Origin of the sequence: Thioclava kandeliae, from assembly GCF_040297545.1 — a bacterium.
In the GTDB taxonomy this organism is placed as follows: Bacteria; Pseudomonadota; Alphaproteobacteria; order Rhodobacterales; family Rhodobacteraceae; genus Thioclava; species Thioclava kandeliae.
In genome coordinates, this window is record NZ_JAYWLC010000010.1 from 1 (window position 1) to 55,272 (window position 55,272).

Sequence of the window (55,272 nt, forward strand, 5' to 3'; positions counted from 1 at the left end):
CAGTCGTTCGGCACTCTTCTCGCCATAGTCCGCGCCGGTCTTGGCGCCAACCTCGAGCTCCATTAGTCGCTCGGCGGCAAAGCCAATCATCTCACGCAGTAAATCTGCATCGCCGCTCTGTTCGACAAGCGCGCGAAGGTCCATCATAGGTTTGGTCATCGGGTGTCATCCTTGGATCAGATTGAGTCTAGCAACCCGACCTTACTAAGAAACCCGATGGCCACCTGAGCTACACCACCCCGTGGGACACGATCCCGGCTGAGGCTGTGTTCTGCCAGCTCTGATCGCCGCAGGGCGTCCGGAGGCGTAGCGGTTCGATCATGTTCTGAGCATGAAGCCGCTTGGCCTGCGAGGGCCTCATCCGGTGAGTGAAGGCTGGCAGGCCGGAACTCGCCTGACATGCGCGGAAAGGTCGTTGCACGGATTTATGGGCTCATCTGGATTGTCCTTGGAAATATTGAAAGACCCCGGCAAGCGGGCAGGCGCCCGTTGACGGAAAGGGCCATGGCCCTGGCTCTTGAAGGTCAGCTCCCGGAAGAGACTGCTCTTTCGCCCTGCACTTCCTGAGTCCACACTTCAAACTCCGACAGGGTTCCCGGCCCGAATATCTGTGTCAGCGGCACGTCTGCGGCGTCCCTGCCGCGCGCCACGAGAATGCGCCCGGTGCGCCGTTTGTTGTTTCGAGGATCGAACACCCACCATTGGCCGCCCAGATAGACCTCCATCCATGCAGCGAAATCGTCTTCGGCATGGGGCAGCGGCTCGCCGATTTCGCTCAGATAGCCTGTGCAGTATCTGGCCGGAATGTTCATGCAACGGCAAAGCGCAATACCGAGATGGGTGAAATCGCGGCAGACCCCGAAGCCTCCGGCCAAGGTCTGCGCTGCCGTCCGGGTTGCGTCGGCTTTCATGTAGTCGAAGCTTATGGTGTCATGCACATAGTCGCAGATCGCCTGCACCCGCGACCAGCCCTGATCGGTCTTTCCGAACAGCGCCCAGGCGCGCTCGGACAACAGGTCCGTATCGCAGTAGCGGCTGCCCAGCAGGTAGACGAGCGTATCGAAGGGCAAGTCTTCCACGGCATGTTGCTGTGCATCGGGGCAATAGGGATCAGGGTTGCCTGCATCGCGGAAGATACCGTCAGTCGTCAGGGTGAATTCTCCCGGGGGGGCCACCATGCGCGTACACCAGTTACCGAAGCCGTCGCGATAGCTTTCGAGCGGAACGCTGGGCCGGGTCACAAGGTAATCCGCGCGCTCGAGGTCGCCGAACCGCGAGTAATGCACATTCAGCAGCGCGATCAGAGGAGTCGGCTGGGTCAGGGTGTGGGTGATAGTGCACCCGATATTCATACGCAGCGCCGAATTCCGGTCTGCCATCGAAGAGGGGCGGGTGTCCTTGGTCACGGACGATCCTTTCAATCACCTCGCAAGAGGTTGTTGCGGTTGCTTGGTCAGAGGCGGGGCAGAAAAAAGAGCCTGCCTGAAAGCCAGTCCTCGGCGCCGATCCGTTCGGCGCGTGAGATGTCTGGGCGTGGGGTCGTTCTGCGGAAGCGAGCGGCGCATGAGAGCTCCGGTATTGGGGCCGCGCATGCCGGACAATCGGCCGGGGCAACCTTTCCCTCTGAAGCTCTAAATTTGGGATGCGCGACAGGTGTTGATACAAAATATAGAGCGCCGCGCCTGAATTGCAATGGCAGGTCTGTCACGATTGACGGCCTCGGACCGTGCGGTCTCGCCGAGCGTTGCCGAGCGTCGCCGTAGGGCACAGGGCATGGTCTTTGGAGGATATCGGCGTCCATGCCGCTGTCGCGGGTTTCGCGCATATTATTCGTCATGGAAGCGGCGCCGGCCCTACCGGAGGCGCGGTCTTACTTGACAATTTTACTCAAAAAATCATGGGCCGAAAAGAAAAAGGGGAACGCGTGTGCTCCCGAGCCGTTGTCCTGAGTATCGTAGAGCGCGCGAGCGCTGGCTGCGTTGCAGTTCACCTGTAGGATTGGAGCGACCGCATGACTGACAAGAGCCTGACGATTCTCGTTGTCGAGGACGAGCCGATAATTCGCATGGATCTGGCGCTCGGTTTTGCGGATCTGGGATATAATGTTCTGGAAGCGGAAGATGCGGCAACGGCACTTCGTGTCATAGACGGTGGCGATACGGTTGACGTGCTTGTCACCGATATCGATATGCCGGGCGACATGAACGGTGTCGCCCTTGCATCGCAAGTGCGGCGGCGGTCTGACAGTTGCCGGATCCTCATCATGTCGGGTGGCACACGCCCCGCCTCTCATGCCATGCCGGAACACAGTCCATTTCTCGCGAAGCCTCTTGCCGCCGAGGATGTTATTGCGGCGCTTGGCCGGATGCCATGATCTCAGATCACGCGCTCAGGCCGGTTTGGCCGGCATATGCAGGGTGAATGTCGTGCCGGCCTCCGCCGAGGACGAAACATCGAGCCGTCCGCCATGCGCCAGAGCGATTTGCGACGCGATGTATAGGCCCAGGCCGAGGCCTTGAAGACCCTTCTGATTGCTTTCATTGCGCGAGAAGGGGTGGAACAATGACGGGTGCATCTCTGGCGGGATCGGCGTGCCCTGGTTCGTGACACTGGCGACCAGCTCACCGTTTCGCTCGGCAATGTCGACCGAAATCGGTTGGTTGGGGGCGCCGTGGGCCACGGCATTGCCCAGAAGGTTTGACAAAAGTTGAGCAAGCCGCTGCGGATCGGCAACCAGAGCACGCGGCAGGTCGATCGAGGACAGGACTGGTTGACCGGCAATCTGCTCGATCTCGCCAATCACGTCACGAAACACCGGCACGAGGTCGATCGGCGCGGGCGCATTCACGTCTATCCCGGCCCCAAGGCGGCCACGGGCAAAATCCATCAAGTTGGTTATGATCTGGCTGGCCCGCGTCAGCGCTCGCTGCATCTCGAACACGAGCATCGCCCGGCGATCCGGAGAAATGTCGGGTTTCTCGATCATCCGTAAGCCGGATGTAACCGCGGCGATCGGATTGCGCAGATCGTGCCCAACGATGGCGATGAACTCTTCCCTCAACCGTGCCGTATCGCGTTCGGTCTGAAGGGTGGCGCGACCTTCTGCCAGCTCTTCACGCCCCTTGGTAAGCTCGTCCTGACGGTCGAGCTCGCGGGCGATCAATCTTGCAAAGATCGTAAACAGCTGTTCCGCATGCGACCCGATTTCGCGCGGGTTCGGGTCGATGGCGCATAGCGTGCCCCAGATGCTGTCATCGCTTTTGATGATCGGAACCGATATGTAGCTTTTGAAACCGTATTGACGGGGCGTGGGGTGGTCGCGGTAGATCTCGCTATCATCCACATCCGAAATCGTGATGCTGCTGCGGCAGGCTCGTACTTCGCTGCAGATTGTCGATGCCACATCAAGCTCATCGCCGGGCGTCAGACCGAAATTCACCCGATCACGGGACGCGCAGGTTATCCAGCGGTTGTCGGTTACCCGAGCAACGGCAACAAAACCCATACCGGTTGCCGTTCCGCAAGCGTCGAGGATCATCGAAATATCGGAGACAAGATCGACCTGCCGGATACTGTCTTGAAGGGGATCAATATTAGGTAACACGCGCCTGGCCAGTAAGGTGGTCTCGGGGCAACTTACTTGACACGATGTTGAATTCCAAGGGCCGATGCGTGTCCCCGAATGTCCGGGGAGCCGAAGCGTTTCGCGACACTCTCCTGTGCCGGATTGAGGGTGACCGTTTCCTCTTGTCCTGGCAACATGGTTTTGTTCCGGTCCGGGACTGCAGTTCCGGCGCTGCCTGTCCGGAAGGGTCGCCCGCAATGCTTGTCGAAAATGCAGGAGATCGCCAGCTTGGCGCGACGATGGTCACGACTGGTCCCGCATCAGGGCACTGCCGGATGGAAATAGCCTGCGACCGCCCTTTCGTGTTGCTCGGTTTATGATGAGCTACAGAAATGTTTGTGGAAAATTTCGTGCAGGCAGAAGCGTGGAAAGCGGCGGTATCGGGATGGGGATCCGTCGCTATCGTCCCGTGCTTGTGAGCGTCTTTTCAGGCGCAGTTACGGCATTTACAGCCGGAATGGAAAAGGCGGGCGTCAAAAGCCGCCCGCCTTTTCTTTTCTGAGCCGGAATACCTTCAAGCAGGTCTCCCAGCTACGTCATCACGCAAGTGCCAAGTTGACAGCGGATTCGCGACCGTCACGACCGCTTTCGATGTCGAAAGTGACAGCCTGACCGTCTTCAATCCGGCTGATCCCGGCGCGTTCGACGGCAGAGATGTGCAGGAAAATATCTTTATTGCCGTTTTCGGGCTGAATGAAGCCGAAGCCTTTGGTGCTGTTGAACCATTTCACGGTGCCGTTGGCCATGTCCGTGGTCTCCTTGATAAACGCTGCCCACAAGATCGCGGCAGCCCGGCATAGTCGATCCAAGCCGATCAACCGAAACCAAGCTAGTGGCGGCGGAATAACGAAGAGAAGAAACGTAAGCACGTCCTACATAGTGCCGGCCCGAAAAAAATCAATAGTTTAGTTGCGGTCGATTGCGTTCCTGTCCAAGGTCGGTGACCTGTGCGGAAGCGCGAGGGGGACGGGGCGCTCTGTCCCGTATCCGCTTCCTGCGCATATGGCTATCTGTCTCAGACGCGTCAAAGGTCGGATTTCCGCATTCTTTACTGTGTGTCCTGCCTTTGTGCCGGGGGTGACCCGGCCTGGAGAACGCTCTCCTTTCGCCGTCTTCCGCCCGCGCTCTGGAGAATGCGGAGCATCCGGCGTCTGTCTTGGGCCACGGCGGCGTCAATCACCCCGTCGAGGCATCCGCGGCGTTTCAGATGTGGTAACAAGGAGGAATGATCGAGATCGTCGAAGAGGATGTGATCCACACCCCTTGCGGGCCGGAAGCCCTGCGCATGGTCCAGATCGTCGCGCAGGGCGTGAACGAGGAAGGTCCGACAGGGCGCGGCGGGAAGGGGGGCTGTTGGCCAAAGGGGCTGGTCGATGCGCGCGACCCAAGGCTGCCATTCCCTCCGGTTGGCGGCCAGTTCCAGTGAATATTGCGGCCCGAAGGCCAGCACCGTGTCTACTGGCAGGATCTGCGCGGCAATCAACGCCTGATAGGCGCCCATGGAAAGCCCGAGCGCGATCAGCTGGCGCACAGGGCGCTGCGCACAAGCATGGGCATAGGCGCGCCGGACGATCTCGGGGAAAAGCGGCGTATTGCCCCAGCTGCGCGCGGCATCCATGAAGAAAAGTGCACGCCGGTTGCCACCCTGCCGGTGACCAATGGCAGAGGCCACGAATTCCGGCGAGGGCAGACGCGTCGCATCATGGCCTATCGAGGAAAAAGACAGAACCAGCGCATCCCCATCCCCCTCATGGTAATCGACGGCAAATGCGGAGGTGTCATAAAGGCGGGTCAGGGATAGGGGCGGCACGGTGATCTCCTCCTCCCCTTCATATCGTGCAAGTCCAGCCCCTGCAATTTGCCGCCTCAAACGGGGTTTCACGTGAAATGATCGGAGACGCGGCCATGCAAAAAGCCGACGGGATGATCCCGTCGGCTTTACTTTCCCGCAGTCCGCGCCGGATCAGCGTGCAGGGCAGGCTGCAGTGTAGGAGCGGCCATAGGAGTCGGTATAACGGCAGGTCTGCGCATCGGGATTGGTGCGGCTTGCGACAGCCTGACCCGCGATCAGGCCGACAGCGGCACCGGCTGCCGCACCCGAGATGGCGTTCTCGTCATTGTTGTCGGCGATATTCGCGCCAAGCGCCGCGCCACCCAATGCGCCTGCGGCGCGGGTCTGGTTTGCGGTCTGGCAGGCTGCGAGAGCGGCGACCATCGGCAGAACGAGCAGAAGTTTTTTCATTTTGATCTCCAGTTACCGGCCTTTAACGGGCCTTTTCATGGATCGCGTCTCCGATCCGTCGGAGGCCCAACGCGCGTCGTCGCGACAAGTTCCCGTCAATGTTATCGTCCGCACCTTGCCGACCGTCATGAATGCTTCATCTATGTGTCATTGGAACTTCGTATCCGCTTGGCACCAAAGACAATAGAAGACGTATAAGGATCAGGGTATGACCGGCAGCTTCATCCCGCCACTGCGCCCGAGGCGTGTCAGAACGCTTTTCGTATCGGACCTGCATTTGGGAGCGTGGGGGAGTCAGGCGGGGCGGTTTCTGGAATTCCTGCGCCAGACCGAGGCCGAGACGATCTATCTGGTGGGCGATATTCTTGATATCTGGCATGGTGGCAAGCCCAACTGGTCGGCCACTCATGACGCGGTGATGGACGAGTTGCGTGCCCGTATCCGCGCGGGCGTCAGGGTGGTCTACCTGCCGGGCAATCACGATGCAGAGCTTCGCAAACGTCTGGGGCGCCAGTTTCAGGGTATGGAGCTGGTCAATGAGGCGATCCACCAGAGCGCCGACGGCCGCCGCTTTCTGGTCCTGCATGGCGATCAATGCGATGCACGGCTCCTGCGCTTCCATTTCATGACACGGCTCGGGTCGCGGCTGGATGCGGGGCTGCGCCGGTTTGACGCGTGGGCGCGGCGGGGACTGTCGCGGTCGTTCCACCGTGAACCCGAGCGGAATCTGGTCGAGATGCTTGTGACGGGTGTGAATATGCTGATGACCGCAGGCAATCGCTATGAGGGGCGCCTGATGGAGCTGGTGCGGGCGCGGGAGGCTGATGGCGTGGTCTGCGGCCATTTCCACAAGCCGGCCCTGCGCAATGTCGAGGGGCTGGTCTATGCCAATTGCGGCGACTGGATCGATAGCTACACGGCGATGGTCGAAACCGAGGACGGACGGCTGGAGTTGCTTGAGCTGCGGCCTGTGGCCAAGCGCCAGAGCCGCAAGCTGCCGCAGCCTGCGGAGGTGCGGGTATGAGCTGGTCCATGATCTTTCTCGCGATCTTCGGCGTGCTTTTCGGTGTGCATCTGGTGACGGTGGCGCAGGGGCTCTGGCGATATCGCCGCAGACCAGCCGCCGAGATCGCGGCGCGCCCGATGGTCACCCTCCTACGGCCGGTCTGCGGGCTTGACCGGTTCGACGCCGAGACGCTCGAGACCAGCTTCAAACTCGATTATCCCTCTTATGAAGTGATCTTCTGCGCCGCGGTGGAGCATGATCCGGCGGTAGAGGTGCTGCGCGCGCTTGCGGCGCGTTATCCGCGGGTGTCATGCCAGATCCTGATTGGTGAGGACCGGATTACCGGCAATCCCAAGCTGAACAATCTCGAAAAAGGGTTCAGGGCCGCGCACGGCGAATGGATCGCGATGGCCGATGCCAATCTGCTGCTGCCGCCCGATTATATCGACCGGATGCTGGAGGTGGTGGAAGCCGATACGGGGCTGGTGACCAGCCCGCCCATCGGGATCCGCGCCGGAAATTTCTGGGGCGCTGTCGAGGCCGCTTTCCTCAACAGTTTCCAGGCCCGCTGGCAGTTGTCGGCGGATATGCTGGGCAATGGGTTCGCGCAGGGCAAGACACTGTGCTGGCGTCGCGATGTGCTGGAGAAGGCGGGTGGTCTGGTGGCTCTGGGGCGCGATCTGGCCGAGGATGTGGCCTCGACCAAGGCCGTGCGCCGTCAGGGGCTGAAGGTGCGGGTGGTCCGTAAGCCCTTTGCGCAGCCGGTGGGCTCCCGTGGCTTCCGCGCGGTCTGGGACCGGCAGCTGCGCTGGGCGCGGGTCCGCCGCGACGGATTCCTGATGATTTTCGCCGCCGAGATCTTGCTTGGGCCGTGGTTGCCCGCGCTGGCTCTGGGGCTGGCGGGAGCATGGGCGCTGATCCCTGTGCTATGCTGTGTGTGGTATCTGGCGGAATGGGCGCTGGCCAAACGGGCGGGCTGGCCGCATGGCGCGCGTGATGTGGCGGCGATGGTCGCGCGGGATATACTGATGCCCGCGCTCTGGGTCATGACATGGGCGCGGCGCGGGTTCGAGTGGCGTGGCTCGGCTATGGACCGGAATGGCGCCCTGACACCTCCGAAAGCCGCGAAGTAACCCTATGTTCGGTCTCGACCAGATTATAGCGCTTTTGTCGTCCCACGGGCTTGTGCTGGTGGGCGGCCTTTCCATTCTGGAAGGGCCTATCGTGACCGTGCTGGCCTCGTGGCTCGCCTCGAATGGCGCCTTTGACGTGGTGCCCTTGTTCTTCGTTCTGGTCGCAGGCGATCTGATTGGCGATCTGGGTTTCTATTTCCTTGGCCGCAAGGGGCTGGGGATCGTGCCGCCGAAATGGCGCCACAGGCTGGGGCTCGACGGACGGCGCCTGCGCAAGATGCTGCGCCATTTCCGCGAGAAAGGCGGGCGCACCCTGATCGCGGGTAAAATTACCCATTCCGCAGGGGCGGCCATTCTGGTGGCGGCCGGTATCTCGCGGATGCCGGTCGTCCCGTTCTTTCTGTATAATTTTCTGGCGACGATCCCCAAAACCGGCGCACTCATGGCTCTGGGCTATTTCATGGGCTCGGCCTATGCGCGGATCGACGGATGGATCTCGAAGGGCTCCATCATCGTTCTTGCAATACTCGTTATCGCCGGCATCGGCTGGTATATCCATCACAAGAGGCAGTCGTCATGTCCGCAGGACTAAGCATCAGTTGCGTGATCCCCGCCTATAACGAGGCGCCCCGTATCCGCCGCGTTCTGGAGGCGGTGCTGTGCCATCCCGCGATCCATGAGGTCATCGTGGTGGATGACGGATCGAGCGATGGCACCGCCGACGTGGTGGCAACGCTGCCCTCGGTGAGGCTGATCCGGCAGGCGCAGAATGGCGGCAAATCGGCCGCGGTGGCGCGGGGGATCGCGGCGGCGGCGGGCAGCCATGTGATGCTCCTCGATAGCGATCTTCTGGGTCTGACAGGGCTGCATGTGTCGGAACTGCTCGACCCCGTGCGGAGGGGGCGCGCCGATGTGGCGATCAGCCTGCGCCGCAATGCGCCCATGGTCTGGCGGATGATCGGGCTCGATTACATCTCGGGCGAGCGGGTTCTGCCGCGTGACTGGCTCATGGAGGGGCTCGACGATCTGCCGCATTTCGGGCTGGAGGTGCATATGAACCGCCTCTTGATCCGCAACAATGCGCGGATTGCGGTGGTCGAATGGCCCGATGTGGCAAGCCCCTACAAACACACGAAACTGGGCAGCTGGGCGGCGGGTCTGCGCGCCGATGCGGCAATGCTGGCCGATATGTTCCGTGTGATCAGCCCGCTGGAGGCGGGGGGCCAGATCTGGTCGATGCGCCGGATGCGGGTGCGGGATATCTCTGGCGGTCACGCCCCCATGTAACGCAAAAAGGCTGCCGTTCTGGCAGCCTTCTGTGTCGGGTCAGACCTGTCCGCTGGCTTCGAGCGTATCGGCAAAGGTGCGCAGGCCCGTTCTGGTTGCTTGCACCAATACCGCCATGTTCCCCGGCTTATGCTGGTTATGCATCATCTTGGTATGGGATTGCGGGATTTCTTCCCACGGGAACACTTCCGACATGCAGGGATCGAGCCGCCGTTCGATCATCAGCCGGTTGGCCGAGGCTGCCTGTTTGAGATTGGCGAAATGGCTGCCTTGCAGGCGCTTCTGGTGCATCCACATATAGCGCACGTCAAAGGTGCAATTGAACCCGCTCGTGCCCGCGCAGATCACCACCATGCCGCCCTTTTTCACCACGAGGGTGGAGACGGGGAAGGTGCTCTCGCCCGGATGCTCGAAGACCATATCGACATTCACGCCCTTGCCGGTGATGTCCCAGATCGCCTTGCCGAAGCGGCGGGCCTCTTTCAGCCAGTCGTTATATTCGGGGCTGTTGACAGTGGGTAGCTGCCCCCAGCATTTGAATTCCTTGCGGTTGATCACGCCCTTGGCGCCCTGTGCCATGACGAACTCGCGCTTGGATTCATCGGAGATCACGCCGATCGCATTGGCGCCTGCGGTATTGGCCAGCTGGATCGCATAGGAGCCGAGGCCGCCCGAGGCGCCCCAGACCAGCACGTTCTGGCCCGGTTTCAGCTCATGCGGGTGATGGCCGAACAGCATACGATAGGCAGTGGCCAGCGTCAGCGTATAGCAGGCACTCTCTTCCCATGTCAGATGCCGGGGTCGCGGCATCAGTTGCTGGGCCTGCACGCGGGTGAACTGCGCGAAGGAGCCGTCCTGCGTCTCGTAGCCCCAGATGCGCTGGCTGGGCGAGAACATCGGATCGCCGCCATTGCATTCCTCGTCATTGCCATCATCCTGATTGCAATGGATCACCACCTCGTCGCCGACTTTCCAGTTCTTTACCTTGTCGCCCACGGCCCAGACGATGCCCGAGGCATCGGAACCGGCGATATGGTAGGGGGCCTTATGCACGTCGAACGGGCTGATCGGCACACCGAGCCCCGCCCAGACGCCATTATAGTTTACGCCCGCGGCCATCACGAGGACGAGCACCTCGTTGCTGTCGATAGTCCATGTATCGACGATTTCTTTCTGGAAGGAGTCTTCGGGGGCGCCGTGGCGCTCGCGGCGGATTGCCCACGCATACATCTTGGGCGGCACATAGCCCAAAGGCGGGATTTCCCCGATCTCGTATAGGTCTTTCTCTTCCGCCTTATACGGAATGATGTTGCTGTCGCTATCCAATGCCATCCCCATCTTCCTCTTCCCAAGATGCCGCGCCGCAGAATCGTCTGGGTGCTCCTCAGTTCTACAATCGGATACGCAACAAAGCAACTATATAGATTTTGATTTTGTAATTTTGTGTCGCAATGGGTATTTTCCCGAGCGTAGCCATACCGGCCAAGCCACCCGCTTTGGTGCCCTGTCCTGTCGCGATTTCGTGTAGTCCGGCCTTGCTGTGCTGACTTTCCGCAGAAATTTTATAGCATGACTCTGGCGGCAAACGGTAACTTTCGGGTAAAAAGAAAGGAGAGCTTTACATATAGCTCTCATCTTGGGCGTGTGGCGCGCAAACGCGCGTTTTGCCGGACAATCTCTGCGATGCAGAATTTTCTTGTTATTATAAAGTTGCGTGTAGTATCTAATTTCAGGAATTATGTTTCCATATTGGATTCGTGGAGGGGAGGCCGCCCATGACCGAGACCAGAACCGATCTACCCGTTCGTGACAAGCCGTGGCTGTTTCGCACCTATGCCGGTCATTCGACCGCTCGGAAATCGAATGAGCTTTACCGCACGAACCTTGCCAAGGGGCAGACGGGGCTGTCCGTGGCCTTCGATCTTCCCACCCAGACGGGCTATGATAGCGATCATATCCTCGCGCGGGGCGAGGTGGGCAAGGTGGGTGTGCCGGTCTGCCATCTGGGCGACATGCGTGCGCTGTTTGCCGATATTCCGCTCGAACAGATGAATACCTCGATGACGATCAACGCGACCGCGCCGTGGCTTCTGTCGCTCTATATCGCGGTGGCCGAGGAGCAGGGCGCCGATATCTCGCGGCTGCAGGGCACCGTGCAGAACGATCTGGTGAAGGAATATCTCTCGCGCGGGACCTATATCTGCCCGCCCAAACCGAGCCTTGCGATGATCACCGATGTGGCGGCCTATACCCGCGAGCATCTGCCCAAATGGAACCCGATGAATGTCTGTTCCTACCACCTGCAGGAGGCGGGGGCCACGCCCGAGCAGGAGCTGGCCTTCGCGCTTGCCACGGCGATTGCCGTGCTCGACGACCTGAAGACCAAGGTGCCGGTGGAGGCGTTCCCCGAAATGGTCGGGCGGATCTCGTTCTTCGTGAATGCGGGCATCCGCTTTGTCACCGAGCTGTGCAAGATGCGCGCCTTCACCGAGCTATGGGACGAGATCTGCCGCGAGCGTTATGGGATCGCGGAAGAGAAATACCGCCGCTTCCGCTATGGGGTGCAGGTCAACAGCCTCGGTCTGACCGAACAGCAACCCGAGAATAACGTCTATCGTATCCTGATCGAGATGCTGGCCGTGACGCTCTCGAAGAATGCCCGCGCCCGTGCGGTGCAGCTGCCGGCATGGAACGAGGCTCTGGGCCTGCCGCGCCCATGGGACCAGCAGTGGTCGCTCCGGATGCAGCAGATCATGGCCTACGAGACCGATCTGCTGGAATATGGCGATCTGTTTGATGGCAATCCGGCGGTGGCCGCCAAGGTCGAGGCGCTGAAGAACGGCGCGCGTTCGGAGCTGGCGCAGATCGAAGCGATGGGGGGGGCGATTGCCTCCATCGATTACATGAAATCGCGTCTGGTGGAGGCCAATGCCGCCCGGATCGGGCGGATCGAGGCCGAGGAGACGATCGTGGTGGGCGTGAACCGCTGGCAGCAGGGGGAGCCTTCGCCGCTGACCGCCGGGGATGGCGGGATCATGGTTGTGGACCCTGCGGTCGAGGCCGAGCAGGTGGCGCGTTTGGCCGAGTGGCGCGCGGAACGTGACGGGGCGCGGGTGAGCGCTGCGCTGGAGGCGCTTCGGCTTGCGGCGTCAAAGGGCGAGAATGTCATGCCTGCCTCGATCGAGGCGGCCCGCGCGGGCGTGACCACGGGCGAATGGGCCGGGGTCATGCGCGCCGTTCATGGCGAATATCGCGGCCCGACAGGTGTGGCCAGCACGCCCTCCAACCGCACCGAAGGGCTGGATGATATCCGCGAGGCGGTCGAGCAGGCCTCGCGCAAACTCGGGCGGCGCCTCAAGTTCGTGGTGGGCAAGCCCGGGCTCGATGGCCATTCCAACGGGGCTGAGCAGATCGCCTTCCGCGCCCGCGATTGCGGCATGGACATTACCTATGAGGGTATCCGCCTGACGCCCGAGCAGATCGTGGCCCGTGCGCTCGAGGAAAACGCGCATGTGGTGGGCGTCTCGATCCTGTCGGGCAGCCATCTGCCGCTGGTCGAGGAGCTGATGGAGCGGATGCGCGAGGCGGGGCTTGCCGATGTGCCCGTGCTGGTTGGCGGGATTATCCCCGACGACGATGCCAGACGCCTGATGGGCTATGGCGTGGCACGGGTCTACACGCCCAAGGATTTCGAGCTGAACCGCATCATGATGGATATCGTGGGGCTTGCCGTACCGCAGGCCGCGCAATAGGGGCGGCTGCTCGAAATCCGCGTGGGCGGGGGGCTTTCGCTCTTCCGCCCGTAGACGGGCTTCTTTATGGTCGCGGCCATGAATGATGTGCCCGCAATCCAGTTTTCCGAAGATCAGGCCGAGGCCTGGGATGCCGTCGCCGACGCTCTGCGCAAGGCAGGGGTCGATGTTGATGACGGTATGGTGATGCCCGAAACCTCGGCTGCCCAAGTGCATTCGGTGATCGGCAAGGCGGGCTCCGGCAAGACCATGCTGCTGTCCTCGCTCTACAAGGCCCTGCAGGAGGCTGGCGTCGAGATCGTCTCGGGGGATTACGAAGGCAAGAAAAAGAAGGAACGCCGGACGCTGGCGATCCTTGCGCCGACCAATAAGGCGGCCTCGGTGCTGCGCTCGCGCGGGGTGCCGGCAACCACCATCCACCGCATCCTCTACACCCCCGTCTATGACCCAGAATACGAGCGGATCGCCGAGTGGTTGGGCGGCCAGGGTGAGCGCCCGAACCTCGATATCCTGAAGGTCGAGGGGTTGACCGAAGAGATGCTCGACCGTGCCAAAGCCTTCTACGATATCCACAAATCCGTGCCCGCCGCGCTCGCATCGGCGGGGTTGCGCGGCTCCGATTTTATTCAGGGCTGGAAACGGCGCGAGGATCCGCTCGATATCGGCTTTGTCGACGAGGCCTCGATGCTGGACGAGCGCCAGTTCGACGATCTGCGCGAGATCTTTCCGACGCTGATCCTGTTCGGCGATCCGGCGCAGCTGGCGCCGGTAAACCAGTCGGGCCAGATGAGTTTCGAGAAACTTCCCGACGAGCGCAAACATGTGCTCCACCGGATCCACCGCCAGACGCAGGATAATCCGATCCTCGATCTGGCCCATGCGCTGGCCGATGACGCCCTCACTTTCGACCGGTTCGAGCGGATGATCGAGGACCGCGCCGCAGGTGACGAGCGTGTGGTCTGGGCGGGCCGCGTCGAGGCCGATCTGATGGCGCGCTCGCCGGTGCTTGTCTGGCGCAATGCCACGCGTATACGGCTGATCCATGCCTTCCGCGGCGCCTTCAGCGCGCCGGTCGATGAGCTGCTGCCAGGCGAGCCGCTGATCTGCGACGGGATCGAGCTGCCGGTGAAGCACCGCAAACGCCGGATCGATCTGGAAGCGCGCGGCCTGATCAAGGGCGCGCAGGTCATTTATCTGGGGCCGGGCAAGAAACCCGGTTTCTCGCGGCTGCATGTGATCGGCTCGGAAGATCCGCGCCTGTCTGCGGCCTCGATCGTGAAGATCGAGCTGCCCGACGAGGAAGAGCCCTTCATCCCCTTTGCCGCGCGCATGGGGGCCACCTTCCTGCACGGGGCGGCGGTGACCATCCACAAGGCTCAGGGCTCGCAATGGCGCGATGTGCAGGTCTTCGCGCCCGATATCTATGCGGCCGCCCGTGCGGGGCGGGTGGAGGCAGGTATCCCCTTGTGGAAACGTCTGGCCTATGTGGCGATCACCCGTGCCGAGCATCGCCTTCTGTGGGTGACGCGGGCGCGGCTGGCACGTCCTTCGGCGCCGCTGGGCGTGGAGGATCTGCCCAAAGGGGCGGCGCAGGCGCTCAAGCTCGAGATCCAGGACGCGCCTGAAGGCTGATCAGCTGAAGAACCTGCGGAAGGCCGCATTGGCCGCCCAACCCGCAAACACCGCGAGCGCCAGAGACATGATGCCGTAAAGCGGCGGATAGTTTTGCGACAGCGCATAGAGCCAGCGTTCCAGCCCGACTTTGCGCACGCTCACGGGGGCGGTATATTCGTCGATCACGCGGTATTTGCGCACAAGGAAGATCCGCACTTTGTAATCGCCCTCGATCAGGTTGGCAGGCAGTTTGAAATCGGCGCGGAACAGGGTGTCGTCGAGCAGTTTCACATCGCCCGGATTATCCTTGTAGAGGCTCTGGCGCAGCCGGATACGCTGCAGCGCCTCGGCATAGGGGGCGGCATTGGCGCGCTCGATCGCATCGGTATAATTGCGCAGGGCCTGCGGCACGGTGATGCGGTAGATCTCGTCAACCTCGGGGGCCAGAAACTCATGCTCGGGGCGGGTGGTGGCCACGGCGTAATAGGTCGGGGCCGAAGGGATCTCGACCGAGCCGGTATTGATCCAGATCCCCATCTGGCGCGATTTACGGCGCACGGTCACGGGGCCTTGCGGACCTTCCAGCGTCACGATCACATCCAGCGGGCCGCTCGGCTCGGGGGCGGCGCGTTTGACCGCGCCGAAGATCAGGATCTCGGAGCCGTCGAAGGAGGTGGTGATCCCGATACTCTCGCGCGAGAGACCGGCCACCACGGTTTCGGCGGCACGGGCGGGCAGGGCGATGACAATCAGGAGAAGGGCAAGACGCAGCATCAGCCATCTCCCAGCGAGATCGAGTAAAGCTCGCTCGGCTTCAGCACCAGATCGAAGCCCAGTTTCAGCGCGACGAGCAGCACGAGCGCCGCCAGCAGGATGCGCAGCTGTTCGGCCTTCAGCCGCCCGCCCAGCACCGAGCCGATCTGTGCCCCGATCACCCCGCCCAAGATCAGCATGATGGCCAGCATGACATCGACCGACTGGTTGGTGATGGCATGCATCATCGTGGTAAACGCCGAGGTGAACAGGATCTGGAACAACGAGGTGCCGATCACGACCTTGGTGGGCATGCCCAGTAGGTAGATCATCGCAGGCACCATGATGAAGCCGCCGCCCACGCCCATTACCGCGCCCAGAATCCCCACGCAGAACCCCACCAGAAGCGGCGGTATGATCGAGATATAGAGACCCGAGGCGCGGAATTTCATCTTGAATGGCAGTTTATGGACCCAGCCGTGGCTGTTGCGCTTGCCTCGGCGGGCCGAGGCGCCTTTGGTGCGCCGCAGCGCCCGCAGGCTCTCGAGGAACATCAGAAGACCGACGCCGCCCAGAAAGACCACATAGCACAGCTGCACGGCCAGATCGATCTGGCCCAGTGCCTGCAGGTAATTGAAGATCGAGATCCCCGCGACCGAGCCGATCAGACCGCCAATCAGCAGGATCATCCCCATCGGGATATCCACGGCCTTGCGCTTGAGCTGGCTGAGGACACCCGAGACCGAGGACGCCACCACCTGATTGGCGCCGGTGGCCACCGCGACGGTGGGCGGAATGCCGATGAAGAACAGAAGCGGCGTGATCAGGAAGCCGCCGCCCACCCCGAAGAGCCCCGACAGGATGCCGACGATCCCGCCGATCCCGAAGAGGAGGAAGAAATTGACCGAGACTTCGGCGATGGGCAGATAGATTTGCATGTGGATCCGCGCAATGTCAGTGACTTACTGTGAGCGCCTCTTGCCGGTCTGTCAAACCTTTGCGAAAGGCAGGTCGTCCTCGCCCCCGGAGGCGGCAGGGTCAGAGACTTCGCAGATATCGTCGCAGGATCTTTTCGAGCTTGGCAGCGCCCAGGGGCGCCATCGCCTTGGTCTGGGCATGGCTGATCTGCTCGTCGGCTTTCATGCCCGCCCCCATATTGGTGATGACCGAAATGGCCGCGGCCCTGAGCCCCAGGAACCGCGCGAGGATCACCTCGGGCACCGTGGACATGCCCACGGCATCCGCACCAAGGATTTTGGCGGCGCGGATCTCGGCTGGGGTCTCGAAGGATGGACCGGAGAACCAGCAATAGACACCGGTGGGCAGATCGATGCTCTCGGCTTGGGCCGCGGCCATGAGACCCGCGCGCATCTCCAGGTCATGGGCGTCCGTCATCGGCACGAAACGCGCCTCCGTGGGTTCGCCGATCAGCGGGTTATGGCCCGCGAAATTGATATGGTCTTCCACCATCATCAGCCCGCCCGGCGGGATATCGGGGCGTAGCGAGCCTGCCGCATTGGTCAGGATCAGCCGCTCGCAGCCCAGCTCCTTCAGGATCTCGAGCGGCAGGCGCATCTCGGCGGGGTTACCATGCTCGTAATAATGCACACGGCCCCCGAAGACGGCCACGCGCACCCCTTCGAACTCTCCGATCACCAGCTTGGGGTTATGGCCCGAAACGCCCGCATGCGGAAAGCCCGGCAGGTCGGCATAGGGAATGGCTGTGCCGTCGATCTCTTCGGCCAGATGGCCCAGACCCGACCCCAGAACCAGCCCGATAGCGGGGGGCGTATCGCCCGCCCGCTCGCGGATGAGGCCCGCCAGCTCAGCGCTCTTTGACATAGGGTTGGCCTCCGGCCTTCGGGGGATGGGGTTTGCCGACGACACCGGCCAGCACGATCACCGTCAGGATATAGGGCAGCGCATCCAGAAGCGCACCCGGAACCGACACATGAAGTGTGTTTTGCAGCACATCGGGGCGCAGGGCCAGCGCCTGCAGAAAGCCGAAGAGCAGGGTCGCCCAGAGCGCGGACCACGGTTTCCAGTTGGCAAAGATGAGGGCGGCCAGCGCGATATAGCCGCGCCCCGCCACCATCTCGCGGCCAAAGCCTGCCTGCAGGCCGGTGGCCATATAGGCGCCCGCGAGCCCGCAAAGCACGCCTGTGATGGTTACCGCGCCATAGCGCAGCCCGATCACCGAAATACCCGCGGTATCGACGGATTCGGGGTTTTCGCCCACGGCGCGCAGCCGCAGCCCGAAGCGGGTGCGGTAGAGCACCCACCATGTCAGCGGCACGCAAAGGAGCGCCACATAGACGAGGATCGAATGGCCCGAGAGGACATCCGAGTAAAGCGGGCCGATCACGGGCACCTGCCGGACGGCATATTCGAAGGGCAGGTGAAGTTCATTGAACCGCGCCTCGCCCGAAAGCGCCGGTGTGCGCCCGCCCTGATGGAAGAGTGCCTGCGCGATGAGCACCGTCATGCCCGAGGCAAGGAAGTTGAGTGCCACGCCCGAGATCAGCTGGTTGCCACGGAAGGTGATCGAGGCCAGACCATGCAGGAGCGAGAACAGGATCGAGGCCACGATCCCCGCCAGACAGCCGAGCCAGACATTGCCGGTGAGGTAGGCCACTGCGCCCGAGGTCATCGCGGCCATCAGCATCTTGCCTTCGAGCCCGATATCGAACACGCCCGAACGCTCGGAGTAAAGCCCCGCCAGGCAGGCCAGAAGCAGCGGCGTCGCCAGCCGCAGGGTGGAATCGAGAATGGCGATTAGGGTTGCGTAATCCATCACTTGGCCCCCTGTTTCACGCGGAAGAAGGGCAGGAGCATCATCCGCACCATCCCGTCAAGTGCGCCGGTAAAGAGCACGACCAGACCCTGGATCAGCAGGCGCAGCTCGATCGGGATCGAGGTCCAGAGCCCCATCTCGGCACCGCCCTGATAGAGGAAGCCGAAGAGGAACGCCGCAAGGAAGACCCCCAGCGGATGGTTGCGGCCCATCAGCGCCACGGCGATCCCGATAAAGCCCGCGCCTTCGGCGGAGTTCTGCAACAGACGCTCGGCCTCGCCCATGACGTTATTGATCGACATCAGTCCCGCCAGCGCGCCCGAGATCAGCATGGACCCCAGAATGATCTTGGTGCGCGAGATACCGGCATAGCTTGCGGCTTTCTCGTTCAGGCCGAAGGCGCGGATTTCGTAGCCGAGTTTCGTCTTCCACAGGAGCACCCAGACCAGCACACAGGCCGCCACGGCGATGAAGAAAGTGATATTGGCCGGAACCGAGGGTTTGAAGATCGCGCCAAGCCCCGGAATATCGTGGAAGGTCGGCAGGCTCGCCCCCGCAGGAAAACGCGCGGTGGCCGGATCCATCGCGCCTTCGGGGCGCATGACGGTGACCAGCAGATATTGCAGCAGGCTATAGGCGATGTAGTTGAACATGATCGTGGTGATCACGATATGGCTGCCGCGTCTGGCCGCAAGCCAGCCCGGAATGGCGGCCCATGCCGCGCCAAAAAGTGCCGCCCCCACCATCGCCGCAGGAAGCGCCAGCCACCACGCGGGCCAAGGCAGCGCGAGGCAGACCAGCGCCACGCCAAGCCCGCCCAGCTGGGCCTGACCCTCGGCGCCGATGTTGAACTGGCTCGCGTGATAGGCGACCGTCACGGCAAGACCCGTGAAGATGAAGCTGGTGGTGTAATAAAGCGTGTAGCCCCAGCCATAGGGGGTGCCCAAAGCGCCCTCGAACATGACCGAGATCACCTCGATCGGGTTGCCGCCGATGGCCAGCACCACGATGGCCGAGATGATCGCAGCCATCAGGATCGAGATCAGCGGCACAAGGACCACATCGGCCCAAGTCGGTAGTTTTTTCATCAGCCTTCTCCGCCGTCATCGCCATCGCCGTCATCCTCATCATCGTGAAGATGGTCGTCATGGCGGTGCTGGTCGTCGTTATCTTCGCGGGCAATCGGGCTCGGGTCACGCATGCCCGCCATCAGCAGACCGAGGTCTTTCTCGTCGGTGGTGGCCGGATCGCGGAAGCCCATGATCTCGCCATCGAACATCACCGCGATCCGGTCCGACAGCGACCGGATCTCGTCGAGTTCGACCGAGACCAGCAAAATGGCCGCACCCGCATCGCGCAGTTCGATGATGCGCTTGTGGATGAACTCGATCGCGCCGATATCCACGCCCCGCGTCGGTTGACCGATCAGCAGAAGGGCGGGATTGCGTTCGATCTCGCGCGCCAGCACGATCTTCTGCTGGTTGCCGCCCGAGAAATTCTTGGCCGCCAGAGACGGGATCGGCGGGCGCACATCGAACCGTTCCATCGCGCCTTCGGTCGCCTTCACGATGCCCGCATTATCCATCAGAAGAGCGTTCTTCTGGTATTCCGGCGCACCGTGATAGCCGAAGATGAAATTCTCCCAGGCGGGGAAATCGAGGATCAGCCCGTGGTGATGGCGGTCTTCGGGGACATGGGCGATGCCATCGCGGCGGCGGCTTTGCGCATCGGCGCGGCCGGTCAGGTCCAGAACCTTGCCGTTCACGCTGATCTGGCCCCTGGCCACCTGATAGCCGCCCAGGACCTCCAGAAGCTCGGTTTGGCCATTGCCGGCCACACCGGCAATACCCACGATCTCGCCCGCGCGGATCTCCAGATCGACGCCTTTCAGACGCTCGACACCGGCCTCGTCGCGCACGCGCAGGTCGCGGATCTCGAGGATCGGCTTGCCGGGCCGGGCTTTGGTCTTCTCGACATTCAACAGAACCTTGCGGCCCACCATCAACTCGGCCAGTTCGGTGGGCGAGGTCTCGGAGGTCTTCACGGTGGCTGTCATCTCGCCGCGCCGCATCACGGAGACCGTATCGGTCGCCATCATGATCTCGCGCAGCTTATGGGTGATCAGCAGGATCGTCTTTCCCTCGGCCCGCAGCGTGTCGAGAATGCGGAACAGGTGGTCGGCCTCGGCGGGGGTCAGCACGCCGGTAGGTTCGTCCAAAATCAGGATCTCGGCCTGACGATAGAGCGCCTTGAGGATTTCAACCCGCTGCTGGTGGCCCACACTCAGGTTCTCGACCAGCTCGTCGGGGTCCACATCCATTTCATAGTCTTCGGCCAGCCGCTTCAGTTCGCGCCGCGCCTTGGCGATGGAGGGGCGCAGCAGCCGGCCGTCCTCGGCGCCGAGGATCACGTTCTCGACCACGGTGAAATTCGGGACCAGCTTGAAATGCTGGAACACCATACCGATGCCCGCGCGGATCGCGGCCTGACTATCGGGGATGAAGGTCTCGCGCCCGTTGATCAGGATTTCGCCACGGTCGGCCTTGTAGAAGCCGTAAAGGATCGACATCAGCGTGGATTTCCCCGCGCCATTCTCGCCGATAATGCCGTGGATCGTGCCGGGCATCACCTTGATGGAGATGTCCTTGTTGGCCTGCACCGGCCCGAAGGCCTTCGAGATGCCGCGCAGCTCGATTGCGGGGGCGGACTTAACGCCAGACGCGGCAGTTTCCTGCCGCGTCATATTGGTTGCCATATCGCTCATGGGATCACTCGACCGGGCAGGTGCTGTCCGTGGTGTAATCATGCACTTCCAGCTCGCCATCGGCGATCTTCTTGGCGGCCGCATCTACCGGTGCACGCATCTCGGCGGTGACCAGATCGGCATTGTTCTCGTCCATTGCATAGCCCACGCCGTCATCGGCCAGACCCAACGTCACAACGCCGGTTTCCATATCGGGGCCCGCGGTGAACATGTCATAGACGGCGTTATCCACGCGCTTGACCATGGAGGTCAGCACTTTGCCCGGATGCAGCATGTTCTGGTTGCTGTCGACGCCGATCGACAGGATGTTCTCGTCGGCTGCGGCCTGCAGGATACCGATACCGGTGCCACCGGCGGCGGCATAGATCACATCCGCACCCTGGCTGATCTGCGCCTTGGCAAGCTCGGCACCTTTCACGGGATCATTCCATGCGGAGGGCGTGGTGCCGGTCATGGCCTGAACGACCTTGATGTCGGGATTGGCCGCTTTGGCGCCCTGCACATAGCCACAGGCGAATTTGCGGATCAGCGGGATGTCCATGCCGCCGATAAAGCCGACGGTGCCGGATTTGGAGGCCTCTGCCGCCAGCATGCCGACCAGATACGAGCCTTGTTCTTCCTTGAACACGACCGAGCGGACATTGGGCAGATCGACGACCGAGTCGATGATCGCGAATTTGGTGTCCGGATAATCGGGCGCCACGGTGTTCAGCGTATCGCCGAAAGCGAAGCCGGTAGTAATGATCGGGTTCGCGCCGGATTCGGCCAGACGGCGGAGCGCCTGCTCGCGCTGTGCTTCCGATTGCATCTCGAGTTCTTTATAGCTGCCGCCGGTCTCCTCGACCCAGCGTTTCGCGCCATTGAACGCGGCCTCGTTGAAGCTCTTATCGAATTTGCCACCCAGATCGTAGATCAAGGCCGGATCGGCAAGGCTGGCACCCGCGGTCAGCGCAAGCGTCGCGGCAGCGCCGAGAATGGATTTCATAAAGCTCATGGATATCTCCCCGATCATGGCTTGGCCGGCCCGAAGGGGCCGGTGGAAGGGCATTCTATCTGTGCCCCATAGCCAATTCAGACCGAACTCGGCAAGACGCGTCAAGTCAGATTTGACCCCTCCGTAGGGGGCGGTCGTCATTTTTCGTCTGATTGGTCAGAAAATGTCCGGCCCGAAGTCGCGCACCATCAGGATCGCGTCACTCCGCTTGCCATCAGGATGGCGGTAATAGTTCTCGCGGATACAGCTGTCGGACCAGCCCGTCGCTAGGTAAAGTGCGTGGGCAAAATGATTTTCCATCGCGACCTCGAGATGGGCGATCTCGGCGTTGCGGGCGCGTAACTCGTCATCGAACCGCGCCATCAACCGGCGCGCAATGCCCTGACGCCGCGCGGCGGGGGCCACCGCGATGGTGGTGAGCTCCGCCTCTCCGGCGATCACCCGACCGATCAGGAAGCCCTGGTCTTCCGAAAGGCAGAAGTAGAATTTCTTCGAGAGCGTCTCGGCGAATTCCTCGGCCCGCCACGGGCGCGGGGTCGTGAAACACTGTTTGTGGATCGCGGCCATCTGGGCAGGTGTCATGGGCGGGCTCTTAGTCGAGGATAACAGGCGGCGCATCCGAGGGCGGGGCGGCATCGGCGGCGCGGATATAGAGGGGCGCGGGGCGCGCGTGATCGGTCTGCGTGGCCAGTTTGCGCGCCGCGATACGGGCGATGCGCTCGGGCACCTTTGCCATCTCGCAGGGCAGGGCCTGCGCAATGCCCAGAAGGCTGGCGATCCGTTCGGCCTGCGCGCCGATCACCCGCTGGGCGCCCAGAACGGTCAGCGCGGTGTCGGGCGCTTCGGGGTCGAAATGCACAGGTTTGGCGGCGGGCGCCCCCTGATCGAAGAGCTGCAGATAGACCTGATCGCGCGGGGCCGCCACGGAGACGATCTCGCGGCCCGCAGACTGGCCCTCGCGCAGGATCTCGAAATTCGACACGCCGATTGCGGGGATCTTGCGGGCCAGCGCCAGACCGCGCGCGGCCGAGACCGAAATCCGGATGCCGGTAAAATTGCCCGGCCCGATCCCGACGCCGATCGCATCAAGGTCGGCCCAGCTAACGCCCTGATCCGACATCATTTCTTGCATGATCGGCATCAGGCGCTCGGCCTGACCTCGCGACATTTCCTCGGTGCGCGCGGCCAGAAGCGTGTCGCCGCGCAGCAAAGCGGCCGCGCAATGCGCGGCCGAGGTGTCGAAAGACAGTATCAGAGGCTCAGCCTGCAACGGGGCGGACCTCGGTCACTTCGGGGATGTAATGGCGCAGCAGGTTCTCGATGCCCATTTTCAGGGTCAGCGTCGAAGAGGGGCAGCCCGCGCAGGCGCCCTGCATATGCAGATAGACCACGCCACGCTCGAAACCGTGGAAGGTGATGTCGCCGCCATCCTGAGCCACGGCGGGACGCACGCGGGTATCGAGAAGATCCTTGATCTGCGCCACGATCGCGCCGTCCTCGGCATCACCCGTATGCTCGGCATGGCCGCCAGAGCCAGCACCTTCGCCGTCCATCACTGGCGCGCCGGACTGGAAATGCTCCATGATCACGCCGAGGATTGCAGGTTTCGCATGATCCCAATCGGTCGCATCATCTTTGGTCACGGTCACGAAATCGGACCCGAAGAACACGCCCGTCACGCCGGGCACGGCGAAGATGGCCTTTGCCAACGGTGATTTGGCAGCCGCGTCCGCGGTCGGGAAGTCGGCAGTGCCCATCTCCAGAACGGTCTGGCCGGGCAGGAATTTCAGCGTCGCCGGGTTCGGCGTGGTCTCGGTCTGAATGAACATGATGGGCTCCTTCGGCTTTGGGCACCTGATATGCGCTTCAGGGGCCCCGATGTCAATGTTTAGAAAAGTTCTAAACTATTCCCGATCAGGTGATCTGTTCGAGCTTTTCCTTCGACATATCGCCCGGCACGATGGTCAGCGGGAAGGGCAGGGTTCCGGCGATCTTGGTCATCTGCGTCACCAGCGGACCGGGGCCGCCCTTGCCCGAACCCGCGCCCAGAACCAGAACGCCGATCTCGGGGTCATCCTCGACCAGTTTGAAGATTTCCTTGGCCGGTTCCCCTTCGCGGATCACCAGCTCGGGGTTCACCCCCTGACGGTCGCGCATCCATTTTGCGAAGACCTCGAAATGTGCCTCGATCCGCTCGCGGGCTTCCTCGCGCATCAGCTCGGCCACCCCCATCCAGTGCTGGTATTCCTCTGGCGGGATCACCGAGATGATGGTCACGCCGCCACCCGTGTGGCTGGCGCGCATTGCCGCAAAACGCATCGCGTTCAGGCATTCGCGGGTATCATCGAGCACGACAAGGAATTTGCGCATGAAAGCTCCGGGAAAACGGGGCCAAGCGCGGCTTGGCCGTGAAAGGAGTGCCCATAGGAGGGGCGGGTGCATGATTGCCCGCCGCTCCGATCTTTGCAACCGCCTGTGAAATCAGAGCGGGCAGCTCGTCGCCCAGTCCATATACAGCTCGCGCGCCTTGCGGGTCAGCGGGCCGTATTCATAGCTCACATCGTCGAAGGCCTTGACATATTGCACCTTCGAGAAGTTGCCGGTCAGGAAGACCTCATCGGCTTTACGGAAGTCTTCCAGCGTCAGAACCGTCTCGTTGACGGTATAGCCCGCCTCGCGCAGGTTCTTCATATGGCGCTTGCGGGTCAGGCCTGCGAGGAAGGTGCCGTTGGCGACTGGGGTGAAATACTCGCCATCCCTGACCATCCACACATTGGCCGATGCGGTCTCGGCCACATTGCCGAGCGCATCCTGCACCAGCGCATTGCCGAAGCCCTTGCGCTGCGCCTCGACCAGCATCCGCGCGTTATTGGGATAGAGGCAGCCCGCTTTGGCATTGCAGACATTGTCGGCCAGCACGGGGCGGCGGAACTGGGTGGTGGTCAGCGTGGTGGCCGCATCCTCGGCGGGCATCGGCACTTCCTCGAGGCTGATCGCGAAGCCGGTGGAGTTCGGCGCGGGCGAGATCCCCAGTTCGGAGCCGTTCACCGCCCAATACATCGGACGGATATAGACGGCGGTATCGGTGCCATAGGGTTTGAGCCCCTCGCGCACGATCTCGACCATCTCGGCGGCGTCCATCGTCGGGGTGATCATCAGCGCCTCTGCCGAGCGGTTCAGGCGGGCGCAATGGGCGTCCAGATCGGGGACGAGCCCGCCAAAGAGGCGCGCGCCGTCAAAAACATTGGACCCTTGCCAGAGCCCGTGATCGGCCGCGCGCATGACCATCGCATCGCCATCGTGCCAAGCCCCGTCAAACCATGTGCGGATATTCTTACCGAATGCCATCTTCTTCTCTCCAAATTCTGGCGCCAAGCAATCATCTTGCGCCGCAAAGGTCCAGAGAGGCGGAACGTAAAAACGCTTGTGCAGGGCCGCCATGCGCTCAGGGAGCGGAGCGCATGGCGGTTATATGATCAGAAGTTGTCGACGCGGGCCGCCGAGGAGACCGTCGTGTTGAACAGGCTGAACAGCGTCTGGGCCTTCACGATCGGGCTTTCGGTGGCCAGAACCACATCCTGCGGCTGCAGATAGAAGTTCTGTGCCGAGAAGAGGCCATCCGTTGTGGTCAGGTTGATCGAGAAGATCACCCGCTGGTTCGACGGACCGTTGGGGCCCACGGCACTGGCCGGATAGTCGCGCAGGATCAGCACGCCTTTCGGGTCGGCGCGGCTGTCATTGACGCCGCCTGCAAGGGTGATCGCCTCGAGCGCGGAAACCTTGTCACGCGGGAAGGGCACGATGGCTTCCTTGCCGGTGGCGCCCATCGAAAGGAAATAGCGCGGATCTTCGGTCACCAGCAGTTTGTCGCCGCGGCGCATGCCGGTGTCGAGCGTGGGATCGTCGATCAGGCGCTTCATCGAGATTTCATAGACCGAGTTGCCGCGCAGCAGACGCACCTGCGGGTTGGCGAAGGATGACGACACCCCGCCGCCCTCAGTGATGGCCGACAACACGCTCATCGGACGTTGCGACAGATCGATGGATTTGGGTGCGGCCACACCGCTGACCAGATCGGCGGTGTTGCGTGCACCGGGCTGGCGCGAGAGCTGGACCTGTGCGGCGGGAAGGAGTGAGCTGAGCGCGTCCTGCACCCGCTCGCGGGCGGTCTCGACCGTGAGGCCCGCCACATGGATCGGTCCCGCATAGGGGACAAAGAGCGTCCCGTCATCGTTGATCTGCGTGGCCTGCAGCGCCACCGAGGGGGCGCCTTCGGTTGTCAGCAGCTTGTTGTCACCGTTTTCCCAGACCGCCAGACCGACGCTGTCACCGGCGCTCAACGTGCCGGGCTGGGAGCTTGCGCCGCCCCGCAGCCATGCGCGCGGCGGCAGGGCATGGGCACCGGCAGGCCAGCTATGGATCTGGGCGAGATGGGCACGGTCAATCTCGTAATGGGCGAATTGAGCGTTTTCCTTGCCTTCGTTCTTGAGGATCTCAGAGCGCATGGCCGCACCGCGCGGGAGCGTGCAGGCGCCTAGGGCGACGAGGGCCGCAATCAGAAATACTGCGCGACGGTTTTTCAAACTCATTCACTTCCCCCGTTTCGCATCCTTGAAACGGATGCTAAGTCTTTGGCAGGCTTCAATCGCATAGGCGCGTTCGGCGCTATTCATGGCCTGTCCGAGAGAGATTTACAAGTTGGCAGATAATTTTTCGACCCAGCCCGCCCTCGCGCAACCTGCCGCTCTGGCGCAGCGTCCCGTCAGGGTGCTGGCTGTTGGCGCGACCGGACGGCTGGGGCGGCTCCTCGTGCCGGCATGGCGCTCTTCGGCCTTCGGCCTGACCTCGGGGCTCGAACTTGCGCTGCAGGCACGCAGCGAGGGGAAGGGGGCCGATATTCTCTTTGATCCACTGGCAGATAGCGTCGATTTCCGCCGCGCGGCCGAGGCTGCGGATGTGGTGCTGTGTCTGGCGGGTGTGACGCCGGGACAGGACGTGGATATGGGGCTCAATGTGACACTCGCGCAGGCTGCCTGCGAGGCGGGAAAGGCCACGGAACGGCCGGTCATTCTGGCCTCTTCGGCTGCCGTCTATGGGCGGGGCTCCGCCGATCTGCCGCTTGCCGAGGATGGGCCGCTCGCGCCCCTGTCCGATTACGGCCGTGCCAAGGTCGCAATGGAGGAAATGGCACGCGGATATGCGCGGACCTGCTGTCTGCGCATCGGGAATGTGGCGGGGGCGGATGCGCTTCTGGGGGCCGAGGCTCCCGCGGCGGGGCGCGTGCTCGATATGTTCGGGGGCATGGCGGATAAGCCGCACGGGCCGCTGCGGAGCTATATCGGGCCGGTGACGCTGGCGCAGGCGCTTGCGCGGCTCGCGCGATTCCTGGCGGCGGGCGCGCGCGTGCCCGAAATCCTCAACATGGCCGAACCCGATCTGGTGTCGATGGACGCGCTGCTGCGTGCGGCGGGCGAGCCGTTCACCCCGCGTCCGGCGCCGGCCGAGGCCATCGAACGGGTCGAGCTGGATGTCAGTCGCGCGGTGGCGCTGGGGCTTGTGCCCGAGCGCCCCGTCGAGGCCACGCGACTGGTGGCCGAACTTCGTCAATTGCGTGGAGATCTTCGATGACATTCGGCAAACGCCTCTTTGATCTGGTGCTTGCGCTTTTGCTGGCTCCGATCCTGCTGACGCTGATCGCGATCGTGCTGGTTACCTTGGCCTTTACCGAAGGGCGGCCCTATTTCTACGTTGCCGAGCGGATGAAAAGCCCGACCGAGAGCTTCCGGCTCTGGAAATTCCGCACGATGAGCCTCGTGGAGAGCGATAGCGGGGTCTCGGGGGGCAACAAGGCGGCACGGATCACCCGAATCGGACGGATCCTGCGCAAGACCCGTGGCGACGAGCTGCCCCAGCTGTGGAATATCTTCAAAGGTGATCTGAGCTTCGTGGGTCCACGCGCACCGCTGCGCGAATATGTCGAGCGGTTTCCCGCCATCTATGGTGAGGTGCTCAAATCCCGCCCCGGCGCGACGGGTTTGGCCTCGCTCTACTACCATCGCCATGAAGAATGGCTGCTTTCCCAATGTGATACGCCAGAGGAGACCGATCGTGTCTATTGCGAGACCTGCATTCCGGCCAAGGCCAAGCTGGATCTTATGTATCAAAAACATCGCTCCGTCTGCTTCGATGCCCGAATTGTCTATGATACGATCAAAAAAGTTCTCGACTGACAGAGTGCGAGGCTTATCCTGCACATGCAGCACCGACTGACGAACTCTATTTGACCCCGAGAGGCCTATGCCTTCTTTGACACGGCGCCTCGTGGCGTTGAACCAGAAAACGAAATTCTGCATTCTGGCGGTGGTCGACCTGATGATGGTCCCGCTGACCTTCTGGCTGGCGCTTATCCTGCGCTTCGGGCTGGAGGAGGCGGTCAATACATTCCGCTTCACGCTGGTCTATCTGCCCTTCCTGCTGATGGTCAGTGTCGGTCTCGGTTCTGTGCTGGGGATGTTCAACCGCAAGCTGAAGGATTTCGATGGCGAGGCCGTGCTGCGGTCACTGGCGATTTCCGTAGCGCTCGGGATCTCTTCCTATCTCCTGTCGACCATCTCGCATGTGAATGCTGGGCTGCGGCTGCATATCCTCTTTGCCATCGTGCATTTCGTGGCGACGGTGGGGATGCGGCAATTCCTCTATTTCCTCTTGGTGCAGATCTACCGGCAGTCGAATGTCGTCAGCCGGATCGCGATCTATGGCGCGGGGCGCACCGGCATGGCGCTGGCGCATGAGCTGCGCAACCGGCCCGGCATGATGATCTATGCGTTCCTTGATGATAACGGCACGCTGGACGGGATGAACCTCAACGGTGTTCCGATCTTCTCCGGGGTGCATGCCGACAAGGTTATCGAGCGTCACAAGATCAACCGTGTGATCCTCGCGATGCCGTCGGTCTCGGTGCAAAAACAGACCTTCATCTCCAAGCGTCTGGCGCGTCTGGGGATCGATGTCGAGACGCTGCCGGCCTTCGCGCGGCTGACCGGCGAGACCAATCTGCTGACCAAGCTGATGCCGGCCGGCACGGCAGCGCTTCTGCCGCGCGAGAATCTCGAGAAGAAAATCAGCAACAGCCACACCGCCTATCGCGGACGTGTGGTGATGATCTCGGGGGCGGGGGGCTCGATCGGGATCGAGCTATGCCGCCAGGTGATGACCAGCCGTCCGAGCAAACTGGTGCTGTTCGAGCTGTCCGAATATGCGCTCTATCAGGCCGAGGCCGAGATGCGGGTCCTGGGCGAGGCGATCGGCTGCGAGATCGTGCCGGTGCTGGGCTCGGTCTGCGATTCCGTGCATGTGCGCGAGACGCTGGCCCAGCATCGTGTCGAGGTGGTGCTGCATGCCGCCGCCTACAAGCACGTCCCCCTCGTCGAGAGCAATGCGCGTGTCGGGATCTCCAATAACGCGCTCGGCACCGCCGTTCTGGCACGCGCCGCCCGCGATTGTGGAGTGCGCCGTTTCGTGCTGGTCTCCACCGACAAGGCGGTGCGCCCGAGCAATCTGATGGGCGCTTCCAAACGGTTCGCCGAACTCACCGTGCAGGATCTGGCGGGCCGCTCGCAGGGCACGATCTATTCCATTGTGCGCTTCGGCAATGTGATGGGATCCTCGGGCTCGGTCATTCCGCTGTTCAAGGAGCAGATCGCGCGGGGCGGACCGGTAACGGTGACCGATCCGCGCATGACGCGCTATTTCATGACCATCCCCGAAGCGGCGCGGCTCGTGCTGGCCGCTGGAGCCTTTGCCGAGGGCGGTGAGGTCTATGTGCTGGATATGGGCCGCCCGATGAAGATCGTCGATCTGGCCGCCAAGCTGATCGATGCGGCGGGCTTCACCGTGCGCAGTGAGGAAAATCCCGAAGGTGATATCGAGATCGCCTTCACGGGTCTGCGTCCGGGCGAGAAGCTGCATGAGGAGCTGATGGTACGCAAGGGCGCGCAGACCACGGATCACCCCAAGATCATCCGCGTGCGCGAGGATATGCTCTCCGAAATCGAGATGGCCGCCGCGCTGCGCGATCTGCGCGAGGCGGTCGATCTGGGCGATACGGCGGGTATTCTGGGCGTGATCCTGAAATCCGTGCCCGAATATGTGCCGCGCAGCCTGCCCGAGGGCTCCCTGCAGCTGCGCCTTGCCCGTGAATTGCGCGAAATCCGCAAAGACGACGCGAGTGGCACCCCTGCAGAATAGGGCAGTTCAGTCCGTGAAGGGGTCCTGCGGGTAGCCCACGCAACACAGGTAGAGCCCCTGAGGCGGGCAGACGGGGCCACAGGCCGCCCGGTCGCAGGCCTCGAGCGCGTCTTTCACCTGATCGGGCGCCCATGCGCCGCTGCCGACCTTTTCCAGCGTCCCCACAATCGAGCGCACCTGATTATGCAGGAAGCTGCGGGCGCGCAGGAAGAAGCGGAATTCCTGCCCATGCGGTATGGGGCGCTCCTCGATGGTGATCTCGTCGATCGTCTTTACCGGCGATTTTGCCTGACAGATCGAACTGCGGAAGGTGGTGAAATCATGCAGGCCCACCAGATGGGCGGCCCCCTCGCGCATCGCGTGGAGATCGAGCGGGTTGCGCACCCGCCAGACCTGACCGGCCTCATGCGTCATCGGTGCGCGCCGCACCACGAGCCGAAAGAGATATTGCCGCTCTACGGCACTAAAACGGGCGTGGAAATCGTCGGCCACCTTTGCGGCTTTCAGGATGGCCACGGGGGCGGGCTTCAGATGGAAGTTCAGCGCCTCGGAGAGCCGGAACGCATCCCAGTCCTTTTCAAGATCGAAGGTCGCAACCTGCGCGGTGGCATGCACGCCGGCATCGGTGCGGCCTGCCGCCGCAATCGTGTGCTCGCGTGGTTCCAGTCGTGCCAGTGCCGCCTCGATGGCGCCTTGCACCGAGGGCTGGTCGGCCTGTCTTTGCCAGCCCGCGAAGGGCTTGCCGTCATATTCGATCTTGAGAGCATATCTGGGCATAAGGCTTCCCTAGCGAGGGCTGTGCGCCCTTGCAAGTATCTCGCTATGGTAAATGACATATAGAAACCCTGCGTCCCGTGCTAACCTTACCGTGATTGCGGGGTGGATCGGGCGCGCTGAATGCCTATCTTGGTGCCGCGACCAGAAGGGGAGGAAAGAGACATGAAACTCAGCCGCATTCCATCCATCAACGAGGCCCTGCCGGGGCGCGAGATGCCGATGCCCGTCACCCAACCGCATTTCGTCACCGGACGCGATCTCGAGGCCCCCGTGCCCGCGGGAATGCAGCGCGCCATGTTCGGCATGGGATGTTTCTGGGGCGTCGAGCGGCTCTTCTGGCAGCTGGACGGGGTCTGGCTCACCATGGTGGGCTATGCGGGCGGTCATACGCCCAATCCGACCTACGAGGAGGTCTGCTCCGGCCTGACCGGCCATAACGAGGTGGTTGGCCTGATCTATGACCCCAAAAAGATCTCTTATGAGGCGCTTTTGCGGGTATTCTGGGAAGGCCATGACCCGACGCAGGGCATGCGGCAGGGCAATGACCGCGGCACACAATACCGCTCGGGCGTCTATACCTTCAGCCCCGAACAGGCCAGAGCCGCCGAGGAAAGCCGCACCGTCTATGCGGCCAAGCTGGCGCAGGCCGGCCACGGGGCGATCACCACCGAGATCTATCCCGCACCGCCCTTCTACTATGCCGAAGACTACCACCAGCAATATCTGGCCAAGAACCCGCGTGGCTATTGCGGCATTGGCGGCACTGGGGTCTCTTGTCCCATCGGACTGGCGGTCTGATAAGGGGGGCGCTATGGCGCCCTTCTTCTTCTGCTGACAGGCTTGTTCGGCCTGTGGGGTGCTTGACGATAGGGCCAAAGCCCGCCAAAGCAGGGAGAAGCCCGAAAGGAGATCTCCATGCCCACCTATACCGCTTTCACCACGCTTTCCGACCGCGATCTTGCCGATGCGCTTGAAGAGCGCGTGGGCGAGATCGAGCCCGCCCCCTATGGCACGGGCGTCTTCGAGATCGAGGACGGGTCGGGGCGTTACGAGATCGGCGCCTATTTCACCGAGAAGCCCAACGAGATCGCGCTGGCTCTTCTGGCCGCCGTGCATGGCGCGCAGGATTTTGTAGTGTCCGAACTGCCCGATCAGGACTGGGTCGCGCATGTGCGCCGCGAGTTGGCGCCGGTCGCTGCGGACCGGTTCTTTGTTTACGGCAGCCACGATGCCGACAAGGTGCCCGAGGGGGCCATCGCGCTGAAGATCGATGCGGCGATGGCCTTCGGCACCGGCCATCATGGCACAACGCTGGGCTGCCTTCTGGCGCTGGATGCGCTGGAGAAAGACGGCTTCCACGCGAAAAACACGGTCGATATCGGCTGTGGCACTGCCGTGCTGGGGATGGCCGCGGCCAAGATCTGGCCGGAAACCGTTCTGGCCTCGGACATCGATCCGATCGCGGTCGAGACGGCCCGGGCCAATGTCGAGGGCAATGATCTTGCGGGGCGCGTAATCTGTCTCGAGGCTGCGGGCTTTGGCAATCCGGCCCTGGCCGAGGCCGCGCCGTTCGACCTGATCTTTGCCAATATCCTCAAGGGCCCGCTGCTGGCGCTCGCCCCCGATATGGGTCGCAACTGCGCCGAATCAGGCTACGCAATTCTAAGCGGAATCCTTCATGAGCAGGCTGATGACGTCGTGTCAGCTTACGAAGCGGAAGGGTTCAGTCTCCGCCAGCGAAACGAACATGGCGACTGGACGACATTGGTTCTTCAAAAGAGCTAATCGCCAATATTTTGAATGGGTTTTTGCTAAAAATGCTCGAAATAATTTAACAATCCCTTCATAAGTGCCGTAGCGGCAATGACTGCTGCGGCACTGTGGAGGATGGTATGGGCACGCATATTTCGAAAGAATTCGCCGAGCGTATCGACCGTATCGCGCGGACCCACAAGGCCGGTGGCGGTTTCGAGGCTGTGGGGGCTCTGGGGCGTCTGGATCAGGTCAAGCCGCAGTCGTCGCGCCGGATCAGCCTGCCGCTGAAAGCGCTCGTCTTCCTGTTCCTTGGCTTTTTCCTCTTTAAGGGTGCGATGATCGCGCAGATGGGCGAGCAGAGTTATCTGCTGCGTCTGACGACCCTCAAGGCGGATGGTGGTTTCGATGCTGCGGTCGCTCTCGTCATGGCGCCGGATACGCTCAGCCACATCGCGGCGCGTTTTATCTCGCAACTGCTGGGATAAGGCTCGGCCCGCATCGGGCCAGATGTCAGACAGAAATAGAAAAAGCCGTGCACTCTCAGAGTTGCACGGCTTGTCTTTTAGCTTCGTAAGCGCGGGTGAGGAGAGTTAACGTCCTTACATCCATAGCTTAGCGGATTTTTGCGATATCGAAGCGGCTCAGGCCGATGTCGTTGAGTTCACGATCGGTCAGTTTGGACAGGGCGATGCGGGTCATGCGGCGGTCGTTCCAGTTCGCGATCATGTCGATCACCTGTTGGAAGAAGCCAGCGCGGACGGTGCGCATTTCGATACGGTTTGCAGTTTGCAGCGACATGGGGTCACCTTTTCAGTTCGTGCTAATAGTTGATCTCTTCTCTTATGAAGCTGCACATAATATGAGCGGTTTATAAAAACAAATGGCGCTTGGGCAGTCCCGCCATGCAGTTTTTGCATGGCATATTTTGTAGCGTTTCATGCCTTCTTTTTAGACGTTTATGCCGTTCGCGGCGGTGTCCCCTTCCTGATGTTCCTGTTTCGTGCTAGCAGTCGTAAAAGAACGGTAAAGGGGCAGGCTATGCGGGTGATCGGAATCGATCCGGGATTGCGGAATCTCGGCTGGGGCGTGATCGAGATGGAGGGATCGCGCATGCGTCATCTTGCCAACGGGACGCTGCATTCGGCAGGTGATTCTCTGGCGAGGCGGCTGATGGAGTTGCATGCGGGCCTGACGCAGGTGTTCGAGATCCATAGCCCCGAAGCGGCCGCCGTCGAGCAGACCTTTGTCAACAAGGATGCGGTGGCCACGCTGAAGCTCGGGCAGGCGCGGGGGATCGCGCTGCTGGTGCCGGCGCAGGCAGGGCTCGAAGTGGGTGAATACGCCCCCAATGCGGTGAAAAAGGCCGTGGTGGGCGTGGGTCATGCCGATAAGGTGCAGGTCCAGCATATGGTCAAGCACCAGCTGCCTGGCGTCAGTTTCGACAGCCCCGATGCGGCGGATGCGCTGGCGATTGCGATCTGTCATGCCTTGCATCTGCAATCGGCGCGCCGCATGAATGCCGCGCAACTGTCGCGCGCGGCTTCGGGCAGCGGGCGGATCAAAAGGAGCGCATCATGATTGGACGTCTGGCCGGAACCATCATCCATCGCGGGCTCGATCAGGTGATGATCGATGTGCGTGGCGTAGGCTATGTGGTGCATGTGAGCGCGCTGACTTCGCAGAGCCTGCCGCGGGTGGGCGAGCCCTGCGCTCTCTATACCGACCTGCTGGTGCGCGAGGATCTGTTGCAGCTCTTCGGTTTTGCGAGCCTTCTGGAGAAAGAGTGGTATCGCCTGCTTATTTCCGTTCAAGGGATCGGGTCGAAAGCGGCGCTGGCGATTTTGGGAACACTCGGGCCGGAGGTTCTGGGGCGTTCGATTGCCTTGGGCGACTGGTCGGCGGTAAAAGCTGCGCCCGGTGTGGGGCCGAAGATCGCCCAGCGAGTGGTGAACGAGCTGCGCGACAAGGCGCCCTCGATCATGGCGATGGGCGGCGATCTGACGGTGGAGGCCGCGCCGGTGATCGAGGCGGATGGCGAGGTCATAGAGATGTCACCGAAGACGCCTCGCCCTGCGCCTGCGGCGACGCCAAAGACCAATTTCACCGCCGAGGCGCTGTCGGCGCTGACCAATCTGGGCTATTCGCCGACCGAGGCCGCGGGGGCGGTGGCGCAGGCCTCCGAGGATCCGGCGGCGGTTGATACCGCCAAGCTGATCCGGCTGGCACTGCGTCTGCTGGCGCCGAAAGATTGAGGGGAGTGCGATGCTTGAGGGCATCGAGCCCTCTTCGCATCGCGGGCGGCACAGCCGCCCATGGACAGACCTCCGAGCTTGCGCGAGAATGAGAGCATGAACGAGCCAGACCCCACCCTTCGCCCCGACCGTCTGCCGGAAGATGCCGACCGCGCCTTGCGGCCGCAGGGGCTTGATGAATTCGTGGGGCAGGCCGAGGCGCGGGCCAATCTGCGCGTGTTCATTGCCTCGGCCCGCATGCGCCAGCAGGCGATGGACCACACGCTGTTCCACGGCCCGCCCGGTCTGGGCAAGACCACGTTGGCGCAGATCATGGCCCGCGAGCTGGGGGTGAATTTCAAGATGACCTCTGGCCCTGTTCTGGCCAAGGCGGGGGATCTGGCGGCGATCCTGACCAATCTCGAGGCGCGCGATGTCCTGTTTATCGACGAAATCCACCGGCTCAATCCTGCGGTCGAGGAGGTGCTTTACCCAGCGATGGAGGATTTCGAGCTCGATCTGGTGATCGGCGAGGGGCCTGCCGCGCGCACCGTGCGGATCGAGTTGCAGCCCTTCACGCTGGTGGGCGCCACCACGCGGCTGGGGCTCCTGACGACGCCGTTGCGTGACCGGTTCGGTATTCCGACGCGGCTGCAGTTCTATACAGAGGACGAGCTTGACCAGATCGTGACGCGGGGCTCGCGGTTATTGGGGATCCCCTCCGATCCCGAGGGCACCCGCGAGATCGCCAAACGTGCCCGTGGCACGCCGCGGATCGCGGGGCGGCTGTTGCGCCGTGTGGTAGATTTCGCGCTGGTCGAGGGCGATGGCCGCCTGACCCGCGAGATTGCCGATAGCGCGCTGACGCGGCTGGGGGTCGATACGCTCGGTCTCGACGGGGCGGACAGGCGTTACATGATGCTGATGGCCGAGCATTATGGCGGCGGGCCGGTCGGGGTGGAGACACTCTCGGCAGCGCTGTCGGAAAGCCGCGATGCGATCGAGGAGGTGATCGAGCCCTATCTCTTGCAGCAGGGCCTGATCCAGCGGACGCCGCGCGGGCGGATGCTGGGGCAACGTGCCTGGCGCCATATGGGGCTTGCCGAACCGCAGACGACCCCGCCCGCACAAAGCGATATGTTCGAGTGAGGCGCTGATGACCGACCCCTTGGCCCGTTTCCCGATTACCGGCCCCGAGATCGACCGCGTTGTGGCGGCCTTCTACGCCCGTGTGCGCGAGCATCACATGTTGGGGCCGGTCTTTGCTGCCCATGTGACCGACTGGCCGGCCCATGAGGAAAAGGTCGCGGCCTTCTGGCGCGGATCGATCCTGCATGAGGGGGACTATGACGGATCCCCGATGATGGCACATCGGCGGGCGGGCAATGTGCGGCCGGGCATGTTTCCGGTCTGGCTGGGACTGTTTGACGACACATTGCGGCGCGAGTTGGACCCGCTGGCCGCGGCTGGCTGGTCGGCGCTGGCGCACCGGATCGGCACCAGCTTGCGGGCGGGTGTGGTGGAGCGCGAGAAACTGCCGGGCGGTATCCCGAAGCTGCGATGAGAAGCGAGAAGCAGAAGATGCTGGCGGGTGATTTATATTGCGCCGCCGATCCCGAATTGCAGGCCGATATGGCGCGGGCGGCAGCGGTGCTGGCCGCGTTCAATGCGCGGCTGGATGCGGGGGCCTGTGCCGAACTTCTCGGGCCGTTGCTGGGCGCTTTTGGTGAGGGCACGCAGATCAAGCCGCCTTTCCGCTGCGATTATGGCCAGCATATCCGTGTGGGAGCCCGTAGCTTTATCAATTTCAACGCCACCATTCTGGATTGCGCTCCGGTCACGATCGGTGACGAGGTGCTGATCGGCCCCAATGTGCAGATCTATGCCGCGACCCATCCGCTTGAGGCCGCGCCCCGTCGCGCCATGCTGGAATCGGGCAAGCCTGTCACCATCCATGACGGGGTCTGGATCGGCGGTGGGGCGATCCTCTGCCCGGGTGTGACGATTGGCGAGAATGCCGTGGTTGGGGCAGGGTCCGTGGTGACCCGCGACGTGGCACCGAATATGCTGGTGGCGGGAAATCCCGCCCGTCTGATCCGGAACCTCTGATCCGGAACCTCTGATCCGTCAGCTCTGATCCTTCTCGCGGCCAAAAAGGCCCGTCAGGCTGCGCGAGAGGATATTGGTCACTTTCGGTTTGCGCAAAGTCGCGAAGGGCATCGGCCGGCAGACCTCCATCGCGGCAATGCCCACGCGCGCGGTCAATGCGCCATTCACCACCCCCTCGCCAAAGCGGCGCGAGAGTTTGGCGGCCAGATGCCCCCCCGCGACTGTCTCGATCAGGTCATCGCCTGCCGCAACCGCCCCCGTGGCGACCAGATGCGTCATCACCGAGCGCGCCAGCCGGATCGAGCCGAGGCTTCCTGCGCGACCCCCGTAAATCTCGGCGATGCGCCGGATCATGCGGATATTGGCCATCAGCGCGGTGCCCACATCGGCCAGTGCCAGCGGCACGAGCGCGGTGGTGGCTGCGACCATGCGCGAGGCGGCCTCGATCTCGAGGCGCACGGCTTGGTCGAGCGGCTCCATCAGCGTTGTTTCGGTGAGGCCGATCAGCGTCTGCACATCCAGCTGCTCGGGGGCCTGCTCGGCCAGCCGCGCGCGCGACCAGTCCATCTCCTTGCGGGCCGCGTAGATGGAGGACACGCGGGCCGAGACCTTCCGTGCGCGGGCAAGATCATCGCTCTGCACGCATTGTGTGACCTCATGGTGCACCGTATCGAGCCGTTTGAGCCGCGAGAAGGCAGCGATCTCGCGCATGGCCACCATGAGGGCGGCCAGAACGAAGAGCCCCAGCAGGCCAGCACCGACCCATCCGAGGAAGGGGTTCGCGGCAAAGAGGCTTTCGACGAAGCGCCATGCCGCGACCGAGGCCAGAAAGCCGATCAGTGCCACGAATGACCGCCAGAAGAACCGCCCGATCTTTGAGGGAGGGCGGGCCGCAAGTCGTGCCGCAATCTGCATGGCGCGGCCCTCGAGCCGCTCCTGCGTGGCGTCTGGCAGGTCGGCCACGGGGGGCGCATCGGCGGGGTTCTGGGGCGCGTCATCCAGCTCGATCATCACGGGCTTTGTCACGGGCTTTGTCACAGGCGGTCTCCCAGCAGGAATTCGGCAGCACGGTCGAGGCGGATATGGGGCGGCCCGTCTCCGGGACGCAGGGCGAGAGGCGCGGGGGCGAAATCCATGATGGAGTAATCTCCCGCCAGCCAGTCCTCGCGCCCGCGCCGTGCCGAGGACAGAAGCTGGGCGGGGTCATCGGGCAGCTCGCCCGGATAAAGCGCCACATTGCGCCCGTCGGGCAGGCGACCCCGCACCGCTGGCAGCACCGTTTCGCCCTGTGAAATATCGGCCTCGGTCGTGGCGCGTAGCGCGGCGATGGCCAGCGCCTGTGTTTCGGCACCGGCAAAATCGGCACGGTCGCGGGCCTCGCGCAGGAGGGCCTGCGTGATATTGGCCAAGCGGGCATGCTGGCTGTGATGCAGATGGTCGGCCTTGGTCGCGGCAAAGAGGATGCGCTCCACCCGATGCCCGCCGATCAGGCTGGTGAGCCAGCTCGCCCGCCCGGGGCGGAAGGCGGTGAGGATATCTGCCATGGTCTGGCGCAGATCCTCGAGGGCTGCCGGCCCCGCATGGATGGCGCTGAGCACATCCACCAGAACCACCTGCCGGTCGATACGGGCGAAATGGTCGCGGAAGAAAGGGCGCACGATCTCGCGCTTATAGGCGTCATAGCGGCGCTCCATCTCGCGGGCCAGCGAGCCGCGGGGGCTGGCCGAGGGCGGCAGCGGCGCAAAGGTTAGGGCGGGCGATCCGGCCTTCTCGCCGGGCAGCAGGAACCGCCCCGGCGAGCAGTCCGAAAATCCGGCATCCTTGGCGCTATGCAGATAGGCGGTAAAGCCCTGGGCCAGACGGTCGGCCACGGGCTCGTCATGGCGCTGGTCGGGGTCGGTCTGGCGGGCCAGCGCCAGATAGTCCGCCCCGCCCGGACGCGTCGAGAGCCGCGCGAAAGCCTCATCCGCCCATTGCCGGTAGCTTTTTTCCATCAGCCCCAGATCCAGAAGCCATTCTCCGGGATAGTCGACGATATCGAGATGCACGGTGCGCATGCCCCGCATCCCCGCCAGAAGCCCGCCCGGCTGGACGCGGAAACTCAGCCGCAGCTGCGAGACCGCCCCCGTGCCTTCGGGCCAATGCGGATCGGGGCCGGTAAGTGCGGCCAGATGGCTCTCATAGGCGAAGCGCGGGACGGTATCATCGGGCTGGGGCTGCAGGAAAGCGGCACGGATGCGCGATTGGCCGGTAAGCGCGGGCATCCGGCCACGGTCAAGGAGATTGGCCACAAGGGATGTGATGAACACCGTCTTGCCCGCGCGAGAGAGCCCCGTCACGCCAAGCCGGATCACCGGCTCGAACAGGCTCTCGCTTACCGAGGATCCCAGACCCTCGATCCGCCGTGTCAGCCCGTCTGCCAGATCCGAAATGCCCAAAACGCGCGCCCCTATACGATTGATCCCGCTTAGATATAGGAGGGGGGCTGGCGGGGTTCAATCGTGGTGGCCCTTGCTTGGCTCTTGTGGCGAGGGCCGATGGGCGTGCCGCAGGCCGCCCATCCGCGCGCGAAGCGGGGCTCGATGCCCCCGAGCGCGCGCCCCTCACGCAGAGCAGGCTCAGTTCGGCGCGCTGCTGGCAGGCGGTGTGGCCATTTCGGGGGCAGGGGCTTCCTCGGCAGGGGCTGCGGGCTGGTCTGGTGCCGGTTTGGCCTCGCCACCGGCTTCGGTCAGGGTGTTGTCCGACCAACTGCCTGCGGCCGTCTGCCCGTCGGCATATTTCATCACGCCCGCCCCCTGCCGCTTTCCTTGCGCGAAATGGCCGGTATAGACATCACCATTGGCATAGGTGGCCACGCCCTCGCCGTCGATCTCGCCCTCGCGCCAGTCGCCCTCATAGGTGAAGCCATCGGTCATCGTGAGGCGGCCCTTGCCCGAGCGCTGGCCATTCTCGAAATTGCCCTCGTAGACCGTGCCATCGGCATAGCTCGCGCGGCCCTGTCCCTGACGCTGACCGCCCTTCCAGGACCCCTCGTAGACATAGCCGTCGGGATAGGTCATCCGGCCCTGACCCTCGTTGCGGGCATTCACGAAATCGCCCTCATAGGTCAGGCCATTAGCATAGGTCGCGCGGCCCTTGCCCTCGATCTGTCCCGCTGACCACTGCCCGTCATAGCTCGACCCGTCGGGATAGGTGATCTTGCCCTGTCCGTCGGGGAGATCGTTGACGAACGCGCCCACATAGACCGAGCCATCGGGATAGGTGACCTTGCCCTGACCCTCGATCCGGCCCTCGACCCAGTCGCCCTCATAGACATAGCCATCCGTCCCGCGGAACGTGCCCTTGCCCTGACGGCGGTCCATCGCGAAATTGCCCTCGTAGGTATCGCCATTGGCATAGGTCACCTTGCCCTGACCGTTGCGGCGCCCGTTCTCCATCGCGCCCTCATAGGTATCGCCATTGGCCTGTGTCAGATGGCCGGTGCCGTTCATCTGGCCCGCCTTCCACAGGCCGGTATAGCTCAGCCCGTCGGCCATGGTCAGCGTGCCCATGCCGTCGCGCTGACCCGCCTTCATGCCGCCCTCATAGGTCGCACCATCGGGATAGGTGATCTTGCCCTGACCCTCTTTTGCGCCATTGACCCAGTCGCCCTCGTAGCGATAGCCGTTCTCGCCGGTCAGCACGCCCTTGCCGTCATGGCGGGCATTCCTGAACTGGCCTTTATAGGTCGTCCCATTGGCATAGCGGGCGGTGCCTTCGCCGGTGATCTCGCCTGCACTCCACTCGCCCTCATAGGTGCCGCCATCGATAAAGGTGATCTTGCCTGTGCCGTCGGGCTTTCCGGCGGTGAACTGGCCCTCATAGACGGAGCCGTTGGGGAAGCGTGCGCGGCCTTCGCCCTGGATCTGTCCCGCAACCCAGGAGCCCTCGTATTCATAGCCCGAGGGCAGGGTGTATTTGCCGTGCCCGTCCTGTTTGCCATTGCGGAAGGTGCCAGTATAGATGCCGCCATCATCATATTCCTTGGTCGCCACATCGCCTGCATTTTCCTGTGCGGCCACGACACCTGCCGTGCCGAGACCCAGAGCAAGGATGAGGGCGATATTGCGAAGCGGGGCGAAAGTCATGGGGCGCGGCTCTCCTGTGTGGCCCGCCGGCCCGTCGGGCTGCGGCAGGTCTTTGCCGCTAAACTACGGGCAGAGCGCGTATGAGACAAGGGTGGCGCATGGTGCCTTCGCCCTATGTGATGGAACGCGATGCCCTTCCCCTCGCGCGCGCTTGCCGTTACACCATCCCTCGAGACTTAATGAGGATCTGTCCCATGGCCGCGACCTTCCGTTTGACCCTTGCCCAGCTGAACCCCACGGTGGGCGCGCTTGATGCCAATGCCGCCAAGGCGCAAGCCGCATGGGAGGAGGGCAAACAGGCAGGGGCCGATTTCGTGGCCTTGCCCGAGATGTTCCTGACCGGCTACCAGACGCAGGATCTGGTGATGAAGCCCGCCTTCATCGCCGATTGTATGGCGCGGATCGAGGATCTTGCCGCGCGTCTGGCCGACGGTCCGGCGCTGGGGATCGGCGCGCCCTATCAGGACGCGACCGGCCATTACAACGCCTACTGGGTGCTCAAGGGCGGCAAGGTCGTGGCGCGGATGCTCAAGCACGAACTCCCGCATAAAGAGGTCTTCGACGAGCACCGGATCTATGATGTGGGCCCGATCTCGGGGCCCGTGCAGATCGGCGCGGCGCGGATCGGTCTGCCTATCTGCGAGGATGCGTGGCACCCCGATGTGGCCGAGACACTGATGGAGACCGGTGCGCAGATCCTGATCGTGCCCAATGGCTCGCCCTATTTCCGTGACAAACACGAGGTGCGGCTCAATCATATGGTGGCCCGCGTGGTCGAGACCGGCTTGCCGCTCGTCTATCTCAACTCGGTGGGCGGGCAGGATGATCAGGTCTTTGACGGGGCGACATTCGTCCTCAATGCCGACCGTTCCCTGGCCGCGCAATTCGCTCCTTTCGAGGAAATCATCGACCATATCACCTTCACCGAAACGCCCTCGGGCTGGGTGGCAGGCGAGGGCCGCTTCGACCCGCAGCCCGACGCATGGGAGCAGGATTACCGTGCGATGGTCATGGCGACCCATGACTATCTGGCGAAATCGGGGTTCAAGAAGGTGGTGCTGGGTCTCTCGGGCGGGATCGATTCCGCCATTGTGGCGACCATTGCCGCCGATGCCTTCGGCCCCGAGAATGTGCATTGTGTGATGCTGCCCTCGGAATATACCAGCCAAGGCTCGCTCGATGATGCGGCCGAACTGGCGCGGCGTGTGGGCACGAAGCTCGATACCGTGCATATCGAGCCCGCCCGCGACGGGGTGACCAAAGCGCTGGCCCATGTGTTTGATGGCATGGCGCCTGACGTGACCGAGGAAAACATCCAGTCGCGCCTGCGCGGCACGATCCTGATGGCGATTTCCAACAAGTTTGGCGCCATGCTGCTGACCACCGGCAACAAATCCGAGATGGCCGTGGGCTATTGCACGATCTATGGCGATATGAATGGCGGCTATAACCCGATCAAGGATCTCTACAAGACCCGCGTGTTCGAGACCTGCCGCTGGCGCAATGCCAATCACCGCCCGTGGATGAAGGCGCCCGAGGGCGAGGTGATCCCGAGCATTATCATCGACAAGCCGCCTTCGGCCGAACTGCGCCCCGACCAGAAGGACGAAGACAGTCTGCCACCCTATCCGGTGCTCGATGACATCCTCGAGCGGCTGGTGGAGGGCGATCAGTCAGTGGCCGAGATCGTGGCGGCAGGCCATGACCGCGAGACGGTCAAACGCATCGAGCATCTCCTGTATATTTCCGAATGGAAACGCTTCCAGTCGGCGCCCGGCACGAAGCTGACGCGCAAGGCGTTCTGGCTTGATCGCCGCTATCCGATGGTCAATCGCTGGCGCGACCAGTCGGGCCAATAAAAGCGCCAATAATCAGACGAAATGCAGGGGGCATTGCGGCAGCAATGCCTCGATATCCTCGCCATGGCAAAGTTCGGTGGCGGGCGTCATCACCGCCGCCGAGGCGGCCGCTGCCCCATGCTGCAACGCCTGCGGCAGGTCCAGCCCGCGCGCCAGCGCCCATGTGAAGCCGGCCACGAAACTATCTCCCGCTCCGACCTTGGAGGCGATCTTCACCCTTGCCGCTTCCGCCACCCAGCGCCCTTCGCGCGTGGCCATCACATTGCCATCGGCGCCGCGTGCAATCAGAACGCAATCGGCCAGACCCAAAACGACCAATTCTTGTGCAAAATCGGCCGTGTCGCGACGGGTGGGCAGGGGGCGTCCTGCCAGTTCCTCGGCCTCCAGATCATCCATCCGCAGAAAATCGGCGGCGCGGTGCTTGCGCTGCATCAGATGCAGAAGGGCGGGGCCGGACGTGTCGAGAAACAGCCGCGCTCTGACGGGTGCCAGATGATCGGCGAGCCTCGCGGGGAAATCCTCGGGGACTCCGGGCGGTTGGCTGCCCGACAGCACCACAATCCCGCCTTCGGGCAGGGCGCGGGCGATCTGACTCAGGGCGGACGCCACATCGGATGCGCTCCAGCAGGGGCCCGGCATGACAAAGCGGTATTGCTGATTGCTGGCCAAATCATCCACTGTCAGGCTCTGCCGCGTCTCGCCCGGTGCGGGAAAAGGCACCACGCCGATGCCTTGTGCCGCCAGCAACCCCGTGATCTTGGTGCCAATCGCCCCGCCCAAGGCCACGAAGGCCGTGCTCTGACCGCCCATCGCGGCAATCGCGCGGCTGACATTGATCCCGCCGCCACCCGGATCCTCTTGCGGCGCGGTGCAGCGTAGCTTGCGATCGGGGAGCACCTGCGCCGTGGCAATGGACAGATCGACGGTCGGATTGAGCGTAACGGTCAGGATCGGTGTCATTGATGTCCCGGGTTATGAAGGAATTTACCTCGAATTTAAATTATAAGCTGACGATAGGGTGGATTGCTAGCTGAGCTTACGTTGGGAAAGCAAAACTTAAGAGTGTGTGCCTTATGTCGACTCATAGAGTTGAGGAGAGAGACGTAATGATTCCCGATACGAACGACCCGCGCTGGAAGCGCGTTCTGACTTCCGAGTCCGACCTGTCCGCGACCTCGCTGGCCACCCGTCTTATGGTGTCCCGTCTCCGTCGTGAAGTTGCAGCAAGCCCCGCAGCCCTGGCTGCAAAAATCGGGGAATTGCGCGATTTTGTGGTCAAGAACCCCTTTGCCACTGCTGATATGGCCAAATTCTGAAGCTGGAGCCTCCGATGAAAAATGAAATGCTGAGTGTTGCGGATGTGTCCGCACGGATCAATGACGGTGCAACGATGGTCATCGCGGGGGCCGAGGAACTGCTGCGTCAACTGCCCAAGGGGAAATGGATCGGCGGCACGACCGTCTATTTCGTGACCGATCAGGGCGGGGCCGTTGTGCGTGACAAGCTGTTCTGCACTACCTTCGACCGCGTGGCCGAAACGGATATGCGCTATGTGGATGTGGACGCGCTGCCCACCATCGCCGAGGGCTATAAGCCTAATGGCTTTACGATGATCATGATTCCCGCTTTCTCGGTGGCGCATTCGAATTTTGCCGTCGAAGGCCAGACCTATGACAATCTCTTCAATCAGCCATTGGCGGGCTGGATCACCGGTGTGCATCTCGACGATCTGGGCAGGAAAGCCCCGATGATCTTCGATGGCGCCACGGGGCAGGGCCATGACGAAGGGGCGGTGCTGCTGCATGTGGGCCTTCCGGCGGATGCGAAAGCCGATCTCGATATTCTCAATATCTTCGCTCAGGGAGACAGGGAGGATCTGACCTTCCGTTTCAAAAAAGACGGCTTTGTTGCCAGCACCGTAGAGGTGAATGGCGAGGAGGTCGATTTTGCGACCTATATCGAGGAGAACCAGATCGATACCCGCCTGCCGCTGGTGGCCAACTATTCCGGCGCGATGGTCAATGTCTCGATCCAGTCGGTCGATACGGTTTCGGGGCAGGTGAAGTTCTACGCGCCTGTCGTGGCGGGGGTGGAATACCGCATGGCCAATGCCCTTGGCAGCTATGCACAAGCCTTTGCAGAGGGCGCAGGCAATACGGGAGAGGGGCAGTATTCGTGCAACTGCATCCTGAATTATCTCTATGGCGAGCTGGAAGGTCAGCGCACCGGTAATTTCACCGGTCCGGTCACCTTCGGCGAGATCGCTTATATTCTTCTCAACCAGACGCTGGTGCGGATGGATATCTCGGATACGGACGCGGCTTGAGCCGCGCCTGACCGGCAGAAGCCACAATGCAAAAGGCCCGCCGTAATGGCGGGCCTTTCTGTGTATCGCACGGCAGATCAGGCCTGTTCGGGCAGGTTGAACTGGTAGGAGGCGGGGATGAACTCGTATCCCTCGTCTTTTGCGCGCAGGAAGCCCAGACCCGGGAAGGGCATGTGGTAGCCGATAAACGGCACACGCGCATCGGCGACGCGCTTCAGGATGCGATCACGCGTTTCCTTGGCCTTCTCCTTGTCCATATCGAAGCGCACTTCCCAATCGGGGCGCTGCAGCGACCAAACATAGTGATTGGCGGTATCGGCGGTCAGGGCAAATTCCTGCGCGCCGCTGGTGATCCAGAAGGCCAGCATGCCGGGCGTATGGCCATAGGCTTCCATCGCCTTGATGCCGGGCACGACCTCGTCATCGGGACCGATGAAGCTGAACTTGTCTTCCAGTGGGCGGACCTTTGCCTCGAAGGTCTCGTTCTTGGCCTGTGACCAGTAATCCCATTCGACCTGACCGGTAATATAGGCGGCATTGGGGAAGGTCGGGCCACTCTCGCCCATCAGACCCCCGATATGGTCGCCATGCATATGGGTGATGACCACATGGGTGATCGCCGAGGCGTCGAGCCCCGCGGCTTCCAATGCGGCGAGAATGCCATCGGAGTTCAGGCCGGTGTCGAACAGGATTTTCGCGTCGGCGGTTTCGATCAGAACGGGCGTGAACCCGTTCAGCGAGCGGTCGGCGGGGATGAAATTGGCCTCGGACAGGGCGGTGAACTCGCCATCCGACGCATTCAGCCCGAAGGTGCCATGCGGGTCCGCCATCGGCATCGTGCCGGCCAGCAGCGTCGTCACGGTCATATCGCCCAGTGTAAAACGACGGTATGGCGGGATTGCGGGCGTGGATTTGGGCATAGAGGGCTCGTTTTCTTGTGCCGTCGCCGCTGTTGCTGCTGCAAGCGCAGCGCCGGCAACCGGTGCGGCCACGGCCGAGAGCAACGCGTTACGACGTGTCATATGGGTGGTCATTGGGCCTTCCCCTTTGAAAACCAGTTGCTAGTGCAAACTAGGTGCTCTGGAACGAATTGCGACTCACGGCTGCGTTATATCTGATGAGTTATATATGCGGGTGTGCATAATTATTCCCACCAGCGGTCGATCTTGGCAATCTGCGCATCGGACCAGCCGAAATGATGGGCAAGCTCGTGCACATAGATATGGGTTACCAGATCGGCCAGACCGATATCGCCGCGGGCAATCCACTCGTCCAGAAGCGCGCGCCGGAAGAGCCAGATCACGCTCGGACCCTGCGGATCGCTGAAAGCGACCTCGGTCAGGGGCACTCCCTCATAGAGGCCGGTCAGCGAGAAGGGATCGTCAATGCCCAGATCGCGCAACATGTCCTCGGGGGCCAGCTCGGCCACATGCAGGCGCACGGCCCTTGCAGCCTGCCGGAACGGGTCGGGCAGGGCATCGCGCGCAGCCAGCGCGAGCGCCTCGATCGCGTCGAGCGAGGGCGGCAGATCGGACCCTGCGTCAGGATCGGCGCTAGGGCGTGGGGTGCAGGGCTGGTCTGAGCGATCATTCATGCCGTAGATATGGACAAATTCGTGCTTTTATGGAAGACGGAAGCCGCATCAGGAGACTTTGAATGACCGTTACACGTTTTGCCCCGTCGCCCACCGGCTACATCCATGTCGGCAACCTGCGCACCGCGCTGATGAATTACCTCATCACCCGCAAGCAGGGAGGCACGTTCATTCTGCGGATCGACGATACCGATCAGGAACGCTCCAAACAGGAATATATCGATGGTCTGAAAACCGACCTCGAATGGTTGGGCATCACATGGGACCGTGAGGAATACCAGTCCAAGCGCTTCGACCGCTATTATGCGGTGGCCGAGGAGCTGAAGGCGGCTGGCCGTCTCTATGAATGCTTCGAGACCCCGACCGAGCTAGATCTCAAGCGCAAGAAACAGCTGAACATGGGTAAGCCGCCGGTCTATGACCGCGCCTCCCTGCATCTGACCGAAGAGCAGAAGCAGGCCTATCGCGACGAGGGCCGTCAGGGCTACTGGCGCTTCCGCCTCGATCTGGAGCGGATCGAGTGGAAGGATGGCATTCTTGGCGATCTGTCCATCGATGCGGCCTCGGTGTCGGATCCCGTGCTGATCAAAGCCTCGGGCCAGATCCTCTATACGTTCGCCTCCTCGGTCGATGATACCGATATGGGGGTGACCGATATCGTGCGCGGCGGCGACCATGTTACCAATACCGCGACGCAGATCCAGATCATCCGCGCCATCGGTGGCACGCCGCCCAATTTCGCGCACCACTCGCTTCTGACCGGCCCGCATGGCGAGGAGCTGTCCAAACGTCTGGGCGCGCTCTCGCTGCGCGACCTGCGGGCCGAGGGCATCGCTCCCGAGGCGCTGCTGTCGATGATGGCGCGTCTGGGCTCGAGCCAGCCGGTCGAGCTGAAAATGTCGATGCAGGAGCTGATCGACGGCTTCGAGATCAGCCAGTTCGGTTCCGCCCCCACCAAATTCGACCGCGAGGACCTGATCCCGCTGACCCGTGCGCGCAACCAGCATCTGCCCTTTGCCGATGTGAAGGAGCAGATCCTCGCGCTCGGCATTCCCGCCGCTCAGGCCGAGCAGTTCTGGAAGGTCGCCTCGCAGAATATCGACAAGCTATCGGATCTGGCAGGCTGGGCGGATCTGTGCCTCAACGGGGCCGAGCCGCTGATCGACGAGGAAGATCGTGCCTTTGTGACCGAGGCTCTGGCGATCCTGCCGGAGGCTCCATTCACCGAGACGACGTGGAAGGACTGGACAACGGCGGTGAAGGCGCAGTCGGGCCGCAAGGGCAAGGGGCTGTTCATGCCGCTGCGCAAGGCTGTGACCGGAATGGAGCACGGCCCCGATATGGGCGAGCTGATGCCGCTTCTGCACAAGGTGCGTGCCCGCGCCTGAGCGAAGCCTCTGACAAGACGATGGAAGGGTGCCTGAAAGGGCGCCCTTTTTTCATGTGCGGGGCAGGGGAAAGCCCCCATGTTTCCGTAGGGGCACGGAAAAGTGAAGCGCACAGGGAGGCGCGGATAAAAGCGCGTGGAACAATTTTCGCGCAAGACAGGGGCGGGTTGCGGATTCGTCACAGCGAATCGGCAAGCTTTTGAACTACCGTAAAAATTCGATTCGGTGGTTGCGAATCCCCCTCGAGTCAGGCGATGCAGGAGACCGTGAAACATTTCTGGGAAGGTCTGCGGGATGTTATCCACAGGCTTATGACCGGATTCGTCCATATCTGTGGTGGGGACATTTTTTTATCCCCAGATATCGTGTTCGGATCTAGAGTTATCCACGAGTAACACGTTTACACCCTGTTTCACACAAGTCACGATATCTGGTATGAACTAGGAACGGATCCGCCGTCCCTAGTATGCATGACAACCCGTTGCGGTTCATCGCAGGGGAATGAACAAGAGCAGAAGGACCAGAGATATGGCACTCAGCGACGATTATATCGGCGACGACGCCCACCCGATCGATGTGGTCGAGGATCTGGCCGAAGCCCATGCGTGGGAATTCAACCGCGTCACCGATGACCAGATCGCGATGGTGGTGGAAGGGCAGTGGCGCAGCTATTCGCTGACGCTTGCATGGTCCGATCAGGACGAGGTGCTGCGCCTGATCATGACCTTCGAGATGGATCCGCCTGCCGAGCGCCTGCCGGTGCTCTATGACATGATGAACCGCGCCAATGATCAGGTTTGGTCGGGCAGCTTCGTCTACTGGCCCGAGCAGCGTCTGATGGCATGGCGCTATGGTCTGGTGCTGGCCGGTGGCCAATGCGCCTCGATCCAGCAGCTCGACGAGATGATCGGCACCGCATTGATGTCGGCCGAGCGGTTCTATCCGGCCTTCCAGCTGGGCTGCTGGGGCAATCGCACGGCGGCAGATGCCATTCAGGTCGCCATTGCAGAGGCTTACGGTCGCGCCTAAGCTGCGCCCCGCAAAAGAAGGGGTGCAGAATGGATTTTTCCGATATTTCCGAACGTGGTCTGGTTCTGCTGGGCTGCGGTAAGATGGGCTCGGCGATGCTGGCGGGCTGGCTGAAGGGCGGCCTTGATCCGAAATCGGTGACCGTCATTGCCCCGCGTCCCTCCGATTGGGTCCGTTCGACCGGTGTGCGCATCAACGAGGATCTGCCTGCGTCTCCCGCGGTCGTGCTGCTGGCCGTAAAGCCGCAGAAGATGGGCGAGGCCCTGCCGCAGCTGGCCTCTCTCGGCAATGGCACGACGCTGTTCCTGTCGGTCGCGGCGGGACTGACGCTCGCGAAATACGAGGGGATCCTCGGAGCGCAGACCCCGATCGTGCGCGCCATGCCCAACACACCCTCGGCCATCGGGCGCGGGATCACCGCGATCATCGGCAATGCGCCGGTCAGCGGCGCGCAGATGGATCAGGCCGAAGGGCTGTTGCAGGCCATCGGGCAGGTGGTGCGCCTTGACGCCGAGGACCAGATGGATGCGGTCACCGCCGTGTCCGGCTCGGGTCCGGCCTATGTCTTCCATCTGATCGAGACGCTGGCCGCGGCCGGTGTGGCTCAAGGGCTGCCAGAGGATCTGGCGATGAAGCTTGCCAAGGCGACTGTGGGAGGGGCGGGGCAGCTCGCCGAGGATGCGCCCGAGGATCCGTCGCAGCTGCGGGTCAATGTGACCTCGCCGGGCGGGACTACGGCAGCGGCTCTGGCCGTCCTGATGGACGAAACCTCCGGGTTTCCCGCGCTTCTGGAGCGCGCGGTGAAAGCTGCGGCGGATCGCGGGCGGGAGTTGGGCGCGTGAGCGTGACATTCGAGGATTTCCTGAAGCTCGATATCCGTGTCGGGCGCATCACCCGCGCGGACCCTTTCCCCGAGGCGCGAAAGCCTGCGATCAAGCTCTGGATCGATTTCGGTGGCGAGATTGGCGAGAAACGGTCCTCGGCGCAGATCACCAAACATTACGCGCCCGAGACGCTGGTCGGAAAACAGGTTATGGCGGTGGTGAATTTCCCGCCGCGCCAGATTGGTCCAGTCATGTCGGAGGTGCTGGTGCTGGGTGTGCCTGATGAAGAGGGCGGGATTGTCCTGATCGGGCCGGATCAGGATGTGCCCGAGGGGGGCCGCCTGCACTGACACTCCCAGTCAGGTGCACCATTCGACAAGGGCGCGCCCGGGGCGCGCAGGCGCGGCTTCGCCGCGCTCGCGCGCAATCTCTCGGACAGGTGCGGGATTATTGCCCCATTGCCTCGCGCCAGTGCCTGCGGCAAAGCGAGACATAGGTTTCGTTGCCGCCCACCTGCACCTGATCGCCGCCGCGCAGCGCCTGTCCGTCAGGCCCCATCCGCACCACCATCGTGGCCTTGCGCCCGCAATGGCAGATGGTGCGCACCTCGCGCATGTCATCGGCCAGCGCCAGCAGCGCCGCCGAACCGGGGAAAAGCTCGCCCATGAAATCGACGCGCAGCCCGTAGCACATGACCGGAATGCCGAGGTCATCGCAGGCCCGCGCCAGAGCCCAGACCTGTTCGCGGGTCAGGAATTGGGCCTCGTCGATGAAGACGCAGGCACAGGGACCTTGGGCAAGGCGGTCCTCGATCATCGCGAACATGTCGGTCTCGGGCGTGAAGCAGAGCGCATCGGCACCGATGCCGATCCGGCTGCCGATCCGGCCTGTCCCTGCGCGTGTGTCGAGCTGGGCCGTGACCAGAAGCGTCTGCATCCCGCGTTCGACATAGTTGTGGGAGGCCTGCAGCAGCAATGTGCTCTTGCCGGCATTCATGGTGGAATAATGGAAGTAAAGCTTGGCCATAGGCGGGGGATAGCTGTGCTGCGGGAGTTGGGCAAGAGCCTTGCAGCCCTCTTGGTGCGGGGAATTCGGCGGATGACTGCGCCGGGGGCGCGGGGGCGGTGGCAAGGCGGCATCGAGCCCCCTTGCCACCGCCACATCCCCTGCGGGGCTGTGAAGCCCAAGGCCGGCGTTCAGGCGCGGTCGGCGGTGTCGAGCCAGATCGTGATCGGGCCGTCATTGGTCAGGCTGACGGCCATATCGGCGGCAAAGATCCCGTTTTCCACAGGCAGATCCAGCTTGCGAAGCGCTTCGCTGAAATACTCGTAGAGATGTTTGCCGGTCTCGGGGGCGGCGGCGCTGGAAAATCCGGGCCTGTTGCCGGTGCGGGTATCGGCGGCCAGAGTGAACTGGCTGACCACAAGGCAGGCCCCGCCCACATCGCTGACCGAGCGGTTCATCTTGCCCGCCTCGTCCTTGAAGATGCGCAGCTTGGACACGCGGGCCGCGAGCTTCTCGGCCTGCACTTCGGTATCGCCATCCATCGCGCAAACAAGCACCAGAAGGCCGCGCCCGATCTCGCCGGTGATCTGGCCGTCCACTTCGACCTTGGCGGAGGTGACACGTTGGAGGAGTGCGCGCATGACGATGCCTTTCTGAGGGTTTTTCGGCAGCATAGCCACTCTGGCGCTGCCGTGCAGGCATTCTACGTCACTGTCGGGCGGAATGCGACCTAGCGGGCGATGTAGAAGAGCACCCCCGCCACCAGCGCGGCCAGGAGGGCGGCCAGCGCGATCTTCCATGCCGACCATGGCCTGTCGCCGGATACGACCCCTGTCTGGCCATTGACGATGAACCGGTAGCTCCGGCCCTGAAACCGGTAGGCGGCGGACCAGATCGGCAGCAGGATATGTTTGAAGGTCTCGTCATGGAATTGTGGATCCATCGCGCCAAGGCGCTGGGTATCGCCGCCGATATCGCGGCGGATATCGCTCTGGATCACCTGCAGCATCTTGGCCTGCGCCTGATGGTGGGCCTCGGGGATCTCGACCGTATAGCTCTCGGCCGAGAAACCCGCCAGAAAACTCCCGTCATAGGCGGCCACCCGCGAGAGGTTCCATGGGTGCAGGCGCCCCACATGGTCATCGGGCAGCGAGCGGGCGGCATAGACCAGCACATCGTCGAAATCGCGCGCGACCTGCCCTGTGACGGGGGTCCAGCGGATGCGGCGTTCCTGCTCTTCGCGCCGCACGGTCTGGCCGTTCTCGTTGACCGTGACCAGCCGTGTCTCGTAATAATAATCGCCGCGCTGGCCGGAATAGCGGGTGCGCGAGCGCGCATCAAAGGTCCAGAATGGCGCATAGACGCCGGTCATGCGTCGCCCCTTGCGGGCAAACTCGGCCAGCCCGTTGGGGGCGAACCAGCGGCCCTTGAGCCATTTTGTCAGCGCCGCGCGGGCCTCGGTCTCGGTCACCGTAAAGGGCAGCACGCCTTGCGGCGCAAACTGGCGGGCCCCGCCCGCTTCGGCCACGATCGGGGTGGCACAGAACGGGCATTCCGTGGCCTGCTGGTCCGGTCCCAGCTCGATTTGGGCCGAGCAGTTGGGGCAGGACAGATGGCGCTGACCTATGCTCTCGGTCTCCGGCAGACCCTGCACAAGCACCGGCGCAAGCGGCAGCTCGCGCAGCCCGCTCTCTCCGCGATGGGTGATGGCGGGAATGTCCTGCATATGGCCACAATGGTCGCAGACCATCCGCGTCTCGCCCGGATTGAAGCGCAGATCGGCGCCGCAGGCTTCGCAAGGGTAGACGCTTGGCGTGTCGCGGCGCGCGGCACGGGGGACTTGGGGGAGCTTCATGGCGGCGGGCCTCGTTCGGGGTGCGGTTACGCGCCCGGCGGCGGTGGCGGTTGGATGGTGAAGAGCTGCGCCAGTTCGGGGATCTCCTCGGCGGCGAGCCAGCCTGATTGTCCCGGCGCCCAAACAAGCGAGGCGCGGGTGAACTGCCCCTCCGCTTTCATCTGCGCCAGCTGCCCGCGCCCGAACGGCCCGAGCGTCTGGCCGTTCACCGCCATGTGCCAGACCTTCTCGACAGCCGGCGGGGGCGGAGGAGGCGGTGCGGCGGTGCCTTGGGGCGCGGGGGCTTGCCCCGGGGCAACGCCTTGCGGAGCCATCTGGCCCCAAGGGCCCGCCTGCGGGGCGGTATGTGCGGGTTGACCCCATGGCCCCCCCATCTGCTGGCCCATCGCCATGCCCATCCCCGCACCGAGCCCAGCACCCATGGCAGCCCCCATACCGGCGGATGCTCCCGATCCGGGTTGGCCCATGGCCTCTGCGGCATTGAACTGCATGTAACGGTTGAGATCGCCCACGATCCCCATCGAGGTCCGTTTGTCGAGCACTGTCTCCACCTCGGAGGGCAGCGAGATGTTCTCGATATAGAATTCGGGCAGGCCCAGCCCGTATTCGGCAATCGTCGGTGCGATGGCCTCGGCCACCAGCTTGCCCAGATCGGCCGTATTGGCTGCCATGTCGAGCACGGGGATATTCGCGCCGGCCAGCGCGCGCGAGAATTCCTGCACGATAATATTGCGCAGCTGGTAGCTCACCTCATCGGCGGTAAACTCGCCGTCGGTGCCCACGATCTCGGTGATGAACTTGGCCGGATCGGTGACCCGCGCCGCATAGGTGCCGAAGGCCCGCAGCCGCAGGGGGCCGAATTCGGGATCGCGGGTGATCACCGGATTCTTGGTGCCCCATTTGAGATCGGTGAAGCGCGTCGTGTTGACGAAATAGATCTCGGACTGGAAGGGCGATTTGAAGCCATGATCCCAGTGTTGCAGCGTCGTCAGGATCGGCATGTTGTTGGTTTCGAGGAGATAGAGGCCGGGGGTGAAGACATCGGCCAGCTGCCCCTCATGCACGAAGACGGCGGCCTGTCCCTCGCGAACGGTCAGTTTCGCACCGTATTTGATGGCATGTCCCTGCCGCTCGAAGCGCCAGACCATCGTATCGCGGGTGTCATCCACCCAAGAGATGACATCGATGAATTCTCCGCTGAGAAAGTCGAGAATACCCATGATCCGGTCTCCGCTTGTCGGTTTGGGGGAGGGCGCGCAGGCCCTCGTTCAGTCGTTCGGCATCAGCTCCGCGGCGACCTGCCGGATCACCGGCATGGCCTCGTCTTCCGACATGCCCGGGCGCAGGCGCGGATCGTAGAGCATCTTCAGCATCAGCTCGTCCTGACGGGTCAGGCGGGCGAATTCCTCGTCATCATTGAAGATCGAGGGGCGCGCGCGGGGATAGTCATTGGCCAGCCCGAGACCCTGCGCCAGCTCCTCGTCATAGCAACTTTCGCGCATCGCATCGGGATGCTCGCCACGGATGATCGCGACCGCGCGCGAATAGTCCGAGCGGTCGCCCTCGGAAAAGGCGAAGACCACGCAGAAGGTCGTGGTGGGCAGGTTGGTGATCGCATGGATCGAGCTCTCGTCGATGCCGGGCACCATTTTGCGCAACAGGTCCTGCGATTTCTCGCGCTCGTCCTCGTTCAGCACAAGGATCGAGAAATTACCGTTATCGGGAACAAGGCTGACCGGATGGCCGCTGGCACTGGCCAGTTTGCCGGCATAGGCGCGCACGGTAGCGGTGTCCTTGAGGCGTTCTTCTTCGGGGATCGAGGCCCCGAAATGCAGATCCATGCGCACCGGTTTTTCCCAGCGCCGCAGCTTCGACACGGTCGGTCTGGCAATGAAGGCGCCGTTGCGGTGCTCGTATTCGTCGTAGAGCGCCACATTGACGAAGTTATCGATCAACTGGTGCCGATGGAAGGGCGCATCGCGCGGCGCGACATCGGTGCGCAGCAGCCCCTGCGCCAGAAGATTGTCCTGCACCTGCTGGAAATAGGCCGAAAGCGCGAGACTGTCCTGCGAGCGCGGCGCGACCTTGGGTGGGCCAGAAGATTTCGGGGGGGCCAGAAGCGGGCGCGGCGTCGCGCGCGGTGCCTGTGCCGAGCCGTCCATTCCGGGCAGGTTCGAGCAGC

The 55,272-nt window shown here is 62.8% G+C and carries 57 protein-coding genes and 1 pseudogene (1 of these 58 only partly in view); 25 read left to right on the forward strand and 33 right to left on the reverse strand.

Features of this window, described 5'->3' with window-relative positions; all coding sequences use genetic code 11:
* Together VSX56_RS12930 and VSX56_RS12935 are read right to left on the reverse strand one after the other, a co-directional pair.
* Positions 1–159, reverse strand: a pseudogene (locus tag VSX56_RS12930) (IS256 family transposase); the annotation flags it as partial.
* A 365-nt stretch (positions 160–524) separates the two neighbouring features.
* Positions 525–1,358, reverse strand: a complete 834-nt coding sequence (locus VSX56_RS12935; protein WP_406871113.1) for a transglutaminase-like domain-containing protein — start codon at positions 1,356–1,358, stop codon at positions 525–527.
* A gap of 653 nt (positions 1,359–2,011) precedes the next feature.
* Between VSX56_RS12935 and VSX56_RS12940 the strand changes: the two genes are divergently transcribed.
* Entirely contained in the window at positions 2,012–2,374 is a 363-nt protein-coding gene (locus VSX56_RS12940; protein WP_350937667.1) for a response regulator, read from the forward strand.
* Positions 2,375–2,389: 15 nt separating this feature from the next.
* On the opposite strand, the gene VSX56_RS12945 is transcribed toward VSX56_RS12940, so the two are convergent.
* The 4 genes from VSX56_RS12945 to VSX56_RS12960 form a co-directional block, all read right to left on the reverse strand.
* The gene (locus VSX56_RS12945; RefSeq protein ID WP_350937670.1) at positions 2,390–3,538 is read right to left on the reverse strand and encodes a GAF domain-containing sensor histidine kinase; all 1,149 of its coding nucleotides are present in this window, start codon (positions 3,536–3,538) and stop codon (positions 2,390–2,392) included.
* A 626-nt stretch (positions 3,539–4,164) separates the two neighbouring features.
* Positions 4,165–4,371 (reverse strand): cold-shock protein, encoded by a 207-nt coding sequence (locus VSX56_RS12950; protein WP_339111906.1) that lies wholly within the window; start codon positions 4,369–4,371, stop codon positions 4,165–4,167.
* Positions 4,372–4,673: 302 nt separating this feature from the next.
* The gene (locus tag VSX56_RS12955) at positions 4,674–5,435 is read right to left on the reverse strand and encodes an alpha/beta fold hydrolase (protein WP_350937673.1); all 762 of its coding nucleotides are present in this window, start codon (positions 5,433–5,435) and stop codon (positions 4,674–4,676) included.
* A gap of 153 nt (positions 5,436–5,588) precedes the next feature.
* Positions 5,589–5,867: a YMGG-like glycine zipper-containing protein gene (locus VSX56_RS12960; protein WP_350937676.1), complete on the reverse strand. Its 279-nt coding sequence runs from the start codon at positions 5,865–5,867 to the stop codon at positions 5,589–5,591.
* 208 nt (positions 5,868–6,075) lie between these two features.
* Between VSX56_RS12960 and VSX56_RS12965 the strand changes: the two genes are divergently transcribed.
* The 4 genes from VSX56_RS12965 to VSX56_RS12980 are packed head-to-tail and all read left to right on the forward strand — an operon-like array spanning position 6,076 to position 9,293.
* Positions 6,076–6,891, forward strand: coding sequence for a UDP-2,3-diacylglucosamine diphosphatase (locus tag VSX56_RS12965; RefSeq protein ID WP_339111909.1), 816 nt, complete (start codon positions 6,076–6,078; stop codon positions 6,889–6,891).
* Complete coding sequence (locus VSX56_RS12970) at positions 6,888–8,006, forward strand: ceramide glucosyltransferase (protein WP_339111910.1); 1,119 nt, start codon at positions 6,888–6,890, stop codon at positions 8,004–8,006. Before VSX56_RS12965 ends, VSX56_RS12970 begins: the two co-directional genes overlap by 4 nt.
* 4 nt (positions 8,007–8,010) lie before the next feature.
* Positions 8,011–8,598 carry a DedA family protein gene (locus VSX56_RS12975; RefSeq protein ID WP_350937680.1) on the forward strand — a complete coding sequence of 196 codons (588 nt, stop codon included), beginning with the start codon at positions 8,011–8,013 and terminating at the stop codon, positions 8,596–8,598.
* On the forward strand, positions 8,583–9,293 hold the full coding sequence (locus tag VSX56_RS12980) for a glycosyltransferase family 2 protein (RefSeq protein WP_350937682.1): 711 nt from the start codon (positions 8,583–8,585) through the stop codon (positions 9,291–9,293). Before VSX56_RS12975 ends, VSX56_RS12980 begins: the two co-directional genes overlap by 16 nt.
* 39 nt (positions 9,294–9,332) lie before the next feature.
* Here VSX56_RS12980 and ccrA read toward each other — a convergent pair whose 3' ends face one another.
* A complete protein-coding gene (gene ccrA, locus VSX56_RS12985) occupies positions 9,333–10,625 on the reverse strand; it encodes a crotonyl-CoA carboxylase/reductase (RefSeq protein ID WP_339111913.1) in 1,293 nt (430 codons plus the stop codon).
* 425 nt (positions 10,626–11,050) lie between these two features.
* Here ccrA and VSX56_RS12990 point away from each other — a divergent pair, with 425 nt between their 5' ends.
* Both VSX56_RS12990 and VSX56_RS12995 read left to right on the forward strand, forming a co-directional pair.
* Positions 11,051–13,045 carry a methylmalonyl-CoA mutase family protein gene (locus VSX56_RS12990; protein WP_350937685.1) on the forward strand — a complete coding sequence of 665 codons (1,995 nt, stop codon included), beginning with the start codon at positions 11,051–11,053 and terminating at the stop codon, positions 13,043–13,045.
* Positions 13,046–13,111: 66 nt separating this feature from the next.
* Complete coding sequence (locus VSX56_RS12995; protein ID WP_434096032.1) at positions 13,112–14,677, forward strand: ATP-dependent DNA helicase; 1,566 nt, start codon at positions 13,112–13,114, stop codon at positions 14,675–14,677.
* On the opposite strand, the gene VSX56_RS13000 is transcribed toward VSX56_RS12995, so the two are convergent.
* The 13 genes from VSX56_RS13000 to VSX56_RS13060 form a co-directional block, all read right to left on the reverse strand.
* Positions 14,678–15,433, reverse strand: a complete 756-nt coding sequence (locus tag VSX56_RS13000; RefSeq protein WP_339111915.1) for a TIGR02186 family protein — start codon at positions 15,431–15,433, stop codon at positions 14,678–14,680. It lies immediately after the preceding gene.
* On the reverse strand, positions 15,433–16,350 hold the full coding sequence (locus VSX56_RS13005; protein WP_339111916.1) for a sulfite exporter TauE/SafE family protein: 918 nt from the start codon (positions 16,348–16,350) through the stop codon (positions 15,433–15,435). The genes VSX56_RS13000 and VSX56_RS13005 overlap by 1 nt, the downstream gene beginning before the upstream one ends.
* 100 nt (positions 16,351–16,450) lie before the next feature.
* Complete coding sequence (locus VSX56_RS13010) at positions 16,451–17,254, reverse strand: purine-nucleoside phosphorylase (protein WP_350937687.1); 804 nt, start codon at positions 17,252–17,254, stop codon at positions 16,451–16,453.
* Positions 17,238–18,206: an ABC transporter permease gene (locus tag VSX56_RS13015; RefSeq protein WP_350937689.1), complete on the reverse strand. Its 969-nt coding sequence runs from the start codon at positions 18,204–18,206 to the stop codon at positions 17,238–17,240. Before VSX56_RS13015 ends, VSX56_RS13010 begins: the two co-directional genes overlap by 17 nt.
* Complete coding sequence (locus VSX56_RS13020) at positions 18,206–19,294, reverse strand: ABC transporter permease (RefSeq protein ID WP_350937691.1); 1,089 nt, start codon at positions 19,292–19,294, stop codon at positions 18,206–18,208. Before VSX56_RS13020 ends, VSX56_RS13015 begins: the two co-directional genes overlap by 1 nt.
* Positions 19,294–20,961: an ABC transporter ATP-binding protein gene (locus VSX56_RS13025; protein ID WP_350937745.1), complete on the reverse strand. Its 1,668-nt coding sequence runs from the start codon at positions 20,959–20,961 to the stop codon at positions 19,294–19,296. The genes VSX56_RS13020 and VSX56_RS13025 overlap by 1 nt, the downstream gene beginning before the upstream one ends.
* Before the next feature lie 13 nt (positions 20,962–20,974).
* Complete coding sequence (locus VSX56_RS13030; RefSeq protein ID WP_339111920.1) at positions 20,975–21,964, reverse strand: BMP family lipoprotein; 990 nt, start codon at positions 21,962–21,964, stop codon at positions 20,975–20,977.
* 156 nt (positions 21,965–22,120) lie between these two features.
* Complete coding sequence (gene rimI, locus VSX56_RS13035; protein ID WP_350937694.1) at positions 22,121–22,546, reverse strand: ribosomal protein S18-alanine N-acetyltransferase; 426 nt, start codon at positions 22,544–22,546, stop codon at positions 22,121–22,123.
* Positions 22,547–22,556: 10 nt separating this feature from the next.
* Positions 22,557–23,234: a tRNA (adenosine(37)-N6)-threonylcarbamoyltransferase complex dimerization subunit type 1 TsaB gene (tsaB, locus tag VSX56_RS13040; RefSeq protein WP_350937696.1), complete on the reverse strand. Its 678-nt coding sequence runs from the start codon at positions 23,232–23,234 to the stop codon at positions 22,557–22,559.
* Positions 23,224–23,793 (reverse strand): NifU family protein, encoded by a 570-nt coding sequence (locus VSX56_RS13045; RefSeq protein ID WP_350937698.1) that lies wholly within the window; start codon positions 23,791–23,793, stop codon positions 23,224–23,226. Before VSX56_RS13045 ends, tsaB begins: the two co-directional genes overlap by 11 nt.
* Before the next feature lie 85 nt (positions 23,794–23,878).
* Positions 23,879–24,334, reverse strand: a complete 456-nt coding sequence (locus VSX56_RS13050; RefSeq protein ID WP_339111924.1) for a universal stress protein — start codon at positions 24,332–24,334, stop codon at positions 23,879–23,881.
* 111 nt (positions 24,335–24,445) lie between these two features.
* The gene (locus VSX56_RS13055; RefSeq protein ID WP_339111925.1) at positions 24,446–25,312 is read right to left on the reverse strand and encodes a branched-chain amino acid aminotransferase; all 867 of its coding nucleotides are present in this window, start codon (positions 25,310–25,312) and stop codon (positions 24,446–24,448) included.
* A gap of 128 nt (positions 25,313–25,440) precedes the next feature.
* Entirely contained in the window at positions 25,441–26,553 is a 1,113-nt protein-coding gene (locus VSX56_RS13060) for a polysaccharide biosynthesis/export family protein (RefSeq protein ID WP_339111926.1), read from the reverse strand.
* A 109-nt stretch (positions 26,554–26,662) separates the two neighbouring features.
* Between VSX56_RS13060 and VSX56_RS13065 the strand changes: the two genes are divergently transcribed.
* From VSX56_RS13065 to VSX56_RS13075, 3 genes are all read left to right on the forward strand, one after another.
* Positions 26,663–27,592, forward strand: coding sequence for an NAD-dependent epimerase/dehydratase family protein (locus tag VSX56_RS13065; RefSeq protein ID WP_350937701.1), 930 nt, complete (start codon positions 26,663–26,665; stop codon positions 27,590–27,592).
* Positions 27,589–28,194 carry a sugar transferase gene (locus VSX56_RS13070; RefSeq protein ID WP_339111928.1) on the forward strand — a complete coding sequence of 202 codons (606 nt, stop codon included), beginning with the start codon at positions 27,589–27,591 and terminating at the stop codon, positions 28,192–28,194. The genes VSX56_RS13065 and VSX56_RS13070 overlap by 4 nt, the downstream gene beginning before the upstream one ends.
* Before the next feature lie 67 nt (positions 28,195–28,261).
* On the forward strand, positions 28,262–30,211 hold the full coding sequence (locus tag VSX56_RS13075) for a polysaccharide biosynthesis protein (RefSeq protein ID WP_339111929.1): 1,950 nt from the start codon (positions 28,262–28,264) through the stop codon (positions 30,209–30,211).
* Positions 30,212–30,217: 6 nt separating this feature from the next.
* On the opposite strand, the gene truA is transcribed toward VSX56_RS13075, so the two are convergent.
* The gene (truA, locus tag VSX56_RS13080; protein WP_350937704.1) at positions 30,218–30,988 is read right to left on the reverse strand and encodes a tRNA pseudouridine(38-40) synthase TruA; all 771 of its coding nucleotides are present in this window, start codon (positions 30,986–30,988) and stop codon (positions 30,218–30,220) included.
* A 162-nt stretch (positions 30,989–31,150) separates the two neighbouring features.
* Between truA and msrA the strand changes: the two genes are divergently transcribed.
* From msrA to VSX56_RS13095, 3 genes are all read left to right on the forward strand, one after another.
* A complete protein-coding gene (msrA, locus tag VSX56_RS13085) occupies positions 31,151–31,786 on the forward strand; it encodes a peptide-methionine (S)-S-oxide reductase MsrA (protein ID WP_350937706.1) in 636 nt (211 codons plus the stop codon).
* Between the two features lie 117 nt (positions 31,787–31,903).
* Positions 31,904–32,773, forward strand: a complete 870-nt coding sequence (locus tag VSX56_RS13090; protein ID WP_350937708.1) for a 50S ribosomal protein L11 methyltransferase — start codon at positions 31,904–31,906, stop codon at positions 32,771–32,773.
* A 107-nt stretch (positions 32,774–32,880) separates the two neighbouring features.
* The gene (locus VSX56_RS13095; RefSeq protein ID WP_350937712.1) at positions 32,881–33,228 is read left to right on the forward strand and encodes a hypothetical protein; all 348 of its coding nucleotides are present in this window, start codon (positions 32,881–32,883) and stop codon (positions 33,226–33,228) included.
* Between the two features lie 127 nt (positions 33,229–33,355).
* Here the strand turns inward: VSX56_RS13095 and VSX56_RS13100 are convergent, their stop codons facing one another.
* Positions 33,356–33,541 (reverse strand): DUF1127 domain-containing protein, encoded by a 186-nt coding sequence (locus tag VSX56_RS13100; RefSeq protein WP_406870744.1) that lies wholly within the window; start codon positions 33,539–33,541, stop codon positions 33,356–33,358.
* A gap of 240 nt (positions 33,542–33,781) precedes the next feature.
* Here VSX56_RS13100 and ruvC point away from each other — a divergent pair, with 240 nt between their 5' ends.
* The 5 genes from ruvC to VSX56_RS13125 all read left to right on the forward strand — a co-directional run bounded on the left by ruvC (position 33,782) and on the right by VSX56_RS13125 (position 37,083).
* On the forward strand, positions 33,782–34,321 hold the full coding sequence (gene ruvC, locus VSX56_RS13105; protein ID WP_350937714.1) for a crossover junction endodeoxyribonuclease RuvC: 540 nt from the start codon (positions 33,782–33,784) through the stop codon (positions 34,319–34,321).
* Entirely contained in the window at positions 34,318–34,995 is a 678-nt protein-coding gene (ruvA, locus tag VSX56_RS13110) for a Holliday junction branch migration protein RuvA (RefSeq protein ID WP_339111935.1), read from the forward strand. The genes ruvC and ruvA overlap by 4 nt, the downstream gene beginning before the upstream one ends.
* Before the next feature lie 96 nt (positions 34,996–35,091).
* Positions 35,092–36,123, forward strand: a complete 1,032-nt coding sequence (ruvB, locus tag VSX56_RS13115) for a Holliday junction branch migration DNA helicase RuvB (protein WP_339111936.1) — start codon at positions 35,092–35,094, stop codon at positions 36,121–36,123.
* A gap of 7 nt (positions 36,124–36,130) precedes the next feature.
* Positions 36,131–36,538 carry a group III truncated hemoglobin gene (locus VSX56_RS13120; protein WP_339111937.1) on the forward strand — a complete coding sequence of 136 codons (408 nt, stop codon included), beginning with the start codon at positions 36,131–36,133 and terminating at the stop codon, positions 36,536–36,538.
* Positions 36,535–37,083, forward strand: coding sequence for a sugar O-acetyltransferase (locus VSX56_RS13125; RefSeq protein WP_350937717.1), 549 nt, complete (start codon positions 36,535–36,537; stop codon positions 37,081–37,083). The genes VSX56_RS13120 and VSX56_RS13125 overlap by 4 nt, the downstream gene beginning before the upstream one ends.
* 18 nt (positions 37,084–37,101) lie before the next feature.
* Here the strand turns inward: VSX56_RS13125 and VSX56_RS13130 are convergent, their stop codons facing one another.
* From VSX56_RS13130 to VSX56_RS13140, 3 genes are all read right to left on the reverse strand, one after another.
* Positions 37,102–38,094, reverse strand: a complete 993-nt coding sequence (locus VSX56_RS13130; protein ID WP_434096033.1) for a YcjF family protein — start codon at positions 38,092–38,094, stop codon at positions 37,102–37,104.
* Between the two features lie 23 nt (positions 38,095–38,117).
* A complete protein-coding gene (locus tag VSX56_RS13135; protein ID WP_339111940.1) occupies positions 38,118–39,521 on the reverse strand; it encodes a YcjX family GTP-binding protein in 1,404 nt (467 codons plus the stop codon).
* Between the two features lie 180 nt (positions 39,522–39,701).
* Positions 39,702–41,210, reverse strand: a complete 1,509-nt coding sequence (locus VSX56_RS13140) for a 2-isopropylmalate synthase (RefSeq protein WP_350937722.1) — start codon at positions 41,208–41,210, stop codon at positions 39,702–39,704.
* A 194-nt stretch (positions 41,211–41,404) separates the two neighbouring features.
* On the opposite strand from VSX56_RS13140, the gene VSX56_RS13145 reads away from it, so the two are divergent.
* A complete protein-coding gene (locus VSX56_RS13145; protein ID WP_350937724.1) occupies positions 41,405–43,069 on the forward strand; it encodes an NAD+ synthase in 1,665 nt (554 codons plus the stop codon).
* A 12-nt stretch (positions 43,070–43,081) separates the two neighbouring features.
* On the opposite strand, the gene VSX56_RS13150 is transcribed toward VSX56_RS13145, so the two are convergent.
* Positions 43,082–44,029 (reverse strand): 1-phosphofructokinase family hexose kinase, encoded by a 948-nt coding sequence (locus VSX56_RS13150; protein ID WP_339111943.1) that lies wholly within the window; start codon positions 44,027–44,029, stop codon positions 43,082–43,084.
* A 146-nt stretch (positions 44,030–44,175) separates the two neighbouring features.
* On the opposite strand from VSX56_RS13150, the gene VSX56_RS13155 reads away from it, so the two are divergent.
* Both VSX56_RS13155 and VSX56_RS13160 read left to right on the forward strand, forming a co-directional pair.
* Positions 44,176–44,385 carry a hypothetical protein gene (locus VSX56_RS13155; RefSeq protein ID WP_339111944.1) on the forward strand — a complete coding sequence of 70 codons (210 nt, stop codon included), beginning with the start codon at positions 44,176–44,178 and terminating at the stop codon, positions 44,383–44,385.
* A 14-nt stretch (positions 44,386–44,399) separates the two neighbouring features.
* Positions 44,400–45,395, forward strand: coding sequence for a DUF6976 family protein (locus VSX56_RS13160; RefSeq protein ID WP_339111945.1), 996 nt, complete (start codon positions 44,400–44,402; stop codon positions 45,393–45,395).
* Between the two features lie 77 nt (positions 45,396–45,472).
* Here the strand turns inward: VSX56_RS13160 and VSX56_RS13165 are convergent, their stop codons facing one another.
* Positions 45,473–46,429: an MBL fold metallo-hydrolase gene (locus VSX56_RS13165; RefSeq protein WP_339111946.1), complete on the reverse strand. Its 957-nt coding sequence runs from the start codon at positions 46,427–46,429 to the stop codon at positions 45,473–45,475.
* Positions 46,430–46,539: 110 nt separating this feature from the next.
* Positions 46,540–46,989: a metallopeptidase family protein gene (locus VSX56_RS13170; protein WP_350937727.1), complete on the reverse strand. Its 450-nt coding sequence runs from the start codon at positions 46,987–46,989 to the stop codon at positions 46,540–46,542.
* Positions 46,990–47,051: 62 nt separating this feature from the next.
* Here VSX56_RS13170 and gltX point away from each other — a divergent pair, with 62 nt between their 5' ends.
* The 4 genes from gltX (at position 47,052) to VSX56_RS13190 (ending at position 50,580) form a co-directional block, all read left to right on the forward strand.
* Positions 47,052–48,377, forward strand: coding sequence for a glutamate--tRNA ligase (gltX, locus tag VSX56_RS13175; protein ID WP_339111948.1), 1,326 nt, complete (start codon positions 47,052–47,054; stop codon positions 48,375–48,377).
* Positions 48,378–48,905: 528 nt separating this feature from the next.
* Complete coding sequence (locus VSX56_RS13180) at positions 48,906–49,406, forward strand: type III secretion system chaperone family protein (RefSeq protein ID WP_339111949.1); 501 nt, start codon at positions 48,906–48,908, stop codon at positions 49,404–49,406.
* Between the two features lie 29 nt (positions 49,407–49,435).
* Complete coding sequence (gene proC, locus VSX56_RS13185; protein ID WP_350937730.1) at positions 49,436–50,248, forward strand: pyrroline-5-carboxylate reductase; 813 nt, start codon at positions 49,436–49,438, stop codon at positions 50,246–50,248.
* Positions 50,245–50,580 (forward strand): tRNA-binding protein, encoded by a 336-nt coding sequence (locus tag VSX56_RS13190; protein WP_350937732.1) that lies wholly within the window; start codon positions 50,245–50,247, stop codon positions 50,578–50,580. Before proC ends, VSX56_RS13190 begins: the two co-directional genes overlap by 4 nt.
* 97 nt (positions 50,581–50,677) lie before the next feature.
* On the opposite strand, the gene VSX56_RS13195 is transcribed toward VSX56_RS13190, so the two are convergent.
* From VSX56_RS13195 to VSX56_RS13215, 5 genes are all read right to left on the reverse strand, one after another.
* Positions 50,678–51,256 carry a thymidine kinase gene (locus VSX56_RS13195; protein WP_339111952.1) on the reverse strand — a complete coding sequence of 193 codons (579 nt, stop codon included), beginning with the start codon at positions 51,254–51,256 and terminating at the stop codon, positions 50,678–50,680.
* Positions 51,257–51,426: 170 nt separating this feature from the next.
* Positions 51,427–51,876, reverse strand: coding sequence for a D-aminoacyl-tRNA deacylase (gene dtd, locus VSX56_RS13200; protein ID WP_339111953.1), 450 nt, complete (start codon positions 51,874–51,876; stop codon positions 51,427–51,429).
* Positions 51,877–51,965: 89 nt separating this feature from the next.
* Positions 51,966–53,090 (reverse strand): TFIIB-type zinc ribbon-containing protein, encoded by a 1,125-nt coding sequence (locus tag VSX56_RS13205; protein ID WP_350937736.1) that lies wholly within the window; start codon positions 53,088–53,090, stop codon positions 51,966–51,968.
* A gap of 26 nt (positions 53,091–53,116) precedes the next feature.
* On the reverse strand, positions 53,117–54,310 hold the full coding sequence (locus VSX56_RS13210; protein WP_350937738.1) for an SPFH domain-containing protein: 1,194 nt from the start codon (positions 54,308–54,310) through the stop codon (positions 53,117–53,119).
* Between the two features lie 48 nt (positions 54,311–54,358).
* A protein-coding gene (locus VSX56_RS13215; protein ID WP_339111956.1) for a DUF2927 domain-containing protein crosses the window boundary here: on the reverse strand, positions 54,359–55,272 show its 3' portion. Its footprint extends 106 nt past the window's final position; only the last 914 of its 1,020 coding nucleotides appear in the window; its start codon lies beyond the right edge, outside the window; it ends in the stop codon at positions 54,359–54,361.

Excerpts from the sequence above, each read along its gene's own strand:
- VSX56_RS13010 (WP_350937687.1), bottom strand. The coding sequence starts at position 17,254 with ATGTCAAAGAGCGCTGAGCTGGCGGGCCTCATCCGCGAGCGGGCGGGC.
- ruvC (WP_350937714.1), top strand. The coding sequence starts at position 33,782 with ATGCGGGTGATCGGAATCGATCCGGGATTGCGGAATCTCGGCTGGGGC.
- VSX56_RS13125 (WP_350937717.1), top strand. The coding sequence starts at position 36,535 with ATGAGAAGCGAGAAGCAGAAGATGCTGGCGGGTGATTTATATTGCGCC.
- VSX56_RS13095 (WP_350937712.1), top strand. The coding sequence starts at position 32,881 with ATGGGCACGCATATTTCGAAAGAATTCGCCGAGCGTATCGACCGTATC.
- VSX56_RS12995 (WP_434096032.1), top strand. The coding sequence starts at position 13,112 with ATGGTCGCGGCCATGAATGATGTGCCCGCAATCCAGTTTTCCGAAGAT.
- VSX56_RS12975 (WP_350937680.1), top strand. The coding sequence starts at position 8,011 with ATGTTCGGTCTCGACCAGATTATAGCGCTTTTGTCGTCCCACGGGCTT.
- VSX56_RS13075 (WP_339111929.1), top strand. The coding sequence starts at position 28,262 with ATGCCTTCTTTGACACGGCGCCTCGTGGCGTTGAACCAGAAAACGAAA.
- VSX56_RS13015 (WP_350937689.1), bottom strand. The coding sequence starts at position 18,206 with ATGGATTACGCAACCCTAATCGCCATTCTCGATTCCACCCTGCGGCTG.
- VSX56_RS13160 (WP_339111945.1), top strand. The coding sequence starts at position 44,400 with ATGAAAAATGAAATGCTGAGTGTTGCGGATGTGTCCGCACGGATCAAT.
- VSX56_RS13055 (WP_339111925.1), bottom strand. The coding sequence starts at position 25,312 with ATGGCATTCGGTAAGAATATCCGCACATGGTTTGACGGGGCTTGGCAC.
- VSX56_RS13120 (WP_339111937.1), top strand. The coding sequence starts at position 36,131 with ATGACCGACCCCTTGGCCCGTTTCCCGATTACCGGCCCCGAGATCGAC.
- VSX56_RS13150 (WP_339111943.1), bottom strand. The coding sequence starts at position 44,029 with ATGACACCGATCCTGACCGTTACGCTCAATCCGACCGTCGATCTGTCC.
- ccrA (WP_339111913.1), bottom strand. The coding sequence starts at position 10,625 with ATGGCATTGGATAGCGACAGCAACATCATTCCGTATAAGGCGGAAGAG.
- rimI (WP_350937694.1), bottom strand. The coding sequence starts at position 22,546 with ATGACACCTGCCCAGATGGCCGCGATCCACAAACAGTGTTTCACGACC.
- VSX56_RS13140 (WP_350937722.1), bottom strand. The coding sequence starts at position 41,210 with ATGACTTTCGCCCCGCTTCGCAATATCGCCCTCATCCTTGCTCTGGGT.
- VSX56_RS13025 (WP_350937745.1), bottom strand. The coding sequence starts at position 20,961 with ATGGCAACCAATATGACGCGGCAGGAAACTGCCGCGTCTGGCGTTAAG.
- VSX56_RS13100 (WP_406870744.1), bottom strand. The coding sequence starts at position 33,541 with ATGTCGCTGCAAACTGCAAACCGTATCGAAATGCGCACCGTCCGCGCT.
- proC (WP_350937730.1), top strand. The coding sequence starts at position 49,436 with ATGGATTTTTCCGATATTTCCGAACGTGGTCTGGTTCTGCTGGGCTGC.
- VSX56_RS13145 (WP_350937724.1), top strand. The coding sequence starts at position 41,405 with ATGGCCGCGACCTTCCGTTTGACCCTTGCCCAGCTGAACCCCACGGTG.
- VSX56_RS12980 (WP_350937682.1), top strand. The coding sequence starts at position 8,583 with ATGTCCGCAGGACTAAGCATCAGTTGCGTGATCCCCGCCTATAACGAG.
- VSX56_RS13020 (WP_350937691.1), bottom strand. The coding sequence starts at position 19,294 with ATGAAAAAACTACCGACTTGGGCCGATGTGGTCCTTGTGCCGCTGATC.
- VSX56_RS13005 (WP_339111916.1), bottom strand. The coding sequence starts at position 16,350 with ATGCAAATCTATCTGCCCATCGCCGAAGTCTCGGTCAATTTCTTCCTC.
- VSX56_RS12970 (WP_339111910.1), top strand. The coding sequence starts at position 6,888 with ATGAGCTGGTCCATGATCTTTCTCGCGATCTTCGGCGTGCTTTTCGGT.
- VSX56_RS13180 (WP_339111949.1), top strand. The coding sequence starts at position 48,906 with ATGGCACTCAGCGACGATTATATCGGCGACGACGCCCACCCGATCGAT.
- VSX56_RS13205 (WP_350937736.1), bottom strand. The coding sequence starts at position 53,090 with ATGAAGCTCCCCCAAGTCCCCCGTGCCGCGCGCCGCGACACGCCAAGC.
- VSX56_RS12960 (WP_350937676.1), bottom strand. The coding sequence starts at position 5,867 with ATGAAAAAACTTCTGCTCGTTCTGCCGATGGTCGCCGCTCTCGCAGCC.
- VSX56_RS13155 (WP_339111944.1), top strand. The coding sequence starts at position 44,176 with ATGATTCCCGATACGAACGACCCGCGCTGGAAGCGCGTTCTGACTTCC.
- VSX56_RS12950 (WP_339111906.1), bottom strand. The coding sequence starts at position 4,371 with ATGGCCAACGGCACCGTGAAATGGTTCAACAGCACCAAAGGCTTCGGC.
- VSX56_RS13090 (WP_350937708.1), top strand. The coding sequence starts at position 31,904 with ATGCCCACCTATACCGCTTTCACCACGCTTTCCGACCGCGATCTTGCC.
- msrA (WP_350937706.1), top strand. The coding sequence starts at position 31,151 with ATGAAACTCAGCCGCATTCCATCCATCAACGAGGCCCTGCCGGGGCGC.
- VSX56_RS13050 (WP_339111924.1), bottom strand. The coding sequence starts at position 24,334 with ATGCGCAAATTCCTTGTCGTGCTCGATGATACCCGCGAATGCCTGAAC.
- VSX56_RS13030 (WP_339111920.1), bottom strand. The coding sequence starts at position 21,964 with ATGAGCTTTATGAAATCCATTCTCGGCGCTGCCGCGACGCTTGCGCTG.
- VSX56_RS13070 (WP_339111928.1), top strand. The coding sequence starts at position 27,589 with ATGACATTCGGCAAACGCCTCTTTGATCTGGTGCTTGCGCTTTTGCTG.
- dtd (WP_339111953.1), bottom strand. The coding sequence starts at position 51,876 with ATGCGCGCACTCCTCCAACGTGTCACCTCCGCCAAGGTCGAAGTGGAC.
- VSX56_RS12945 (WP_350937670.1), bottom strand. The coding sequence starts at position 3,538 with ATGATCCTCGACGCTTGCGGAACGGCAACCGGTATGGGTTTTGTTGCC.
- ruvA (WP_339111935.1), top strand. The coding sequence starts at position 34,318 with ATGATTGGACGTCTGGCCGGAACCATCATCCATCGCGGGCTCGATCAG.
- VSX56_RS12940 (WP_350937667.1), top strand. The coding sequence starts at position 2,012 with ATGACTGACAAGAGCCTGACGATTCTCGTTGTCGAGGACGAGCCGATA.
- VSX56_RS13170 (WP_350937727.1), bottom strand. The coding sequence starts at position 46,989 with ATGAATGATCGCTCAGACCAGCCCTGCACCCCACGCCCTAGCGCCGAT.
- VSX56_RS12965 (WP_339111909.1), top strand. The coding sequence starts at position 6,076 with ATGACCGGCAGCTTCATCCCGCCACTGCGCCCGAGGCGTGTCAGAACG.
- ruvB (WP_339111936.1), top strand. The coding sequence starts at position 35,092 with ATGAACGAGCCAGACCCCACCCTTCGCCCCGACCGTCTGCCGGAAGAT.
- VSX56_RS13165 (WP_339111946.1), bottom strand. The coding sequence starts at position 46,429 with ATGACCACCCATATGACACGTCGTAACGCGTTGCTCTCGGCCGTGGCC.
- VSX56_RS13195 (WP_339111952.1), bottom strand. The coding sequence starts at position 51,256 with ATGGCCAAGCTTTACTTCCATTATTCCACCATGAATGCCGGCAAGAGC.
- VSX56_RS13060 (WP_339111926.1), bottom strand. The coding sequence starts at position 26,553 with ATGAGTTTGAAAAACCGTCGCGCAGTATTTCTGATTGCGGCCCTCGTC.
- gltX (WP_339111948.1), top strand. The coding sequence starts at position 47,052 with ATGACCGTTACACGTTTTGCCCCGTCGCCCACCGGCTACATCCATGTC.
- VSX56_RS13000 (WP_339111915.1), bottom strand. The coding sequence starts at position 15,433 with ATGCTGCGTCTTGCCCTTCTCCTGATTGTCATCGCCCTGCCCGCCCGT.
- VSX56_RS13130 (WP_434096033.1), bottom strand. The coding sequence starts at position 38,094 with ATGATCGAGCTGGATGACGCGCCCCAGAACCCCGCCGATGCGCCCCCC.
- VSX56_RS13210 (WP_350937738.1), bottom strand. The coding sequence starts at position 54,310 with ATGGGTATTCTCGACTTTCTCAGCGGAGAATTCATCGATGTCATCTCT.
- VSX56_RS13045 (WP_350937698.1), bottom strand. The coding sequence starts at position 23,793 with ATGTTCATTCAGACCGAGACCACGCCGAACCCGGCGACGCTGAAATTC.
- truA (WP_350937704.1), bottom strand. The coding sequence starts at position 30,988 with ATGCCCAGATATGCTCTCAAGATCGAATATGACGGCAAGCCCTTCGCG.